Genomic DNA, 57046 nt, shown 5'->3' with positions numbered 1-57046 from the left:
GGCTTGCCCTCCTGATGCACGAAGGAGGTCGGCAGGAAGACCTCGCCCTGCACCGCAACGGTGTTGCTGTGCCGCGGAACACGCAGGACATCGCCGTCTTCGAGGGCGATGGAGGCCGGATCGAACCCCTTGTGCAGCACGACGCGTCCCTTGGGCTCGACCTTGGACGCGCGCTCGATGAACTCCTTGATGAGCTCGGCCTCGGCCACGCGGAGCTGGGCCTCCTCTCGTGTGCCGGAGCGCGCGCTGAGCACCGCCTCCTCGAGCTTGCGCAGCATCTGGTCGAGCACTTCCTTCTGGCGCTGGGCCACGCTCTGGCGATAGAGCTGGAGACCGGCGAGATTGGAGCGGTCGGTGACCTCGATGCGGTCGAGCAGATCCTGCAGGGTGCTGTCGTAGGGCAGCACGAACTGGCTGACGCCCTGGAACTCGCCCTCGACGGACGCGGTGATGGCGCCGATGCGCCGGTCCTCGAAGACGCGCACTTCGTCTCCGGACACGATGTCGACCGACGCCAGCCCGCCGCCCAGCGCCAGCACCTCGGCCTCGCGCTGCCGGGTCTGGTTGCGGATGACCTGCACGTGGGTGGCGCGCTCCTGCACGCCCGCGTAGGACAGCAGCTCGGGCAGCGGAATCGACTGCTTGAACTCGAAGCGTGCCTCGCGATCGACCATGCCGCTGACCGTCGCGGTGGAGTGGCGACGCTCGACGAGAATGGTGTCGCCATCGCGGAACTGGATGAGCGGCAGCTCGCCGCGCAGCAGGAAATCGTAGAGATCGACCTGCGCACGCTCCTCGCCGTTGCGCAGCACGCGCACGTCCAGATAGCTGCCGCTGTCGGGCGCAATGCCGCCGGCGCGGTCGAGGAAGTGCAGCAGCGAATCGGAGCCGTGCGCCGCGTAGAGGCCGGGGGCCTCGACGTTGCCGGTGACGAAGACGCGTACCGGATCGGCCACCGCCAGCGCAGCGTAGACCCCCACGTTCTCCCGGTAGACGTTCTTGATGCGCTGGTTGATGACCCGGTTGAGATCCTCGTTGCGCACGTTCTGCACGCTGATGGGCCCGACGCGCGGCACGAAGATGTTGCCCTGGGAATCGACCTCGAGCTGCTGGGTGGCCTCGAAGGCGCCCCAGAGCTTGATGTTGATGCGATCGCCGACGCCGATCACGTAATCCGGATTGAAGCCGCGGAAGGATTCCTGCGCGAAGCGACCGCGGAACAGGTAGGCGCCGAAGGGGGCGTCCGGACCGGTCTCCACCTCGCGGAGATCGTCGTCCTTCGGCCGCTCCTTGGGCGGCGGGTCGGTGGGCTGTACCTGACGCGCCCCGGACTGCGACACCTGCGGCGTGGTCGGCATCAGCGACTCGGCGTCCGGCTCGAACATGGGCAGTTGCTGCGCGGGCAGCGCCGCGGGCAGCAGCAGCACGGCCAGGGTGGCGATGAAACGGCGTCGCATGATGGTCACTCCCGGTGATCGCGGACCGTGGCGATGATCAGTCCGAGCACGAAGTAGGCGAGATTGAGGAAGACGAAGACGGTGCCCGTCCAGTAGAGGATGCGCGGGTGCTCGGCCTCGTCGGGCAGCCCCGGCGCCGATACCGATACCAGATACTTGGCCTTGCGCGCAGTCTCCAGGCGGGTGGTCTCGAGCGTTCCGATCGCCGACTGATAGACCTCCGTGGCCACCTTGAGATTCACCTCGGCGTCCTGATAGGCGAGCATGAGCTCGTTGAGGCCTTCGTAGCCCTCGTCCCCGACCAGCTTGGCGCGCTCCTGCGCGATCTGCTCCTCCAGCGCGGCGATCTTCTGGCGCGTCTGCACGACCTCCGAAGCGCCGGAATTGAGATAGCTGGTCAGTGCCTTGAGCTGCGTCCGCTGCTTCGCCAGCTCCTGCAGCAGACCGGCCAGGATGGTGCCGGCGGCTTCCGATTCCGATTCGGGGCTGAGCACTTCGTACTGCTGCTGCAGATCCACCATCTCGCGCGAGGCCTTCTTGAGCTCGCCGTGCGCGCGCTCCACCTCGCCCTGCACGAACTGCATCTGTTCGCGCGCCAGATGCTGGCTGATGTTGTTGACGAAGCTCTCGCTGCGCGCCACGAGTTCCTGGGTGACCTGCTGCGCAAAGGCCGGATCGTAGGCAACGAACGCGATGTTGAGGATGTAGGACTCCTGATCGACGGTCACCTCGAGATGATCGAGGTAGTAGGCCAGCACTTCCTCGCGTGTCGCGTCCGGCGCCAGGCGGTTCCAGGGGTCGATGTCCTTCGATCTGAAGTGCGCGCGCAGATCGAGCGTCTCCTCGAGGTGTTCCAGCATCGCGCGCGACTCCATGAAGGTCTTCACCACCAGCGCATCGGTCTTGGTGGGCGTACTGCCCAGGAGGTTGCCGATGGCCAGTTCGGGGGCCGGCATCGGTGTTTCATGCTCGACCATGACCTGCGCATCACTTATGTAGCCGTCCGACGCGATCAGCGCCTGATAGAGCAGCACCAGCAGGGTCGGCGCGAGCACAACGCCCACGTATCGCAGCAGCTTGTTCGCCTTCCAGGGCGGATCCACCTTCATGAATGCTGTACATCCTCGTTGTAGGCGGCGATCGCCGCCTCGATATCGTCGTAGTAGACGGCCTCGCCGGCGCGCAGGTAGACGCCCACGGTGCAGTCGCGCTTGAGCTGGCCCAGATTGTGGCTGACCATGATGACGCTGGACCGGCCCTTCTTCTCCTCGAAGGTCTTCTGCGCCTTGGCGCGGAATTTCTGGTCGCCCACCGCGGTGAGCTCGTCGATCAGGTAGTAGTCGAACTCGAAGGACATGCTGATCGAGAACGCCAGCCGCGCCCGCATGCCGGAGGAATAGGTCTCCACCGGCCGCTCGAAGAAGTCACCTAGTTCGGAGAAGGCGTGGATGTAGGCAACGCGCTCGCGCTGGGTCGCGCGGTCGTCGCCATTGATCCGCGACACGAAGCGGGCATTGTCGCGCCCCGAGATGCGCTGCGCGAACCCGCTGGTCAGACCCAGCGGAGGCGAAATGCGGCCGTCCGCCTCGACCCGGCCACGGTCGGGCAGCTCGATCCCGCCGAGCAGCCGCAGCAGCGTGCTCTTGCCGGCCCCGTTGCGGCCGACGATGCCTACCGGCGTGCGTGACGGCAGCTCCAGGCTCAGATCGCGCAATACGGTGTAGCGCGCGAAGCCCTGGATCGGATAGGACTTGGTGATATTGGAGACGCGAATCACGATCGTCTCAGATGAGCTGGAAGAGATAGCGACGGTACGCCGCCAGCCCGACGAAGAGCAGGATGCCGATGGACAGCACCAGGTAGGCCACGCTCCCCGGCGAGCTGTACCCGACCAGGACGGCATCGCGCGTGAAGTCCACTGCATGCAGCACCGGATTCCAGATCAACAGCCCGCGGTACTCGACCGGGATCATGTCGATGGTGAAGAACAGCCCCGAGATGAAGAACATCGGCCGCATGACGATGCCGAAGATGCGCTTCATGTCCTGGAAGATGGTCCCGAACACCTCGAAGCACAGGCCGAGGCCGAAGCCCAGCAGGAACAGGGCGGACAGCGAGACGACCAGCTCGAGCGGGTCGTCGATCTTCAACTCGAAGCCCATCCACCACCAGCCGAACAGGAACAACGCCCCCACCGCCGCCATCATCACCGCTTCGATGAGACCGCGTGCCAGGATGATGTCGATGGGCTTGATCTGCCGGTAATTGAACAGCCCCTTGTGCCCGGTGCAGACGCCCTGCGCGCTCTGCGCGACGTTCATGAACAGGAAATAGGGCACGGCGCCGAACACGAAGAAGACCACCGGACTCTCTCCGTAGACCAGCGCACGTTCGCCGCGCACGAAGGCGTGCAGGGTGGTCAGGATGGCCACCACCGCCGCCGGCTCGGCGATCGCCCAGAAGTAGCCGAGACGCGAGCGCCCGAACTGGTTCTTGAGCTCGCGCAGCACGAAGGCACCGAGCGAGGTGACGAAGACCTGCAGGCTGTTGCGCGAACCGCCGGCCGAGGACGGGGGGCGCCATTCGGCATCGGACTGATCGTGGTCGCTCATGGGCTAGCGCCGCTCCGCGGGACGCGCCGCACAGACGCGCGCGTCGACCGGCACGCGGAAGGCGAGGCTCGCGGTCCGCGGATCGAGATGCGGGCTGATCCAGGGATCGGCGGCAAGACGGTCGCCCCACCGCGCTCTCATGCACTGCATTTCCTTTCGGAGCCTCCGCTGCTTGGCGATGGAATCCTCGGCGCCGCGCGATACCGACTCGTGGTGCGTCAGCACGGCATCCGGCGTCCAGACCACGCGCCTGCCGCGATCGGCTACCTTCAGGCAGTAGTCCACATCGTTGTACGCGACCGGCAGGCCAGTCTCGTCGAGACCGCCGACCGCGGAGTATACGTCCCTGGGCGTCAGCAGACAGGCGGCGGTCACAGCCGACACCGTGCGCGGTTGGTCGATGCCGATGCGGTTCAGCCGGGGATCGCCGGGCGCCAGCCCCTGACCGGGATGGGCGGCCAGCCCCCCCATGCCGAGCGCAACGCCGGCGTGCTGGATGCGCCCGTCCCCGTGGAGCAGCAGGGCACCGACGGCGCCCGCATGGTCGGCCGAGAGCCGTGCCACCATGGCACCCAGCCATCCCGGGGCCATCGGCACGACATCGTCGTTGAGCAGGAGCAGCGCCTCGCCCCGCGCGCATTCGGCCGCGCGATTGTTCATCGCGGCGAAATTGAACGCGCCCGGATACCGCATCACCCGCGCCGTGCCGCCTTCCTCCAGCGATTCCAGATAGGCCAGCGTCGCCGGGTCGCGACTGCCGTTGTCCACCACGATGATCTCGCCGCCGGCGGCCAGCGCCGCCAGCTCGGCGCGCACGCCGTCGATGCAGGCCCGAAGGTGCGGCATGCCGTCGCGGGTCGGAACGATCACGCTGACCGACGGCGGTGACATGCCCGGCAGGCCGGCCCGCGACCGCGCCTCGCCTTCCGGGGCGCTGCCGCGCCACGCGCAGGCGAAGACCGGCAGATGCCACGCGCGGAACGGGGGTACGGTCGCTGCCAGACGGCGGAGGCCGTCATGATGCCCGCTCCCGAATCCGCCGGCCGCGCGCACCGTCTCGGTCGCCGCCAGATAGAACCGCCCCACGACGGGCTCGCGCAACAGGCGGACCGGGTCGAGGACGGTCCGGCAACGCGGCGCATGCGGATCGCCCGACGCGTCCAGCTGGTAGTCGTCGGCATGGATCAGCGCCGCGTCCGGCTGCGCGCGCGCCACGGCCCCGAGACGCGCAAGGGCATCCGGGACGGGCAGAGCGCCGGGCGGCAGCGGCGCGACGAAGGGCGCGCGTGTCTCCCGAAGCCCGGTGTCGAGCGCGCCGAGACCGGGCGCGATCGGAACCACGCGTGCTGCGCTGAAGCGCGTCAGCCGCCCGGCCCATGCATCGGCCGCGTCCGCCGGCGCCACGACGCACAGCTCCCACCGCAGTGCGGTCTGGCGGGCGAGCGCGGCAAGCGTTGCCTCGATGAGGACTGGATCGCCCGCATCGACCGGCATCAGGACGCTGAGCCACGGTGCGCCGTCGGGCACATCGTCCGGCAGCGCGGCCGGAAGTGCCCGCTCCAATGCGTCGCGGTACCGCGCGAACGCCGCGGGGTCCTCGGCATCGGTGGTGGGCACCGCGCCGCCGCGCAGTCGCCAGCGCAGCGCGCGCAATCCCGCGTGCACGCGCGGGGCGCGCGCAAGCAGGCGCTGCAGGAGAATGGCCGACAGTGGCCTTGGCATCGAGCTCCTCTTCACGGACTTCGCACAACGGCATCGCGTGTCGGCGGCCGGACGCGCGCCTGGCGCAGAGTGTACGTGGCCGTCCCGGAGGCACCGCGGACAGCGTGCGACAATCGCCGCTCCCGAACCCGCCGAGCCCGCCCACGCCCATGCGCTTCATGCCGCCCTCCGCGTTGCGCCAGCAGCTTGCGCGCCTGCGACGCCGGGGCCTGACACGCGCGGGAAGCGCCAGGGCCGCGGTCATCGCGTCCGGGCTCTGGGACGAAGCATGGTTTGTCCGGCAGTATCGCGACGAACTGGCCGGTCGGGACCCGCTGGACTGGTTCCTGCGCGACGCGGCCGCACGCGCGCTGCAGCCCAACGCGCTCTTCGATACCGCCTACTACCTGCACGCCCACCCCGAGGCCCGTCGCACCAATCCACTGCTGCACTACCTGCGGCGAGGCGCGCGCGCCGGATACCGGCCCAACGCGCTTTTCGACCCGGACTGGTACGTCGAACGCCATCCCGACGCAGCCGTCACCGGGCGGGACCCGCTCTGGCACTACCTCACCATCGGCGAAGCCGAGGGACGGCAACCCCACCCCCTCTTCGATACACGCTGGTACCAGCGCCAGTACCCGTCGGCCATCGCGGACGGCGGATCCGCGCTCGGGCACTACCTGCGCGAGGGTGAGGCGGGCGGATTCCGTCCCAACCCGTCATTCGACCCGGTGGCCTGCCGCGCCGGAATGACCGATCCGCCGCCCTTCGGGGGCGCGCTGCTCGCGCAGGCCCGCATGCCGGATACGCCGCACGCGGATGATGCGCCGCGGATCGATCCGCATCCTGCCCTGGACTGGTATATCGAGGACAACCAGGAACGCGTGCGGAGCGTGCTCGATGACAGCACACCCACGCCGCCACCTCGCCAACCGCGCGATGATCAGCTGGCCGTGCTCATCGTGACGCGCGATCGCCCCGAGTTCATCGAGCCGCTGCTCGACAGCCTGATCCGGGCGCGTTCCACCCTGGCCGGAGGCGGCATCGATCTGCGCATCGTGGTCGGCGATACCGGCTCCAGCGATCCGGCGGTGCTGGCCGCATACGACCGGCTGGGCGACGCGATCGATCTGGTGCGGGATCTCGAGTACCACTTCTCGCGATGCAACAACGCGCTGCTCGAACGCGTCCCCGAGGCCGCCGAAGTGCTCTTCCTCAACAACGACATCGCCCTGCGCGACCCGGCAGCGACGCTGTCGGCGATGCGAGCGCATCTGCGCGCGCACCCCGGCACCGGTGCCCTGGGCGCGGTGCTGCGCTTTCCCGACGGCTCGGTGCAGCACGAGGGCATCGAGGTGATCGCCGACGGCCCCCTGCGCGGCTTCGTGCGCCATGCGCGTGCCGGGCGCCGCGTCGGTCTGCGCAGCGGTCAGGCGCGCACATTCTGCGCCGCCACCGGCGCCGCCCTGATGATGCGACGCGACGCGCTCGACGCCACCGGCGGCTTCGACGCGAGCTACCGCAGCGAATGCCAGGACGTCGACCTGTGCCTGCGGGCCGCACGCGCCGGCTTCGCCACCGAGGTCCTGAACGCCGGGCACGTCGTGCACCACGAGAACGGCACGCGGCCTCGCGGCGATGCGGACTGGCGCGACCGCCGCCAGCTCATGCGCCGGTGGTCGAGATGGATCGAGACGCAGTGGCTGTGACCCCGCGCGTTCTCTTCCTCGCGGTGCGGATGGGGCCGGGATTCGGCGTCAGCGTGGTGGTGCATGAAGTGGCGCGACGGCTGATCGCGCGCGGGATTCCCGCCATGGTGGGCTGCGTGCGCGCCGAGGGCACCTTCGCGGATGTACCGGTGCGACGGGTGAGGCCGGACGCGGCAGCGGTGCAGCGCATCGCCCGCCGTTTCGGCGCCACGCACGTGGTCGCGCACACCTCGCCCTACTTCGAGCTGCTGCCGGAACTGCAGGGCCTGCAGACATGGGTGTGGGAGCACGGCGACCCGGACCCGGCGTTCTTCCCCGCCCCCGCCGACCGCGCCGCGCGCGAAGCGCAGAAGGCCCACAAGCGATCCGCGGTCTATCCCGCCGTCGACGGGATCATCGCCATCTCGCGCTTCATCCGCGCCGAGATCGGCAGGCCCGATGCCCACGTCATCCCCAACGGCTGGGAGCATGTGCTCGCGGACCAGGCGACCGCACCGGATGCGCCCGTCAGCCGGACCGGCACCAGCACGCTCAAGCTCGGCGGCCTCATGCGGCTGGGGCCGGGTGAAGGCCTGTACAAGGGCGCCGAGGCCTATGTGGCACTGGCGCGCCGCATGCGCGAGAGTGGGCTCGATGCCGAGCTCGGCCTCCTCGGACGCGGCCGGGCGCGCGACGCCCGCCCCTTCGAGGCGGAGGGCATCCGCGTCATCCGCAACGCCAGTGACGCCGAGCGCGCCCGCTTCCTCGCCGGCCTCGATGTCTTCGTCTCGATGTCACTCTGGGAGGGCTGCAATCTGCCACTGCTCGAAGCCCAGGCGCTGGGGACTCCGGCGCTGGCACTCGATACAGGCGCGCATCCCGAGACCTGTGCCCACCTGTGCGCCTCGCCGGCGGACATGCTGCGGCTGGTGCGCATCTGGCAGCGCGACCGCGCCCGGCTGGCGGAGGCGGGAGCGCTCGCCCGACGCTTCGTACGGGGCGGACTGGGCTGGGAGTCGACCGCGGGACGCTTTCGCGCGCTCCTGACGCGCAGCACCTGAAGCCGATCCCCGACTATTCGGGATGGTCAGCAGCGTCCATTTCCAGCCAGTGCTCGAAGGATTCGCCCAGCAGGGCCTCCAGCGCCGCGATCCGTGGACGATACAGTGCCACCAGGGCTGCGCGCAGGTCCCCGGGAAGCGCGTGGCGCGGTCCGGAGAAAACGCGATCGTCGCTGCCTTCGAGCATCGCCGGATCCGGCGCCGCGATACCGATGTGCGCGCAGCAGCGACGCAGCACGGCGTGCGGATCACGCGCGACCTCCTCGTGGCGCAACAGAAGCAGCTGTTCGGGCGGAAACGCCGCACGCCAGTTGGCAATGCATGCCGCGTAATCACCGCGCGCCAGCGATCCACTCGAACGAAAGTGGTCCAGGAACCATGCCGCGCTGGCTTCCTCGTAGCGCATCTCCGCGCGCCCCAGCGCCATCAGGGCCGACGACCAGGCGCGCTCCACCGGATTGCGCATGAGGAAGATCAACCGCACGTCCGGAGCCAGCGAATGCAGACGCGCTATAGAGGCCGGTGGTAGAAATCCGTACGCTGGCGTGATCTCGCCTTCCGCCCGCTCCGGATCGGCAAAGCGCGCCATATAGCTGTCATGGCTGCCCTCGGGATTGACACGATCCCAGTAATGCCCTTCCTTGCCGATCGGGAAGCCCACCTCCGGATGCCGGCGCAAGCGCTCGTACAGCCAGGTGGTCCCGGCCTTCTGGGCGCCGATGCCGAGGAAGCGCAGCATGCCCGCTCCTACCGGGCCAGGTCTTCGCCCTCATCCGGCGAAACCGGCTCGCCGGGAGCCACCGAACTCGACGCGGCCTTCCCTCCAGCGCTCTCATCCCGCTCCGGTGCGCCGTACCGCTCGCGCATGCGCTCCAGCGCGGCTGATAGCTCCGGCTCGGCCACGGCGGTTTCCGAACTCGGTACCTTGTCCTTCAGCCAGGCGGATACCTTCTCGTGTCGGAACTCGTTCCGCAGTCGCTGGACGATGCGCCCCCGGACCTCCTCGAAAGGCGGCACCGCATTCGGATAGCGCTTGTCCAGCTTGATGATGTGCAGACCGAAACGGCTTTCCACGATCCCGCTGATGTCGCCCGCCTCCTTCAACGCGAAGGCGGCTTCCTCGAATCCGGGGGCCATGTCACCCCGCTTGAAGGTACCCAGCTCGCCGCGCGCGTAACGCGAGCCGTCCTGTGAATGCTCGGTGGCTAGTGCGCCGAACTCCGCGCCATTGCGGAGCTGCTCGAGCACCGACTCTGCCTCCTCGCGCACCCGCTTCTTATCGTCGTCGCTGGGCGCCTGCCAGAAGATGTGCGAGGCGGCGATGCGCTCGGGGGGACGGAACTCCTCCGAATTCGCTTCGTAGTACTCCCGGGCTCGCGCCTCGAAGTCCGGCTGCTCGAGTTCGGCGAGATACATCTCGGGCACCGCGTTGGCGATGATCATCTCCCGATTCCGGGCGATGCGCTGCTGCAACGTCGGATCGTCGAGATAACCGCGCTCGGATGCGATGTCCTCCATCCGGCGCCGATAGAAGACGCTGGTAATCGCGCTCTGCAGCGCCTTGGCCGAACCCAGTGCCTTGGCACGCTCCTGATCGCTCATGAGCGCCAGCTCGGTCTCGAGATCGTCTGCGGTCACGGCCACTCCCGACCCACTGGCCAGCGGATCGGCACCGCCTGAAGGTGCCTCGGTTTCGGGCGAACAGGCGGCGAGGAGCACGGAAAGCAGCACGGGGAAAAAGCGGCGATCGATCATCGCGGCACAACTCCATTCGGGGATTCAGACGCGCAGGATTCTAAGGCATCCATGCGCGCACAAAAAAAGCCACCGCCCCGAAGGGCGGTGGCCGATACAGCTTCGATGATGCGGAGCGGCGGCGAGCCGCCGCGCCCGGTCAGAGCATCGATTACGGCTGACGCGTGTAGGCGTGCTCGGTGGCCTGACCGAAGTTCAGGGCCGGGTTGCCGAAGTCGCGCTTCTTGAAGATGAAGCCGGTGACCGGGTAGAACACCTCGGAACCGCCGACGCCGTCAAGGAAGGTCGTCTGCAGCCAGCCGTTCGGGTCACCCGAAGCGAGCTGCGCCGTGTCGATGGCCAGCGCGATCTGCGAGTCGAGCGCGGACGGGGTGTTGGCGGCGTCCTCGGCGATCTTCAGAACGTTGACCTCGAACGGGATGTTCTCGATGGTGATCTCGGGCGGCGGGGCCGGCGAAATGACCGGGCCGTCGACCGTCACCTGAACACCGCCTTCCTCACGATCGTAGATATCGTAGCGGACGACGATCGGGGCATTGCCCTCGTTGCCGTCCTGGAAGACGTTCGGGAAGCCCTCGTCCGGGCAGTCAGCACTGGCCAGCGAGGTCGGGCCACCAGCGCCCCAGCCGCTCCAGACGGCACCGGCAGTGCCGTTCGGCACGCCGGCAGCACTGCCGTCGTTGCGCCAAACGTTGCAGGCAGCCTGGATGTTGCCGGCGTCCTCGTCAGCGTCGAAGCGCTTGGTCGGGAAGGTGATGGTCCAGTCCGAAGAAGCACCGGTGCTCGGGTTGCTGGTCCACTCGTTCTTGACCTGGCTCGATGCGATGCCCTGACCGATGGCCGGAAGCGCGTCGGTGGTCCAGAGACCGTCCGACGAAGCCAGCGCCGGCTCGAGGAACCACGGGAACTCCTGCGCGGTGACCAGGTTCTGGCCCAGACCCCAGCCAGCGATGTGCAGCGAGTCGGCCGCAGCGGCAATGCCGTTGCCGGAGTTGACGTAGCTGACGTTCACCTTGATGGGCGTCTCGGAAACGATCTCACCATAGCCGACGGTGCTCTCGTTGGCGCCGGCACCGTCAACCGAACCCAGGCGGGCCAGCGGGCTGCCGGAGCCGGTCTGCACCGCACCGGCGTCCTGACCCGGGATGGTGTCACCAATACCGGTGCCCCAGTCGGCGCCACGGTTGGCAAAGTCGGCCACGACGCGGGCGCAGTCGCGCGGCTCGCCGTTCTCGTGCTCGGCGTAGTACGCGGTGTTGCCGCGCGCGCTGCCGGCCGGCTCGACGATGTCCTCGGACTCGCCCATCGTGAGGACTTCGATGTAGCCCTCGTGCATGCGGGTGTTGTCGCCGTTGCTGCCGCTGAAGTCGACGAACTCGCCCGAGTAGGCGATGTTGCTGGCCGACGCACCGGTGGCACGGATGTCCGGGATCGTGCAGGAACGGTCCTCGGTGACCAGGCGCGGGGCGTTGCCCGGACCCTCGGTCACGAAGGCCGACCACACGTCGTACGGGCTGAGCGCGATGTTGAAGTCGAGCACGTCGCGCGAGTTACGAGCCTCGTGCAGACGGAACTTGACGACGATCGAGTTATCGGTGGTGTTGGTCAGGTTGACCAGCGTGGCCCAACCGTTGTTGATGGTGTAGTACGGCACGACGACCGCACTGCCCTGACCGTTGTTGGATACCGTCTGTGCCGCAACCGGCTGGATGGCGAATGCCGCCGCAGCCGCTGCAGACAGCCCGAGTACCCGGGTCATGCTTGCAAGCGTTTTCATCCCAAAATCTCCTTGTACAAGAGAACAACTTTCTGAAGCCGGGTTCGTCCCAACGTGCTGACGACTGTTTGCTTGCACTCAGGTGATTCCCCCGAACTCGTGATCAACCTCCAGCGCACGCGCAACCCCGCGCTGAGGTTCGGCGAAGCATGCCGAAGTAGATGCGGTTGAGCAAGCCCCAATATCGGGGACATGCGACCAAGTTCACGTTTTCGACCGGCGGCCGAAGTTGCTTTGCAACTCGGTGACTTGGAATCAACCGCACTCCCCGTCACCGTAACACGGTGAAGCGCAGCCGGATCATCGGAGCCGTCCACCCGACAACCGGCGTGCCTCGGCAGAAGCGCCCTCCACCGCCCCCTCGCTCGGGCTCGCGCGCATGCGCGCTCCTTCCCCGCGCCACAACACCCTCCCGGCCGCGTCCGACCGGCCTGACAGGATTCCTCGCAATCACAAGGTCTTACGCGCTGTCGCACTCGCACCGGAACGCGGGCCCGCCCGTTGTGAATCGGGCGATCGCGTCTGTGCCGCGGCCCGACCCCGCGACACGGGGAGAACCGCCGTGCCGCCAGACACCCACCGTACCGTGCTGCATGCGTGCGCGAGCAACTGCGCAGCATCCGGCTGCCGCCTTGCCCGCGGAGAGTCCCGCAGACCGCGCGGACCGGAGCATGCCAGCCGTGGCGCACACCGGCGGCAAGATCCGCTTGCAGGCACTGCATTGCTATCGTACGCAACCGCTTTCGCTAAGCGTGTGCCGCATAGCTGCGCACCGTGGGCGAGCTGTCGCAACGGCGAAACGCGACGCAATGGCATCGGGCGTCATGCCGCGTTGCCTGATCCAGCCATAATTCCACTGATGGACAGCGAGACCACAGACCCCATGCAGCGGCACCCCACGGCGGCATCCGGCGCCGAGCGCGGCACCGCGTTGCTCGTGCTCGGGATGCACCGGAGCGGAACCTCCGCCCTGACCCGCGCGATGAGCCTTCTCGGCGCGGCGTTGCCGGACAACCTCATGGCTGCGCGTCCGGCGAACGAGGCAGGATTCTGGGAGTCCGTCGATATCCAGCGTCTGAACGACCGCGTCCTAGATGCATTCGGATCGCACTGGGACGATTGGCGACCACTGGATACGACTCGGCTGGACCCGGAAATACGCGAAAGTCTGCTCAATGAAGCCGTGGCGCTGCTACAGCGCGACTTCACGAACACCGCGCTCTTCGTTCTCAAGGACCCGCGCATCTGTCGCATGGTGCCGTTCTGGCAAGAGGTCATCGAACGCTTCGGTGCCGACGCGCGAGCCATCATCCCGCTGCGCAGCCCCGCCGAGGTAGCAGCGTCGCTGCAGCAGCGCAACGGTTTCGCTCTGCCCAAGGGACACATCCTGTGGCTGCGGCATGTGCTCGATGCCGAGCATGCGACCCGGGGGCGGCCGCGCGTGTTCGTGGCCTATACCGACCTGCTGGACGACTGGCGCAGTGTCACCAGCGCCATCAGTGAGCGCCTGGCGATCCGCTATCCGCGCGCGGAATCGGATGCCGCGGATGCACTGGACGACTTCCTGGTCAGTCGGCTGCGTCATCATGCAGTGGATACTGACGCCTTCTTCACCGACCCCACCGTCTCCCGCTGGGTGCGGGAAGCGACCGAGGCGCTCACCATTCTCTGCCGGCAACCCGAGAATCCGGAATCGGTCGACCGGCTCGATACCCTCCGGACCGAGCTCGATCGCGCCTCCGAGGCGCTGGGGCCGTTGTTCGGCGAAGAGGTCGCGGCGCGGCGGTCCGCGCATGCCAAGGCCACGAGCAAGGAGGAGAAGCATCGCGAAGCGGCCGAGGCCCTGCAGCAACAGCGAGCCACGACCGAGGAACAGGCCAGCGCGCTCCGTGAACGCGACGAGCGCATCCGTGAGCAGGCATCCCGCATCGAGGCGCTGCAGGATGCCCATCGTGAAGCCGTCACCGAGCGCGACCGATTCGAGCAGGGTGTGCGCTGGCACCGGGAGCGGACGAACGAGCTCAAGCGTGGCATTGCGTGGCAGAAGCAGCGCATCGACCGGCTCGAGGCGGAACATCGACAGCAGCGTGACCGGATCGCGACACACGAAGCCGCCCTCACCGCCGAGCGACGGCGCAATCTGGGGGCGCTCTCGCAGCGCCTCGCCACCCTTCGCCGCCTCCATCGCCTGCAGTGGCAGCCGCCCCCCTGGAAGGCAGCGCGGTGGCGGCGGGCCCTGCGCCCCGACGAGACACCCGTCCACATCCCGCGCAGCGTGCCACCGCTGCGTCTGTTCGGCGCCGCCACCGGCCCGCGCGAGCACGCCCGCCTGATGCGCCAGGCCCGCATGCTGCGCGGGACCGGCTTGTTCGATGCCGAGTGGTATCTGCTGCGCTATCCGGACATCGCGCTGGATGGCGCCCACCCGTTGTGGCACTGGCTGGCCGTGGGCTGGCGCGAGGGGCGCGAGCCCAATCCGCTCTTCGATCCGAGCTGGTATCTGGAGCAGTATCCCGACGTCGCGGAGGCCGGGCTCAACCCGCTGTTCCACTACCTGGAGCACGGGCCGGACGAGATGCGCGCGCCCGGACCGCACTTCGATCCGCACTGGTACCTCACCCGCTACCGCGACGTTGCTCGCGCCGGCGTGGATCCGCTGCGTCACTACCTGCACCATGGTCAGGCCGAGAGCCGCTCACCGAGTGCTCGCTTCGACCTGGCCTGGTACCGCAAGCGCTATCCGGAAATCGAGCGCGCCGGCGTACCGGCACTCTGGCACTATCTGCTCGTCGGGCGCGATGAAGGACGACTCGGAACGCGGCCGACCACCGGCACGACTGCGTCCGTGCGCCCCGTGCCGGCGCCGGTGCAGGACAAGATCGACCCCCGTTCCGAACAGGCGCGCGCGCTCATGGTCACTCCCGAGCGCGCGACCGAGGCTCGCACCGCGCTGGAGAAAGCGCCCGTGGGCCGGTTCAGCATCATCATGCCGACGTGGAACCGGCGTGACGTCATCGACAAGGCCATCGATTCGGTGATCGCGCAGTCCTACCCCGACTGGGAGTTGATCATCTGCGACGACGGCAGCACCGACGGCACTGCCGAATACGTGAGGGAACGCTATGCCGACGAGTTCGCGCGCGGGCGACTGCGTTACCTCGCACTGCCGCATGGCGGTGTCTGTGCTGCACGCAATGCCGGATTGCGCGCGGCCGAGGGACCATGGATTGCGTGGCTGGATTCCGACAACACCTGGCACCCGGACTATCTGCTAATGACCGCGGCCGGATACGCGCGACATCCGGAGAGGCGCACCGCGTACGCGTGCGTGCATGTCCATGACGAGGTGGGGGGTCGCGAGTTCATCCGCCATCTACCCTTCGACTGGTCCCGCTTGCTGGCGCGCAACTACATCGATCTCAACGTCTTTTCCCACCACCGCGAAGTCTACGAGGCGCTGGGCGGCTTCGACGAGTCGCTGACGCGACTGGTCGACTGGGACCTCATCCTCCGCTACACCCACCAGCACGAGCCGGTATTCAATCCGTACGCGATGTGTGCGTACTACATCGCTGAGGGCCTTTCCAACATAACGCTGACGCAATCGCTGGCCGACAACGAAGCGGCCATCCGCCGCAAGTTCGCGGACATCACGCCCCCCACCCCCTCGACTGAGTCGGCTCCTACCCCGGCTCCGGCGCCCCCGCCAACGCCCCCACCGGCTTCAACCGATCCCGAGGGGCCGGGCTTCACCGACTACGAGAGCTTCGAGCGCCGCTCACTGTTCCTGCCACCATTGCGCGCACCGTTCTCCGAGGAAGCAAAGCGCGTAATCGGGCACATGCACGCGGTCGAACGCCATCGTCGCGCGCGCGCGGCCTCGCGGAATCTCGACGACCGCGTGTCGGTGATCCTCCACTGCGACGCAGAAGAGATCCAGGCGGCGGGCGAAGCGGCGCGGAGCGTGCTCGCCCAGAGCCACGACAATATCGAGCTCCTGCTCGTCGGCGGAGCCGAGGTCGAAGGCCTGCGCGAGGCCCTGCAGGACGCGCGCGTGCGCACCGTCCCCGTCACCGAACCCGGGATCGCGGCGGCGCGCAACGCCGGAATGGCGAAGGCCGGCGGAGACCATCTGATGTGGCTGGAGCCCCACCACCGGCCGATGCCGCACGCGATCACCATTCTGCTCGATACGCTGCAGGAGGCGCCCGAAGCGCCCTTCGCCTACAGCGCGCAGAGCACCCGATTCGACATCGCGTCCGGGGACACGGAGCCCGACGCCATAACCTTCGCGATGTTCGCGCGCGCAATGCTTGAGAATCGCGACTACATCGACCTGGGCAGCGTTCTCTGCCGACGTGCGGCAGCCGAGTCTTCGGGCGGATTCGACACCGACCTCGACCACCTGTCCGGGCAGGCCTTCCTGCTGGCGATTTCCGCATCCAGTGCCGGCGTCGCGGTGCCGTGCCTGCTGAGCGAGCGCCAGGGCAGGGACCCGGCTGCCGAGGCGGCGTCATCGCTCGACGAGAATGCGGCGCTAAGCGCAACGCTCGCGCGCGAGCCGCTGGCGCACGCGCTGCCGGGACACCGCGTGCCGGGGCTGGAAGCGATGTTCGCGCCGGAGCACCGGCCCGTTCCGCGGATACGGCGTCCGCTCGGGATCGTCATCCCCAGTTTCGAGTGCCCGGAGCACCTGCAGCTCTGCATCGAATCGGTCCGCGCCTTCACCGAAGCGCCATACCGTCTGATCGTGGTCGACAACGCCTCCTCGCAGCCAGTACGCAGCTACCTGTCGCGCATTGCGGATGACCCCGATATCCGCGTCATCCTCAACGAGCGCAACTACGGCTTCACCTATGCCGTCAACCAGGGCATTGAATCGGCCGCAGCCGACAGTGACATCGTACTGCTCAACAACGATGCGGTTGTCTGCCCGGGCTGGGACGGCGCCATGCAGCGCGTCCTGGAAGATGTGCCGGATGCGGGCCTGGTGGTGTCGCGTCAGACGCTGCTCGCCGGCACCAAGACCACCCGTACGCACAGCCCCGCCTGCGACCCGGAACGCGAAATCGAGGTCAACCTCTCCGCCCACCACGACAATGTGCTCCGGCCGCTATCCGGACCCGCGGGCTATATCGAGCTGAGCTTCGCTCCCTTCTTCTGTGTCTACATCCCGAGGGCAACCCTGGACACTCTCGGCCCGCTCGATCACGAGAACGCACCGCACTATCGCTCCGATCGCCTGTACTGCGAAGCGGTCCGCCGCATTGCCGGCAAGCGCATCATCTACACCCCGCATGCCAAGCTCTATCACTTCCTCCAGCAGGCGACGAGCACGTTGCGGAGCAGCGACAGGGATGCCTTTCGATCCATGTTCGTGCGCAATGACTGGCGTGCGGTCGCGCGAGAGACCACCTGAGCCACGGACTACCCCGCGCCCCCCTTTCGACCGGCCATCACCTTGTCCTTGTCCTCGAACATCCTTGGATAGTGCACGTATCGGTTCATTGCCCACCCCGGGAAGTTCGCGAAATCGCCTTGCTGTCGCGCAAGAAAGGCGAAGTAGAGTGCGTTCTGGTCGAGCCACCACAAGCGCTCGCGGGATGAGCGGCTGTAGACGTGGCGGAGGTATGCACAGACGGCCTCCAGATACTGACGCCCCTCGCGAGTTGGCGGAACGTACATGGCATTCGCGACGATCTTGTGCCACGGCAACGCCAATCCCCCCATGAAGCGACAGACCGTCTTCCCCCGAGGCCATTCCACGGACGAGAGCAGGGTCGCGAGATCCGCCAGAACGCACGAGTCGATATCGAAGATGAAGGCCGGCAGTCCCGTTTCCCTGACCACCCTGTCCGCGGCGAAGAATCGCGTCGTCGCGAAGTAGGACTTGTCGCCCCGCCTCTGGGGCTCTGCATCGATCAGGAACTCGACGTCCTCCGCGGCATGCATGTGCATCAGGCGCACACACTCCTCGTCGGGCTCGATGACGTAGTAGTAGGCTCGGAAGTGCGAGCAGTTCCGCCGGAGGCTCGCGATGCCCTGCTCGAAGAATCGCTTGAAGTAGCCCGAATCCGACGAGAACACCACGGCATATCGTGGCGATGACCGGGCACCGCCAACGACGGCTTCCGTTGCTGGCGACCGGAAGGTGCATCCGCGCTCTGCGTAGCGCAGCCAGTCGGGGTTGCGCACCACGCTATTGAGGCCCAGGGACCAGAATCCGTGGTGGTCGGGGTTGTAGGGCGTGGCGTTGGCGAGGCTGAACCATGCCGCCTCGATGTCTCCGTCCTGAAGGTCGGTCGCTGCCCGGAAGTGCGACAGCGCTCCCAGGTTGCCGCACACATCGAGCAAGCGATCGGTTCGGGCGCGATCACCGAGCATGAGCGCAGCCCGCAGAGTGATGTCACCCAGCTTGATGAGCTCGTCCGACGCGGCAATGCGCCCGCTGTGATCTTCCAGGAATGCGCCCCCGGTGGACACGATCTCGGGAAACTGCTTCCGCTTGAACCGCTCCAGGGCCCAGCTGTAATTGATCGACATCGAATGCACGCATACCTGTGGGTGGGCCGGTGCGCCGGACTGATTGCTGCGCTACTCGCCCATCTGCACGGCTTCTTCCCGCGCCTTCGACAGGGACGCGCTCGCCGCGCGGTAGACCGCGACGTAAAGCACTGCGAAGGCTGCACAGTACGCCAGCATGACGGGCGTGGAGTGCGCACCGAACGGAGCGGCCAGCATGAACGGCGCCATCATCGCCAGCGGCATCAGGGCCGGCACGCGCGCCAGCGGCCAGCCCCGGGCGACGGCGAGGTCGCGCAGCAGGTGGTGGAGATGGGCGTCGTCGGGCTCGTAGAACGGGCGGCCCTCGCGGCGGCGCCGGATCATGCTGTAGAAGGTCTCGGTCACCGGGTAGATGAGCACCGCCACCGCGAGCCACGGGGAGATGCCGGAAGCGCCGTTGACCACCAGCACGGCCAGGATCGCGACCACGGCGCCGTTGAGATAGGCGCCGCCGTCGCCCAGGAAGATGCGGCCGTGCGGAAAGTTGAACAGCAGGAAGCCGAGAGTGGCGGCGATGGCGATCTCGCAGAGCGCCGCGAGCGCGACCTGCCCGGAGGCGCCGGCCGCGAGCCCGAGGGCCAGGAAGGCGAGCAGCGAGAATCCGGCGCAGAGCCCGTTCTGGCCGTCGATGAGGTTGCTGGCGTGGGTCATGCCGGCCACCGCGAAGGCGAAGAACAGCACGCTCACCGGGGCGTAGGCGAGCGCCTGATCGACCCACGGGATGGCGACCGAGCTGATGCCCAACCGGGCGTTGGCCAGGCTGAACACGAGCGCCGCCGCGATGCAGACCAGATAGCGGATGGTGGGCCGGACCTTGCCGGTGAGGTCCTCGAGGAAACCGATGCCGAACATCAGCGCCACGCAGGCAGTCATGGCCCAGAACACGTAATTGATGCTGGGATAGAGCCAGGGTGCGGCCAGCACCACCCCGAGCGTCAGCGCCAGGAAGATGGCGAGGCCGCCGATGCGGGGCACCGGTTCCCGGTGCTTCTTGTAGGAACCGGCCACGACCGCATCGCCGGTGACCGCGATGTGCCACCTGCGGGTGAGCACGATGCCGGCGTTGAGCATGACGCTCGTGGCCAGCACCAGTAGGAGAACGGTCAGCATCCGAGGGGGTCCAGGCGCATCGAATCCGGGGTGTTGACGCCAGACCCTGCCGGCGCCGGAGCCGGCATGCTAGCAGTTACTGCACTGCGGCAAAAACGTGCCCCGTCACGGAATCGGCGCGTTCATCGCATAATGTCGGCCTGTCGAACGCATCCGCGGCCGCGCTCAGCGCCGGCCCGGGAGCGGCCATCCTCGGGCGCACTTCCAAAGCTGCTGCATGAAACTTCTGGTCACAGGGGGCGCCGGGTTCATCGGCTCCGCATTCATCCGTCACGTGCTGCGAACGACCGACTGCGTGGTCGTGAACGTCGACAAGCTCACCTACTCGGCGAGCCCGGAGGCGCTGGAGGATGCCGCCAGCACCGGCCGCTACACGCTGGAGCGGGTCGATATCTGCGACGGTGCCGCGGTCGCCGGCGTGCTGGCGCGCCACCAGCCGGACGCCATCGTGCACCTGGCGGCCGAGTCGCACGTCGACCGGTCCATCGACGGGCCCGGCGCCTTCGTGCAGACCAACATCGTGGGCACCTTCGAGCTGCTGCAGGCGGCGCTACGCTACTTCGAGCAGCTGCCCGCCGAGCGAGCGACGCGCTTCCGCTTCCACCACGTCTCCACCGACGAGGTCTTCGGCAGCCTCGGCGCCGAGGGGCAGTTCACCGAAACCACCGCCTATTCGCCGCGCTCGCCGTATTCGGCCAGCAAGGCGTCGTCCGACCATCTGGTCCGTGCCTGGCACCACACCTACGGGCTGCCGGTGCTGCTGACCAATTGCTCGAACAACTACGGGCCCTATCAGTTCCCCGAGAAGCTGATCCCGCTGATGCTGCTCAACGCGCTGGAGGGCAAGGCGCTGCCCGTCTACGGCAACGGCAGCAACGTGCGCGACTGGCTCTTCGTCGAGGATCACGCCGCGGCGCTGCTCACGGTCCTGCGCGACGGCGCCGTGGGGCGCGACTACAACATCGGCGGCAACAGCGAGCGCCGCAACATCGAGGTGGTGCACACGCTCTGCGAGCTGCTCGACGAGCTGGCACCGGGCACGAGGCCGTATGCCTCGCTGATCACCCACGTGACCGACCGCCCTGGCCACGACCAGCGCTACGCCATCGATGCCACCCGCATCCGTGACGAGCTCGGCTGGCGCCCGCGCGAAAGCTTCGAGTCGGGTCTGCGACGCACGGTGACCTGGTATCTCGACCATCTCGACTGGTGCCAGGCGCTGCAGGCGCACGGCGACGCCCGCCGGCGCGCCGGACTGCGCGGAGCGACGGCATGAAGGGCATCATCCTGGCCGGCGGCAGCGGCACGCGGCTGTACCCGTCGACGCTGGCGGTGTCCAAGCAGCTGATCCCGGTCTACGACAAGCCGATGATCTACTACCCGTTGACCACGCTCATGCTGGCGGGCATACGGGAGTTCCTGGTCATCTCCACGCCGCAGGACACGCCGCGCTTCGAGCACCTGCTCGGCGACGGCGGGCAGTGGGGCATCCGCATCGAGTACTGCGTGCAGGACGCGCCCAACGGACTGGCCGAAGCCTTCGTGCTGGGCGCCGACTTCATCGGCGACGACCGCTGCGCCCTGGTCCTTGGCGACAACATCTTCTTCGGCCACGACCTCGTGCTGTCGCTGCGCAACGCCGCCGCGCGCGAGCACGGCGCCACCATATTCGCCTACCCCGTCAAGGATCCGCACCGTTACGGCGTGGTGGAATTCGACGCCGATCATCGCGCGCTGGGCATCGAAGAGAAGCCGCGGCAGCCGAAATCGCGCTACGCGGTCACCGGCCTGTACTTCTACGACCGACAGGTCACCGAACTCGCCCGGAAGGTGCAGCCGTCGGAGCGCGGCGAGCTGGAGATCACCGATCTCAACCGCCTCTATCTGCAGATGGGCTCCCTGCATGTCGAGCGCATGGGCCGCGGCAGCGCCTGGCTCGATACCGGAACCCACGACTCGCTGATGGAGGCGGGCAACTTCATCCACACCCTCGAGAAGCGCCAGGGCCTCAAGATCGCGAGCCCCGAGGAGGTCGCCTTCCGCTGCGGCTTCATCGACGTCGATGCCCTGCGCGCGCTGGCGGCACCGCTGCGCAAGAGCGGCTACGGCGCCTACCTCGAGCGCATCGCCGACGAAGGACGCGACGGCCCGTGAAGCGCCACGATACCGAACTCCCCGAGGTCTGCCTGATCGAGCCGACCGTGCACGGCGACGCCCGCGGCCATTTCATGGAGGCCTTCAAGCGCAGCGCCTTCCGCGAGCTCACCGGCGTCACCGACGATTTCATCCAGGACAACCAGTCGCGCTCGTCGCAGGGCGTGCTGCGCGGGCTGCACTACCAGATCGGCGCCCATCCGCAGGGCAAGCTGGTGCGCGTGCTGAGCGGCGCCATCTTCGACGTTGCCGTGGATATCCGTCGCGGCTCGCCCAACTTCGGCCGCTGGACCGGCCGGCACCTGTCCGCGGACAACCGCCTGCAGCTGTGGGTCCCCGCGGGCTTCGCGCATGCCTTCGTGGTGCTCAGCGCATCGGCGGACGTGCTCTACAAGGTGACCGACCGCTACGACCCCGACGGCGAGCGCGGCATCCGCTGGGACGACCCCGACATCGGCATCGACTGGCCGCTGGACGAGGCGCCCGCGCTGTCGGCCAAGGACGCAGCCGCGCCCATGCTGCGCGACGCCGAGGTCTTCGACTGATGCGCGTGCTGCTGGTCGGCGCCGGCGGTCAGCTCGGGGGCATGATCGCCCGGATCGGCGCCGACGGATGCGATCTGCACGCCGCCGACCGGACCCGCCTCGACATCACTGATGCCGGTGCCGTGCGCGAGGCCGTCACCGGCCTGCGGCCCGACATCATCATCAACGCCGCCGCCTACACCGCCGTCGACCGCGCCGAATCGGAGCCGGAGGCCGCGCATGCGATCAACGTCGATGGTGCGCGCCATCTGGCGCAGGCCGCCGCCGCCGTCGGGGCCCGAATGCTGCACGTGTCCACGGACTTCGTCTTCGATGGCCGCGCGTGGACGCCCTACGCACCCGACGCCGGGACGAACCCGCTGGGCGTCTACGGCCGCACCAAGCGCGACGGCGAGCGGGCGGTGATGGAAGCGGCCGGCGAGCACGCCACCGTCGTGCGCACCTCGTGGGTCTACGGCCCCGGCGGCCACAATTTCGTGCGCACGATGCTGCGCCTGATCGCCGAGCGCGACGAAGTCACGGTGGTCAGTGACCAGATCGGCGCACCCACGCACACTGCCGGACTGGCCGGCGCCCTGCTGGCCCTGTGCGAACACCCCGAGACCGGCGGCCGGATCCTGCACTGGAGCGACGCGGGCGCCGCGTCGTGGTTCGATCTCGCCGACGCCGTGCGCGCGATCATGCAGCGGCGGTGGCGGCACCTCGATCCGGGCGAGGTGGTGCCCATCTTCACCGAGGACTTCCCGACCCCGGCGCACCGACCGCCCTACAGCGTGCTCGACTGCCGCGCCGCGCGCGATCTGCTGGGCTGCCCGCCGAGCTGGCGGGAGCGCCTGGAGCACGCGCTGATGCGCGACGACGAGCGCTTCTGGCTGCCCGCCAGCGACTGACCGCACGCGATCAGTCCTGCTCCGCGGCCACCGGCGCCTCGGCGGCATCGTCGGCGACCGGCGCCGCGCCCTCCCGGCTGCGCCGGCGGCGCTCGCGCAGGGCCTTCTCGTAGTCCGGATAGAGGCGCTGCATGATGACGGTGTGCCGCGTTCCCGCAATGCGCTGGCGCGATATCTCCACCGTGCCGGAGGCGGGATCGACCCAGTACCGGTTCTCGGCGATGGCCTCGTCCCCGCGCGACACGCGCTCGGTCACCTGCACCAGGTCCACGATGTCCTTGCCCATGAGGACCGGCCGCGTGCCCCCCTCGCGCGCCAGCGTCAGCGTGTAGATGCCGCCGAGCCGGCGATCGGCACCTTCCGCGTAGATGGCGCCGCTGCGCTGCGAGGTGGTTCCGCGGGCAACCGGCACCGGCTCGACCGGCGGCAGCACATCGACGGCGCGCAGCAGATCGGTCCGGAAGCCCTCGGTGCCGACGACGCGTCCGCCCCTCAGCCACAGGGTCCGACCGTCGAAGGCGACCCATTCCTGAACACCGTCCACGATCCGGGCGAGGGCCATGCGGCCGGGCGGCCCGCCGTCGATGCTCACGGCCATCTGCGAGTACGGCAGGGGTATGGCCTCGAGCGTGGTCGAGACGGCTTCGGCATCGCGCTCGCGCGGCGTGGTCTCGACCGCGCGCTCTAGATCCCTGACCGGCGTGGAGACACCGCAGGCGCCGAGCGCGAGGGCCGCGGCAAGGACGAGAAGACGCTGTACCGTCATCGCAGCCAGTCCCGGGCGCTGCCCTGATAGACGCTGCGCGACGTGCTCAGATCCAGCGCGTCGTAGAGCGCACGGCCGGCGCGCACCTTCTGGCCGCCGTCGCGCGTCAGCGGCCGGTAGAGGAACTCGGCCTCGCCGCGTCCGCCCGCGGGGCTGAACAGGCCGATGGGAATGGACAGATAAAAGCCCTTGTCGAAGGATCCCTCGCCGAACTCCTCCGTGGAGGCGTCGGTACGGGTGGCGAAGACCCCGAAGCGCACGCCGCTGGCGAACTCGCGGGAGATGTCGAGCGTGCCACCGATATCCCCGGCGAGATAGCGGCCGGCACTGAGCACCACGCGCAGATCCTGCCAGGGCAGCTCGTGATAGTAGGTGAGATGCCCCGTGGTCACCTCGTAGTCCTGGAAACCGAAACGCTGCTCGAAATCACGCTGTCGCACGCGTGCGACATCGGCCCCCAGGGCCCATCGTGCGCCGGACGGCCGGTACAGGACTTCGCCGGCGACGCCGCCGAACATCTCCTCGAAGATGCCGGCCGACACCCGGCCGTAGACATCGCTGACGATCGGGAACAGGTAGTTGGTCTCCAGCTGCGCCAGGTAGAAGTCCTTGCCCTCGCGCAGGTAGTCGCCGACGTTGCTCCGCACCGGCGGCAGGCCGCTGGGGAAGCGCTGCTGGAGGCGGTTGCCGATGTTGTCGGCAACGTTCACGCCCAGCGCGCCGGACACGCTCCAGCCCGGCGTGAGCTGCACGGTCGCCGAGAGACGGGCGAGTATCTGGCCGACCACGAAGGCATCCGGCCCGCCGATGTTGGAGCGGAACTGCGGATTGAACGCGGTGCTGAGGCTCGGATAGCGCAGCAGGTCACGATAGGCCGCCCCGCGATAGCCGCGCGCGCTGGTGGGCAGCACGCGGACGAACTCGGCGAACTCGGCGGCGGTCCAGTCACCGCCGGCGGCGCGATGGAAGGCCTCGCTAGGCATCGTGACGCGCACCGCCTCGGTGCCGCCGACCATCTCCACCATCACGAAGCGATCGTAGGTCACCCCGGCGTTGCGCAGGACCGCGCGTGCCGCACGCCCGGCCGCCTGCGGAATGCTGTGGCCCAGCGTCTGGCTGTACCAGGCGGTGAGCACGCTGTCATCGGCGTCGGCATCGAGGGCGTGCAGGCGCAGCCCCTGCCGCCGCATGTCGCGCCGGATGCGCTCCACCACCGCGTGGTCCAGCGGATTGTCGATGGGCGCGCGCATCATGCTGGGGTAGGCCGGCACCGGTGCCGGCATGGACTGCAGGACGTTCTCCGGCCCGGCGTCGTATTCGAGATTGCCGGCCATCGAGACCTGCGCGGCGAACTCGTTCCCGCGCTGCCAGCCGACGCCGATGTCGATGGCATCGAACAGGCGATAGCTGGCCCCGATGTTGACCCGCGAATCGACATCCTGGGGGTTGTCCAGCGGCTCCGACTGGTAGTCGTTGCCCTCTACCTCGGCGAACAGCGACAGCGGCCCGCCGCCCGGCGTCCAGACGATGCCGCCGAAGAAGGCGGTGGCGCCGCGAAAGTAGGTCTGCGGTTCCAGCTGTCCGCCGAGGCCGGAACCCGCGGCCGGCCGCTCGTCGAAGCGGTCGGCGAACATCCCGAAGGGATTGTCGATGTCATCGCCGCTGCCCAGGCGCCCCCAGCCGACACCGAAGTGGACATCGAAGTCGTGATAACGACGGCTGGCCACGATGTACTCGGAGCCGAGCAATCCGGTGCCGGCGATGTCCATGAGACCGAGCGAGACCGCGGGCAGCCAGCGCGACTCCTTCCACAGGCGGATCTGCAGGTCCACGCCCTTGTCGGTGAAGCGGCGGGACACCGACTGCGGGTTCTCGTCCGGCGGCCGTCCCGCGACGTAGCTGTAGTCGCGGTTGCTGATGTCGAAGTAGCGGATGTTGCCCTGGATCCAGTCCAGCGGCTGCACGTGCATGAAGACCGTGCGGTAGGGCGAGAACAGCCCGATACCGGTCCCCAGCGCGCCCTTGCCCAGGCTGCGCGCGGTCGGCGTCTGCATGAGCCCGACCTGCCCGTACTGATTGACCCAGTGCGCGGGCTGGGCCGCTGCGAGCGCGCTCGCCAGCATGCCGGCACAGCCCGCCAGCACGGCGAGCGCAGAGACCGCGCGGCACCGGTCAGCGCGCGTCGGCAGCATCATCGCGAGGGGGAACGCGCATGCGAGCGCGATCAGTCTTCTGCGCCGTGCGCCGACGCGCCCGCCGGGATCACGCCGGGCGACGGCGCTCCGTCACCGGGAACGCGGATCACCGATCCGGGCGGGACATTCTCGGGCTGGTAGTGCCACGGATTCGGGTGCAGCGGGCGCGCGCTGCCCTGCGGCAGATACACCGTCACCTCGCCGCGATGCGCGCCGCTCGCCCAGCCACCGGCCTGCTCGATATAGGCAGCCACCGTGGCACCCGGCTCGAAATCGACCAACCCGGGCTCGGCGACCGCACCGACAACCGCCACGCTGCCGGCGCGATACGGCACGAACACGATATCGCCGCCCTGCAGGACGGCGTCGGCGTCGGGGTCGCGCATGCGCGTGACGGCGTCGACAGCCACCGGCACCCGCATCAGGCAGCCATCCGCCGCCAGGGCGTCGCGCGCTGCGTCGAGGATCGCATCCGACCCGGACGCCCCCATCGCGATCTGGGTGGCCGTGGATGCCTGCGCCATGCCACGCCCGGCACCGGCGGCCATGCCGGCAGACGGTCGCAGCAGCACCGCACCGAGCGGAAATGCGCCTTCGACCAGCCCGCCCGCCTGCGCGATCACGTCGCTGGCGCGCGCACCATTGTCGGGCACTACCGCACCCGGCTCGGCAACCGCACCGACGAGGTGCACGGCACCGGAGGCGAAGTGTGACTGCAGGACCGCGCCGTCGCATGCCGAAGCGACCGCGTTGCCGCACGCCAGCATGACCGTCAGCCCCAGCGCGAGCCGCGCGACGGGACGCGGACTGGACGTACGCCCCGGTTTCATGGCCGGGTTCACGGAACGGGCGCCGGAATCAAAAAAAGGGCGGCAGTGCCGCCCTTTTTCGAACATCGGAAACGAGACCGACGCGCTACTGCGTGCTGGAGGACGTCGAAGTCGACGTCGTGGTGGTCGTCGTATCGTCGTCGTCATCGTCGTCATCGTCGTCGTCGTCGCCGGGCGCGGCGGCGGCGTCGGCATCATCGTCGTCGATGATGGCCACGAGGCCGATGCCGACGATGGCCACGGCGGTCCCGATGGTCGCCGGGAGCGCGACGGGGGACACCAGGAGGCCGGTCTTCTTGGCGGCGGCAACGCCCGAGGACGTCAGCGCATAGCCACCATCGACCGCCACGAGATCGCCGGCAGCGACGGCCTCGTCGACGTTGTCATAACCGAGCTCCTTGCTCACGCTCTCGGCCTGCGAATTGGTCAGCGGCTTGGCGTCCGGGGCGGCCTGTTCCTGGGCGACAGCCGTCGAGGTATAGGTCAACGCCGGAACCGTGGCTGCCAGAACCGCAACAGACGCGGCCGTGATCACTTTTTTCATGACAACTCCCGTTATGATCAGATGATTGTCGAACACCGCGCACGCACTGTCAACGCAGTGCACCGGCTGATGACGGATTGATTACAACCGCAATGTAACAATTTTTAAGCACGTTCAAGCACGATTCGTGCCCGGACGGCATGGCGCACGATCGTGGCTTGCGCCGCGCTGAACGAGCGGCGCGCTCGCCGACCCATTTCGGTGCACCGGCGACGCGGACGCTCATGGTTCCCCGGAACCGCTCGCCGGATCGGTGGCATCGTCGTCTCGGACCGGCCGGGCAATATCCTGGCCGGCATTGAAGCCGCCCGCCAGAGCCCCGTAAACCACGCGCGCGCTCGCCGCCCCCAGCGCACTCGCCTGCCCCGGGATGGGACGTCGCGAGTCGGACCACACCAGGAGCTGCCAGCGCTCCACCAGTTGCGCGCGGTCCATCGTGCCGCTGCTGTCCAGCGGCACCCATTCCGGGTCCTCGGCATTCGCGGGCAGCACCACGCCCGCCGCCGCCAGGGCAACGACCGGAACGCACAGGGCGCGCGCGGACAGCCGGATCGAGCGCCACGAGGATGAACGGTCTCTCATGCCTGCATCATATCGACAGAACGGGCACGCAGTCAGTGACAATGCGATCCGATTTCGTGAGCGAGCGCACGGTCGCCGCGACCCGGCGCACCCACGGTGGCCATTGATCGCATCAATGCGCGCATCCCGACCCGCCCGATGGCCGTTGATGTGCAAAACGGCCACATTCGGCGGCGAAGCCCTGCTCGGGCGCGTTACCATCCACCGTAGGGGGACATCGAAACCATGCCGCGCAAAGCTTCCCAGCAACCGTCCGCGACCCTGCAGGCGATCCGTGATCACGCGTTCACGCTCTTCGGGCGGCACGGCTACGAAGGCGTGTCCATCGGCGAGATCGCGGGACACGCCAAACTGTCGAAGGGCGCGCTCTACTGGCACTTCCCGGGCAAGGAGGCACTGTACCTGGACTGCCTGATGCGGCTGCACGCGATCTTCAACGAGCACATCTTCGATCGCATGCGCGCATGCGGTGACCCGGTGACCCGCATCCTCATGCTGTTCAACGGCCTCGGCAACATGCTCGCGGACCCGCGCGTGCAGACCGGCGTGGCGGGATACTGGCTGACGCCGATGCGCTCCACCTCGCCGCGCGTGGACGAGGCCCAGCGCGCATTCGAGTGCACGTCGCGGGAGGTCATCGTGGAGACGCTGCGCGAGGGCGTCGCGCGCGGCCACTTCGACTACCAGGATGACCTGGAGGAAATGGCGTCCGCGATCATGGCGCTGGTGGAAGCCATCATCCTGCCGCTCCGTCACCAGGAGCACAGCGAGGTCAACACCATGCTGAGCGTGCTGGCCCGCACGCTGTTCCGTGCCTATGCCAAGAGCAGTGACCTGGTCGAGCGCGCCCGCGCGATCTGACACACCCGCCTCGCCTGCCGCCTTGGCCGCCGGTCAGACAGTTAAGGGCATATTCATTGCTTCGCGATAGGGTATCGGGCTATCAACGGAGAACTGCCATGCCCCACCGCCTGACACTGCTGCTGCTCCTCGGCGCGATCGCTCCCGCGACGTTCGGCCAGGTTCGCGCACCGGTGGTGGACACGCGGCCGTTCTACCGGGAAGGCAGCACGACCGAGCTCCGCGAGGTCTGCGAACGCCGTCGGAGCGACTTCCTCGGCGGACGCGGCGGACAGATCCTGGGCGGCGTGGCCGGCGGGTTCGCCGGCAGCGCGATCGGATCCGGCACGGGCCGCAAGGTCGCGACGGTGGCCGGAGCGGTCATCGGTTCCGAGATCGGGCGCCGCGAGTTCGACCGGCCGCGCACGCGCTGCAGCGTCGCCGAGGTTGCCGTGCCCACGCGCGAGGTCGCCGGTTACGACGTCATCTACGAGCAGGACGGCCGGCTCTGGCGCACACGCACGACCGAGCAGCCGGGCGCGACCATCAGCGTGCCGGATCGCTCGCCGGGGGCGCGATGACGCGTGCCGTCCGCGAACACCGCCTGCCCTGGCCCGCGGTTGTGGCCGCACTGCTCGGCTGCGGACTGGCCGGCGCGGCGCACGCGCAGCTCGGCGACCGCCTGAAGGAAACCGTGCCCCGTCCGGGCACGCTGATACCGGACGCCGGCGAAAGCCGTGCGGGCGGCGGCATCGGCGACGCCATGCACCGTTCGCGCGAGCCGCGGTTCCTGAATCGCGCGCAGGCGGCCGAGCGTGCCCGGCGCGATCATGGCGGCCGGGTGCTGTCCGTGGGGTGGACGGGGTCGGAGTACCGCGTCAAGCTGCTGCGGCAGGGGGAGGTCCGCATCGTGTCGGTACCGGATGCCCCCGCATCGCCCCAATAAGACCCCAGAACACCCGGGAGCCATCGACAATGCGACTGCTGATCATCGAGGACGAGCGCGATCTGCTCGACCAACTCGCCGGGCTGCTCGGCAACGAGGGCTATACCGTCGAGAAGGCGGCCAACGGCGAGGATGGCGGCTGGATGGCGTGCGAGTTCGCCCTCGACCTCGCCATCGTCGACCTCGGACTGCCGGACATTTCCGGTGTCGATGTCATCCGCAAGCTGCGCGCGGAGGACAAGAGCTATCCGGTACTGATCCTTACCGCGCGCGATGGCTGGCAGGCCAAGGTCGAGGCACTGGAGGCGGGCGCCGACGACTACGTCGTCAAGCCCTTCCATGAGGAGGAGCTGCTTGCACGCGTGCGCGCCCTCCTGCGCCGGGCCACCGGCTGGGCCAGCTCCGAGATCAGCTCCGGCCCGTTCACGCTCGACACGCGCGGCCGCAGCCTGGATCGCGAGGGCGAGGCCATCGAGCTGACCGCCTTCGAGTACAAGGTGCTGGAGTACCTGCTGCTGCACGCCGGCGAGGTCATTTCCAAGACGCGGCTGTCCGAGCACATCTACGACGAGGAAACCGAGCGCGACAGCAACGTCATCGAGGTCTTCGTCCGCCGGCTGCGCGCCAAGCTCGATCCGGACGACGCGCTGCACCCGATCGAGACCCTGCGCGGACAGGGCTATCGCTGGTCGCTGCCACGCGGGTGACCCCCGCGCCCGCATGCCCTTCATCCCCACCTCGCTGCGCTCGCGCCTCATCGTAGGCGCGCTGGCGGTGCTGGCCACCTTCCTGACCGCCGCCGGCATCGGCCAGGAACGCGCCTTCCGCGCGGCCGCGCTCAGCGCGGAGCAGGACAAGAGCCGCGGCCTGGTGTTCGCGCTGCTGGGCGCCACCGAGCCCTCGGCGCGCGGCGGCCTGGTGATCGGCGACTTCGACCTCCCCGACCCGCGCCTGACACAGCCCGAATCCGGCCTTGCCGCCTGGCTGCTCACCCGGGATGGTCAGGTCGTGTGGCGCTCGCCGAGCGCACTGCACGCACCGCCCGACCACGGTCTCGGCGACGTCGGCGAGTTCCGCTTCGAGGAGACCGAGGACCACTTCCTCACCAGCTATCACCTGCGCTGGATCGGCACCGATGCCGAGGCCCGCCACTATCGGCTGCTGGTCGAGACCACCAAGACCCCCTTCCGCGAGCAGCTTTCCACCTACCGGCGCCAGCTGCTCGGCTGGCTGCTGGCGGCAGCGGCCGGACTGCTGCTCTCGCTGACCGTCGTGCTGGGCTGGCTGATCACCCCCGTGCGCCGCATGGAACGCGAGCTGCGCGCGGTGGAGCGCGGCGACAGCGGCGAGATCAGCGGCCAGTATCCCGACGAGCTCCAGCCGCTGGCGGTGGCGCTGAACGCGATGGTGCAATCCGAGCGGAGTCAGCAGCAGCGCTACCGCAACGCACTCGGCGACCTCGCGCACTCGCTCAAGACGCCGCTGGCCGTGCTCGACGGCATGCTGCGCGAGGGCACCACCGATGCCGCACGCACGCGCGAGCAGGTCGACCGCATGCGGCGCATCACCGAGCACCAGCTCGCCCGCGCCAGCCACGCCGGCCGCCGCGCGCTGGCCGAACCGGTGGAACTCGCGCCGTTGATCGGCAAGATCAGCAGCTCGCTGAGCAAGGTCTACGTCGACCGGGGCACCGATATCGCCCAGACCATCGAACCCAATCTGCGCGCCCGCGCCGACGAGGGCGATCTCTACGAGCTCTTCGGCAATGTGCTGGACAACGCCTGCAAATGGTGCGAGGGGCGCGTGCGACTCACCGTGGCGCGCGACGGCAGCATGATCGTCATCACGGTCGAGGATGACGGCCCCGGCTTCCCCGAAGACGCCGATGCCATGCTCAGGCGCGGGCAGCGCGCCGACGAGCGCAAGCCCGGCCAGGGCCTCGGACTGGCATCGGTAAAGGACCTGGTGGAGCTCTACGAAGGCACCATCGTCATCGACCGCAGCCGCGATCTCGGCGGTGCACGACTGGTGGTACGGATCCGCGCCTGACCAAGCGGCAGCGCTAGCGTCGCCGCAGCGTGCGCAGCGTCGCCAGCGGCCGCAGCCCCAGCAGGGCCAGCGCCAGCAGATAGCTGAGCGCCGCCGCCGCGATCACCGCGAGCAGCCCCAGCGCCCGGCTCAGCGCGGCGGCGTCGAGCCAGTCACCGAAGCCGTGCGCACCCGCAGCGGCCACCGCTGCCATCACCGCGCTGGCGATGGCGATGCGCACGACATAGCGCATCCAGCCGGGGCGCGGCGCGTAGACGCCGTCGCGGCGCAGACGCGCGTAGAGCAGCCCCGCGTGCAGCCAGCTCGCCGCGGCAGTGGCCCCGGCGATACCGACGTGCGGCCGGTCATGGCCGGCCATGACCAGCGCGGTGGTCAACGCCACCGACACCACCATGCCGGCGCCGAAGGCGATCGCACCCAGCCGCAGCGGCTGGACGGTGTCCTGCCGCGCGTAGAACGCCGGGATGAACACCTTGACCAGCGAGAACCCAATGAAGGCGAAGGCATAGGCCACCAGCGCGGCCGCCGTCATGGCGACGTCGCGCTCGGTGAAGGCGTTGTGGTGGAACAGCGTGGCAACGATGGGCTCGGCCAGCACCAGCAGCCCGAGCGCGGCGGGAATGCCGAGCAGCAGCACCAGCCGCAGCGCCCAGTCGAGCGTGCCGCTGAAGCCCTCGGCATCCTTGCCCGCGAACTGGCCGGAGAGATACGGCAGGATCACGGTGGCGATGGCGATGGAGAACACCCCCAGGGGGAACTCCATCAGGCGGTCGGCGTACCACAGCCAGCTCACGCTGCCATCGCCGGGCAGGAAGGACGCGATCACCGAATCGAGCAGCAGGCTCAGCTGCGAGATCGAGGCACCCAGCATGATCGGCAGCATGAGCAGCACGATGCGCCGCACTGCCGGATCCCGCCAGCCCGCGCTCGGGCGTGGCATGAGCCCGAGCTTCCACACCGATGGCAGCTGGAAGCAGAGCTGCAGCACACCGCCGATCAGCACCGCGATGGCCAGCGCCTCGACCGATGGCGCGTAGAGCAGCGCCGCGGCGATCAGGCAGAGATTGAGCAGCACCGGCGTGATCGCCGGCACCGCGAACCGCCCGTGCGCGTGCAGGATGCCCGAGGCCAGTGCCGCGAGCGAGATGAACAGCAGATACGGGAAGGTCCAGCGCAGCAGCGTGACGGCGGTCGCGAACTTCTCGGCGTCGGCCATGAAGCCGGGCGCGAACAGGCTCATCAGCAGCGGTGCGGCGAGCACGCCGGCCGCGGTGATCAGCAGCAGGAAGGCGCCCAGCGTCGAGGCGACGGCGTCCACCAGCCGCCGGAGTTCCTCCTCGCTGCCCTGCGCCTGGGTTTCCTTCAGGACCGGCACGAAGGCCTGCTGGAAGGCGCCCTCCGCGAACATGCGGCGGAACAGGTTGGGAATGCGGAACGCCACGAAGAAGGCGTCCATCGCCGCGCCGGCGCCGAACAGCGCCGCCTGCAGCATGTCGCGCAGGAAGCCGAGCAGGCGCGACAGCAGGGTCGCGGCGCTGACCACACCGGAGGACTTCAGAAGGGAACGGGACATGCGGGCGGAGACTGCGCGGGGGGCCTGCGCTCGGTTGACAAGCCGTGAAGGCGCGAGAATACTACGCGACCTTTTTCGGGGCCCTCCCCCGGAACCCAGATCGCCTCACCGGTTTGTATTGCGGAGTCACCGTTGGCCAACTCGCCCCAGGCGCGCAAGCGCGCCATCCAGAATGAAAAGCGCCGCTCGCTGCATGCCTCGCAGCGCTCGATGGTCCGTTCCTCCATCAGGAAGGTCGTCAAGGCCGTCGAGTCCAGGAATATCGACGAAGCGCGCAGCGCCTACAAGGAAATGGTGCCGCTGCTCGACCGCTACGCCGGTCGCGGCCTGATCCACAAGAACAAGGTCGCGCGCCACAAGCACCGGCTGCAGAAGCACATCAAGGCCCTCGAGAGCGCCTGATCGCGTGACCCGCGCCGCGACATGCGGCGCTTCATCGTGGTTCCACCGAAAAGCGGGAGCGCCCGGCGCATCCCGCTTTTCGCGTTATGGCCGACGCCCCGGCTCGAGAAGCCGGCGGACCGCCTCCGCGCCCGACGGGATTGCTCCGGCGCTCATGCGCAACGCCGTGCCCCCCGGCAAATCGACAACGCCGATGAGGGCGGCTAACCTTTCCAGCCGCGACAGCGGGACCGCGGCACTTCGCGCCCGCGGCAAGAACGATTTCTGTGGCGAACCGATCAATGCCTCCGGCTCCGGAAAAGTTCCACCCGACACCCGCTGATCGGCCTGCCCGCGACTTCCTGACCTTCATACGGCAGCGGTTTCGCAACAAGGCCGAGCTCATCGGTGATCCGGTTCCCTGGGAGCTGGATGACAAACTTGCCGCATACGTCTTCGGCGAGCGCAATGGCTGCGCAACGCCCGTGCGAAGACGCTTCGACTCGTTGTCCGAGCTGTGGGCTGCGGCGCACGAGATGGATGCCTTTGTCATCAAGCAACCGGGTTGGCACTCATCCATCGGCATCCACGTGCTGCAACGACTGGCCGAAAATCACCACGAGCGAGGCCGCGAGGAAGAGCGGTTTCTGAACCTCCTGACCCTGCGAACCGTGTCCGCGGATGCGATAGGCAACATTCAGGACCAGGATCCGGAGTACTGGGTGCTCGAGGAATTGATCCCTTCGCACATCCCTGGCAAGGCCGTGCCACCGGACTACAAGGTCTACTGCTTCAACGGCGAGCCCGGATTCGTGCTCCAGATTGATCGCAACGCCTCGCCGCCGCGCGGCGCGATATTCGATGCCGCGATGCTGCCGCTGGAACACGGCCGCCACTACCACTTCGACACGACGAAGATGGCGGTCGGCAACCACATACTGCCGCTTTACCCGGCTCAGCTACTGCACGCAGCGTCGAGGCTAGCCAAAGCGACCGGCAGCAGCTTCGTCAGTGTCGACATGTACGACGGGCCGGTGCTCGGCGAGCTCACGTTCGCCCCTGGTGGTCCCGCACACGGCATGATCAGCTTCTCGCCCGAAGTCCTGCAGGAGCTGGATCGATGGATATGCGGGTCGCCCGTCACAGCACTTTCTGGGCTCGGCGTCGATCTGCACGCGATTCGGCGGGCCTGCGCGGACGAGGACCGCCCGCTGCTGGATGCATCGTCGCAGTACGCACATCTCGCGAGCGCCGCGGCTGCCGGAGATCTGCGCTACGGCCGAGCGTTCCCCGACTTTCCCGATACCGACCGGCTGCGCCAGCATTGGGCCCTCGCGGCCCGAATGATCGGCCTCATCAACGGGGACCGGGAACGCGCCCTGCAGATCTATCGTGTTGTCCAGAAGGCAGCGGGATTCCTGGTCGGCCTGGAGAGAGCCGACGAGTATGAGCAGCTTGCCCTCTCGTTCTGCGCCGAACGCGCCAGCACCAGCGCATGGCATGCCCGCATGCAGGAGCGGCTGCAGTCGGAACGGGAGGCCCGATTGAAACGCGCCTGAATCGACCACCGGCCATCGCGGCCGGCAATACCCCGCCGTTCAGCCGGCCGGAACGGCGACGTGCGGGCTGCGCTAGCGCCTCAGCTGAGCGCGAGGTCATCCCGGTGGATGAGCTCGGACTCCCCGACATAGCCCAGCCGGTCGTTGATCTCGCGCGTGGGCACACCGCAGATGCGGGTCGCCTCGGCGGCGCTGTAGTTGACCAGCCCGCGCGCGATCTCGGCGCCGTCCGGTGCCACGCAGCGCACGACATCGCCGCGCGAGAACTGCCCCTCCACCGACCGCACGCCCACCGGCAGCAGGCTGGCGCCGCCGCCGCGCAGCGCCCTGACTGCGCCCTCGTCGAGATGCAGCACGCCGCGGGACTGCAGCTGCCCGGCGATCCAGCGCTTGCGCGCGCCGATGCGCATCTCGTCGGCGTGCAGCATCGTGCCCAGTTCGGCCTCGCCCTCCAGCAGGCGCACCAGCACGCGCTCGCGCCGACCGTGGGCGATGATGGTGCTGGCGCCGGAACGCGCGGCCCAGCGCGCGGCCGTCAGCTTGGTGCGCATGCCGCCGCGGCCCAGCGCGCCCATGCCATCACCGGCCATGTCGTCGAGCCGGGGGTCGGACACGCCGATGTCGTGGATCAGCTCGGCGGCGTCGTCCTGTCGCGGGTCGCGGGTGTACAGACCGTCCTGGTCGGTGAGGATGATCAGCGCCTCGGCCTCCACCAGATTGCAGACCAGCGCGCCGAGGGTGTCGTTGTCCCCCAGGCGGATCTCGTCGGTGGAGACCGTGTCGTTCTCGTTGACCACCGGCACGACGCCCCACTCCAGCAGCGTGCGCAGCGTGCTGCGGGCATTGAGATAGCGGCTGCGCTCGGCGACATCCTCGTGCGTCAGCAGCACCTGCGCGGTGTTGAGGCCGTACTGCGCGAAGGCGTTCTCGTAGGCGCGCACCAGCCCCATCTGCCCGACCGCCGCGGTGGCCTGCAGCGCGTGCAGGGTGCGCGGGCGCTGGCTCATGCCGAGACGCGCGCGCCCCTCGGCGACCGCGCCGCTGGATACCAGCACGACCTGCACGCCGGCGCGCAGCAGCTCGGTGATCTGGCCGACCCATTCCGCGATGGCGTCACCATCCAGCCCCTTGCCCTGATTGGTGACCAGGGAGCTGCCCACCTTGACCACGAGGCGTCGCACCCCCTGCATGGCGCCGCGATCGAATCCGCCGCCGCGGCTCACGGTGCCACCTCCTCGTCGGCCCGGCCGTCGGCAGCGGCGGCATCCTCGGCCCGACGCGCCTCCAGCCAGTCCATCACCGCACGCGCCAGCGGCTCCAAGCCGGTTCGCTGCACCGACGAGATCAGATACCAGGGATGCGGCCATTCGAGCTCGGCGACTGCTTCCTCGGCCAGCGCCCGCGCGGCGTCCTCGTCCATCAGGTCCGCCTTGGTGAACACCAGCCAGCGCGGCCGTTCGGCGAGCCCGGCACTGTACTGCGCCAGCTCGGCATCGATGGTGCGCACCTGGCCGGTGAGGTCACCGTCCACCGGAACCAGATCGACCAGCTGCAGCAGGAGGCGCGTGCGCGACAGGTGTCGCAGGAAGCGATGCCCCAGACCGGCACCATCGGCGGCGCCCTCGATGAGGCCCGGGATATCGACCATGACGAAGCTGCGCAGCGGGTCCACCGCCACCACGCCCGGCTGCGGGTACAGGGTCGTGAACGGATAGTCGGCGATCTTCGGCCGCGCCGCGGACATTGCGGACAGCAGCGTCGACTTGCCGGCATTCGGGAGGCCGGCGAGGCCGACGTCCGCCATCACCGCCAGTTCCAGCCGCAGATGCCGCGACTCGCCGGCGTAGCCGGGCGTGCTCTGCCGCGGCGCCCGGTTGACGCTGCTCTTGAAGCGGGTGTTGCCCAGTCCGCGGGCACCGCCGCGGGCGAGCATGATGCGCGGCGTCGCCGGCGTGATCTCGCCCAGATACTCTTCGGTGTCCTCGTCGTGGATGATGGTGCCGAGCGGCATCGGGATCTCGATGTCCGAGCCCGCCGCGCCGGTGCGGTTGGCCTTGCCGCCGGACTCGCCGTCCTCGGCGCGGAAGCGGCGCGAGAAGCGCATGTCGGCCAGAGTGTTGAGGCCACTGTCCGCCACTGCGTAGACATTGCCGCCGTGGCCGCCGTCGCCGCCATCCGGACCGCCGAAGGGCACGTACTTCTCGCGGCGGAACGAGACATGGCCGGCACCGCCGGAACCGGCATCCACACGGATTCTGCTTTCGTCGACGAACTTCACGGCTGGTTGGCTCGGTTGGCGGCGGCTAGTTGTAGTGGTATCGACAAGCGACGATCATCAGATCGTCGTTCTCGACGGTGTAGACGAGACGGTTGGTCTCGTCGATGCGCCTGGACCAGAACCCGCTCAGATTTTCCCGCAGCGGCTCCGGTTTGCCGATTCCGGAGAAGGGGTTGCGGACCGCGTCCCGGATCAGAAGGTTAATACGCTTCAGTGTCTTGCGATCCTGCTTTTGCCAGTACTGGTAGTCGTTCCAGGCTTCCAGCGTCCACAGGATGCGGCTAGGCATCGTCCAGCTGGCGCTGCTTCGCTTCGCCGCTTCGAAGCTGCGCGATCGAGCGCTCAAGATGCGCCACGTTGGCGGGCGAACGCAGCAGATGCGCCGTTTCCATCATGCTGTTGAAGGTATCGAGCGACATGACCACCGCATCCGGCGCATCGCGACGGGAAATCACGGTGTAGTCAGCGTCATCCACCACCGTATCGATCACCTTCTTCAGGCTCTTCCGTGCTTCGGAGAAGTTCACGATCCTCATGCGCGCAACCTGTACTGTTCACTGTACTAATTTAGCGCCGCCCACCGGAATGGGCAACGCGCCATTTCGTGGCAACCCAATGAAAAAGGCCCCGTTCCCGGGGCCCTTTCACACGGTCGCCTTGGAGGCCGGATCGCGTCCGGATCAGGCCTCGGCCGGCGCGACGATGTTGACGACCGTGCGGCCGTGGCGCGGTCGGAACTCGACCTTGCCGTCGGCCTTCGCGAAGATGGTGTAGTCGCGGCCCATGCCGGCGTTGTCGCCGGGGTGCATCTTGCTGCCGCGCTGGCGCACGATGATCGAGCCGGCACGCACCTGCTCGCCGCCGAAGCGCTTGACGCCCAGGCGCTTGGATTCGGAATCGCGGCCGTTCCGGGTACTGCCGCCAGCCTTCTTGTGTGCCATATCGAGCTGCTCCTGTTCGGTTCAGCGGCGCTCAGGCGCCGGCGATGTCGGTGATGCGAACCGCCGTGTAGTTCTGGCGGTGGCCCTGCCGCTTCATGTGATGCTTGCGGCGGCGGAACTTGATGATGTGCACCTTGTTGCCACGGCCGTGCTCCAGCACCTCGGCCGTGACCCTGGCGCCGTCGACCAGCGGAGCGCCGACCCTGGCGTCCTCGCCCTCGCCGACCATCAAGACCTGGTCGAAATCAATGGTGTCACCGACAGCGGCGTCAAGCGTTTCGACGCGCAGCGCATCGCCCTTGCTGACGCGATACTGCTTGCCGCCGGTTTTGATGATGGCGTACATCAGATGTGCTCCGGAATCCTGCGGGGGCGATCCGCTCGGCCTGGGCCCGGGATCGACAAGGCGCGCGATGATACGCCGGGGTCGCGCCAAGGTCAACGAATCGGGGCCCCGCAGGCCCGCCGGCGCCCGCTCGTCTACACTTTCGTCCGCGATCGGCGCCAAGCCGTGCCCCACACATGCCCGCCCTATGGATTTCAAGGACTGCACAGCGCCGGTTGATGAGGACATGCGCGCCGTCGACGCGCTGATCCGCGACCGTCTGCGCTCGGACGTCACGCTCATCAACGAGATCGCCGCGCACATCCTGCGCAGCGGCGGCAAACGCCTGCGCCCGGTCCTCGTCCTGCTCGCCGCGCGCGCCTTCGGGCGATGCGATCAGCGCGGCCATCTGGTGGCCGCCATCGTCGAGCTGATCCATACCGCCACCCTCCTTCACGACGACGTCGTGGACGAGACCGAGCGCCGTCGCGGCCAGGCCACCGCCAACGCCGCCTTCGGCAACGCCGGGGCCGTACTGTCCGGCGACTTCCTCTATTCACGCAGCTTCCAGCTCATGGTGGAAGTCGATGACATGCGCATCATGCGCGAGCTCGCCGACACCACCAACGCCATCGCCGAGGGCGAGGTGCTGCAGCTCATGCGCTGCGGCGACCCCGACGCCGACGAAGCCGGCTACCTCGAAGTCATCGAGCGCAAGACCGCCCGACTGTTCCGCGCCGCCACCGGCCTCGGGGCGCTCATCGCGGGCGCCGATGCCGACGGCATCCGGGCCGCCCAGGACTACGGGCTCAGTCTCGGCATGGCCTTCCAGGTGGTCGACGACCTGCTCGACTACCTGGCCGATCCCGAGGTCTCCGGCAAGAACCTCGGCACCGATCTCGCCGAGGGCAAGCCGACCCTGCCCCTGATCCGGGCGATGTCGGTGGGTGACGCCGCGACGCGCGACTACCTCCGCGGCGCCATCAGCGACGGCGGATCGGCGGATGTCGCCGCGGTGCTGCGCGCCGTTGAATCCACCGATGCGATCCACTACACTTCCGCCGCCGCGCAGCGGCATGCGGCCGATGCCAAGCAGGCACTCGCCGCCATGCCGCCTTCCGCGTTCAGGGACGCCATGAGCGGGCTCGCGGATTTCACCGTCAAGCGCGCCAGCTGACGGCAGCGGCAACACAGTTCGGGGTGTAGCTCAGCTTGGTAGAGCGCTTCGTTCGGGACGAAGAGGTCGTAGGTTCGAATCCTGTCACCCCGACCAAATCCCGCTTCATCGATACCTTTGCGCAGCGTCGCCCTTCGGGCGACAGAGGTCGTAGGTTGTTCGGTCCATCCATGGACCGAACCCTTCGGGCTCCCTGACGGTCGCGTGGATCGGCTTTCCTGCCGATCCATCGAATCCTGTCACCCCGACCAAATCCCGCTTCATCGATACCTTTGCGCGGCGTCGCCCTTCGGGCGACAGAGGTCGCAGGTTGTTCGGTCCATCCATGGACCGAACCCGCTTGAAAGGGGACAGTACACTTAATTCGCAACCGAATTGCTCGATGCCGCTCGACCCTGCAGGGAATTAAGCATACTGTCCCCTTGGTGCGCCGTTCTCTTTACTGCTCTGGCCTGCTCCGCCTGCTGCTCACGGCCGAGCGGCCCCATGATCCATGAGGGTTGCGCGGATCGACCGCCGCGGGCGCCGGCGATTCAGTCGCGCCGCCGGATGCCGTGACGCTTGAGCTTGTACCAGAGAGTGCGTTCGCTCATCCCGAGCAATACCGCGGCGCGTGTCTTGTTGTCGTCGGTCGCGCTCAGGGCCGCACGCAGGTAGCGCGCTTCGAGGGCGTCCTGGGCTGCCGCGAGATTGAAGTCGGCCAGGGGCGCGGGCGTCTGCGGATCGCCGGCAGCCGCCTGCTGCGCGAGCGGGAAATGCGGCACATCCAGCAGATCGGCACTGCCCGCCAGGATCAGGGCGCGCTCGACCATGTTGCGCAGCTCCCGGACGTTGCCGGGCCATGCATAGGCCGTGAGTTGCTCCGCGGCCGCGTTGCTGATCCGATGCGCCGCACGCGCACCGCCGATCTCGCCCACGAGGTGGGACGCCAGGTCGAGAATGTCCTCGCGCCGCGCGCGAAGCGGCGGCAGCGCGATGCGGAACACATCCAGCCGATAGAGGAGATCGCTGCGCAGCCGCCCTTCTTCCACTGCGACAGCGGGATCGCGATTGCAGGCGGCGAGCACGCGCAGGTCGAGCTTGCGGCTGCGATTGGAGCCCAGTCGCTCGACGGTCTGGTCCTGCAGCACCCGCAATAGCTTCGCCTGCAGCGCCATCGGCATCTCGGTGATCTCGTCGAGAAACAGGGTCCCCCCGCTGGCCAGCTCGAATCGCCCCTCGCGCTCGGCCACGGCCCCGGTAAAGGCGCCCTTCTCGTGGCCGAACAGTTCGCTCTCGAGCATGTCGGCCGGTATGGCGGCGCAATTGATCGGGACGAAGAGCCCGTCCTGCCGATCGGATGCGGCGTGCACCGCGCGCGCCACCAGCTCCTTGCCGGTACCGGTCTCCCCGACCACGAGCACGCTCGCCGTGGTCGGCCCCACCTGGTCGATCGCCTGTCGCACCGACCGGATGGCGGCGCTGCGTCCGACCAGCCCGTGGCGGGCATCGCCGATCTGGCCGCGCAGGAAGCGGTTGGCGCGGAGCAACCACCCCTGCTGGATGACCCGCTCGATGGCCAGCTCGAGTGTCTCGCGATCGAAGGGTCGTTGAAGGAAGTCGAGCGCCCCGAGCTTCATGGCACTCACCGCGGTATCGATGCTGCCGTGGGCGGAGATCATGATCACGGGCTGCTGCATGGTTTCCGCGCGCATGCTGCGCAGCAGCTCGATACCGTCCACCCGCGGCATGCGGAGGTCGCTGATCACCAGATCGAAATCGCCGGCGCGCAGCAGCGCCATGGCCTCGCCACCGTCGCCCGCGACATCGCTGTCGTGCCCCATGCGCTCCAGCATGATCTGCAGCACGCGCCGCATGCCGGCCTCGTCATCGACCACCAGGATGCGGAGCGGCTCGCTCATGCGCGCACACTCGCCGACCGCGGCAGCCGGACTTCGAAGCAGGCGCCCGACCGGGTGGGAATCACGCGCACGTCGCCGCCGTGCGCCCGCGTGATCTCGCGCACGACCGCCAGGCCGATGCCCAGCCCTCCCTCCCGCCGGTGCACGAAGGGCTCGAACACCTGTTCGTGCTCGGCCTCGGGGATGCCCGGCCCGTCGTCGTGCACGCGCAGCCGCAGGCTGTCGGCATCGTCGCGGGTCGACAGCGCAATGCTGCCGCCGCGCGGCAGGATCTGGATGGCGTTGAGCAGCAGATTGAGCAGCACCTGCAGCATCTGTTCTCCGTCCACTTCCACGACAGGATCGGCCGCGCCGCGCTCGAAGCGCAGCGCGACATCCTTCTCTCTCGCCTGGGCCCCCACCATCGCCATGCCCCGCTCCACCAGCACCTCGATATCCTGCGCGACGACCTGCGGCGCGCGCGTCCGGGTGCTGTCCAGCAACGCGTTGACCAGGCGGGTCAGTCGCTCGGTTTCGGAGAGTATGAACCCGACCAGCTCCCGGCTCTGCTCATCCAGCGCATCCGAGTCGATGGTCTGCGCGGACGAGCGCAGGATCCCCAGCGGTGTGCGGATCTCGTGAGCCATGACCGCCGCGAACTCACCCACCGCGGCCAGCTTGGCGGCAAGCACGAGCTTCTGCCGCTGACTCTCGAGATCGCCCACCATGCGCGCCAGCGCGTCACGCAACGCGTCGACCTCCGACGGCGCCCGCTCGAGGGCCGGCGGCCTGCCCGCACCGCCCTGTCCGAGTGCGCGGGCGTAATCGCTCAATCCCACCAGCGGCCGGGCGACGCGGGCGGATACCAGGGTCGCGACGAGCACGATCAGGATGCCGGCGAGCACCAGAAGGCCGGCGAAGGCAAAGGCCATGCGGCGAATCGGGGCGAGTGCGCTGTCGCGGCTCTGCTGGATCCGGGTGTGCCATGCGGTTTCGGCGAGACCGGCGACGGGCTCGGCCGCGGCGGACCCGGTGAGGTACTGCGCGGCGCCGTCGCCGGCCATCGTTCGCCAGCCCCGACTCGATGCGATGCGCACGCCATCCGGCCCGTACACCGCGGCGGCCCGGTGCTCACCGCTGGCCGCATCCAGCACGCCGGTCACGCTGCTCCAGTCGATCACCAGCAGCAGACGTCCCAGCAGCGCATCGTCGAAACGCGACCGCAGCCCGATCGAGAGCGTCGCATGCGGGTCCGTCGGCGCATCGGCCGGGAGACACAGCGCCAGCGCGAAAATGCCGGCGGCACAGCGCTCGCCGGCCGGATACGGTGCGCCGATGCGCCGCGCATCGCTGCTCGCGACCATCACCCCCTCGGGATCGACGACGTGCAGCGCCCGGTAGCTATCGGCGTAGCGACGCTGGCTGTCGGAGAGAAAGGTGGACAGGCGCTTGTCCACGTCGTCCACCGCCACATCCTGCATGACCTCCAGTTCGCTCCAGGTGATGGCGTTCTGCGCGCGCTCGAACAGCATCTGTCGCAGTTTGGCCGACACGCCGTCCGCCTGAGCCACCAGGTTGGCCTGGATCTCGGAGCGCACGATGCTTTCCGTCTGCCAGAACGCCAGCAGCATCATCAGGGCCGCGGGCGGCAAAGCGACCACCGAGAACGCGATCAGCAGCAGCCGGCGTAGACTCAAGCGATGATCCATTCGGCCGCCGGCGACAACCACGGGCGCGCGGGGGCATGCTCCCCGCGGAACATCCGGCTGGCATCACTCACACGGCGTCGATCACTGCCCACAGTGCGCATCATATGCCGCTGGGCTGCCGCCGCCATCCTCGCGGTGCCGTGGCTGACGCTGCCCGCCCATGCCGCCGACGGCCCGTCCGCCGCGCAATCCCTGCAGGGTCAGCGCCTCCATTTCGGCGGCTACGCCGAGATCGAGACCGCCGATACGCAACGCGATGCCCCCAGCCTGTCGCTGGACCGTCTCAGTCTGATCGGCAGCTGGACATCGCCGCAACGCTGGAGCGGTCTGGTCGAGCTCGAGCTCAAACGAGCGCTGGTACTGCAGCCCGGCGACAGCGGCGTCGACGGGGCGCGCCCGGTGCTGGAGCGCGCCTACATCGACTTCGCGCAATCGGACGCGCTCCAGTTGCGACTCGGCAAGTTCCTCACGCCGATCGGCCGCTGGAATCAGCTGCACGCGGCACCGTTGACCTGGACCACTTCGCGACCGCTCATCACCGAGGACACGTTTCCCACCAACGCGACCGGTGGCATGCTCCGCGGCGTCCTGCCGGTGATGGGGGACGCGCTGGAATGGTCGCTGTTCGTCACACCGGGCGAGGAACTCTTCCGGGAAGCCGGCGAACCCAGTTTCGAGCGTGCCTACGGGGTACGGCTGACACAGGGCTTCGGCCCGCACCTGCGTCTGGGCATCTCGGTCGCCGACTTCGAGGAGCGCAACGACGGCGAACGGAAGACGCTCTACAGCACGGACTTCCTCTACACCCGCACCGGCTTCGAACTGAGCGGCGAGCTCGCGTTGCGCCAGCGCTCGCGGACCACGCGCCGCGAAGACGAGACCGGGCTCTACCTGCAGGCGGTGGCACCGATCTCCGGCCGGCTGTTCGCAGTGGCCCGCTTCGAGACCTTCGCGGGCGCAGACAATGCCGATGACCTCCATCTCTACATCGGCGGACTGACCTGGCGACTGTCGCCGACACTGGTGCTCAAGGCGGAGTACCGCACGACCACCGAGAACCCGGGAGACGTTCCGGAAGGCCTCCTCGGATCCGTGGCCGTACTGTTCTGACAATGCCGCGCCTGCTCGGCCTTCTCCTGCTCTGCCTGGTCCATGCCGCCCTGCCGGCGCAGGACGCGGCGAACGGCACCATGGCAGTGATCGTGGCGGCTTCGGATACCGAAGCCCGCGTCGACGCTTCCCGCCTGAACCTGATCTATCGCCGCAAGCTGCAGTTCTGGCCGAACGGCCGCCGCATCCACCCGATCAACCTGCCCGCGGTGCACCCACTGCGCCAGCGCTTTTCGTCACTGGTACTGAATGCTTCAACGCGCGCGCTGGAAGAGTTCTGGAACGAGCGCTACTTCCTCGGCATCCACCCCCCGTTCGTGGCACCGTCCACCGAGGCCATGATCCGGATCGTGACCGAGACCAGCGGCGCCATCGGATACATAGGCACCTGCGCCGTGGATCCCCGTGTACGGGTCGTGTTCCGCGTGCCGGAGGATGCGCCGGAACCGACCTGCCCGGACGCGCCGTCAACGGACGGATAGACGCCTTTCCGCGAGGACAGCCCTGCAGATCACGACTGCAAATTCCTGCAGCCGTGCAGGAATCTGCGCGGTGCCGTCGCGCCCGGAATTCCGGGTTTTTCAAACATTATCAAACACTTGAAAGATATCCACTGACTGGCACAGGGCTTGCGCTTCTGTCTCTGCGTATCCGGGAAGTTCCCGGCCGGAACCGAGGCATCGACAGACCATGCAGCCAGCCATCAGCGCCACGACACCGGGACCGCACCCGACCGCCCGGACATCCTTCCGGCGAAAGGGCGAGCGCCATCGCGTCGACTCCGGCCGGATCTGCCTCCTGCCACGCGACGAGGCCGGCGCACTCGTCTGCGCCGGGTACGCCCGAATCTACGGAGCCGATGTGCGCGAGCATCTCATGCCCTGCCTGCTCGGCATACGGGACGACGACGGCCAGATCGCCGGCGTGTTCGGCCTGCGCTCCGATCGCGAACCCTTCTATCTGGAGCACTATCTGCCGCAGCCACTGAGCGCGGCGGTGACGGCCATCGACAGGCACCCGCCGCAACGCGGCGAGCTGATCGAGCTCGGCAATCTCGTCGGCGAACGACCGGGCGTGCTGCGCGCGCTGGTCGGCGCCCTCGCCCCCGATCTCGATCGTGCCGGATATCGCTGGCTGGCCTGCACCGCGACCCGCGAGCTCCGCAACGGTCTGGCGCGCGCAGGAGCCGACGCGCACCTGCTCGGCCCCGCGCGTCCGGACACACTGCCCGACCGCGACGCCACGCAGTGGGGCACGTACTACGAGCACGATCCGGCGGTCGTGCTGACAGCATCCGGGGAACCGTCGAGAATCTGATGCGGCGCGCGTGCGTACGTGACCGGCGCGCCGGAGCGCTGCGGGGATGAGCGCGCACGGCAGGGAACTCGCACGGATGGTGCTCGACGGTCACCGGCAGAACAGCGCGGGCGGCGTGCTGTTCGAAGGCCGCGATCGTGTTCTCGACCGCACCAAGGTCCTTCAGGAGCTGCGCACCCTCGGCTCCGTGCTGGCGCCGCACCTGGGCGATGTGGTGGGGATCCTGGGAGACAACACGCCGGCATGGGGGCTGCTCGACCTGGCCTTGCTCGAGAACGGCTGCTGCAGCCTGCCCCTGCCCGCCTTCTTCAGCGACCGCCAGCTCGCGCACACTCTGACGGCGAGCGGATGCCGCCTCGTCATCGCGGCGGACGGCGACCGCATCGCCGGCATCGCCCCGTCCGCGTCGGTCCATGCACGCATCGTGGTCGCAGGCGAGTCCTGGACCGTCTTCACCATCGACGACGCCGCCGCGTCTCCGCTGCCGCCCGGCACCGCGAAGATCACCTTCACGTCGGGCAGCACCGGAGCCCCCAAGGGCGTCTGCCTGTCCGCAACCGCCATGCTGCGGGTCGCTCGCTCACTCGCCACCGCGGCGCAGTGCGACGCACAGAGCCGGCACCTCTGCGTCATGCCGCTGGCGACGCTGCTGGAGAATATCGCCGGCATCTATGCGCCCCTGCTGCACGGCGGAACCGTGGTCGTGCCGGGTGCCGCGCGCGTCGGAATGACGGGCAGCAGCGGATTCGATGCAGCGCGCTGCCTGGGCGCCATCGAACAGACCCGGGCCACCAGCCTGATCCTGGTTCCGGCAACCCTTCGCGCCCTGATGCACGCCTCGTTTCCGGGCGATCCGCGTCTGCGCCGGCTGCGCTTCGTCGCGGTCGGCGGCGCGCCGGTGACCCCGGACGCCGTGGAAGCGGCGCGCAGTGCCGGATGGCCCCTTCATGTCGGTTACGGCCTTTCCGAATGCTGCTCGGTGCTGTGCCTCGGCACCCCGTCGGCGGACCGCCGCGGCAGCGTCGGCAGGGCACTCCCGCACGTGCGACTGCGCGTCGCCGCCGACGGCGGGATCGAGGCTGCCGGCAGCACCTTCCTCGGCTATCTGGGGGAGCCGCCCTGCACGGACGAATGGGTCGCCACCGGCGACCTGGGGACCATCGACGATGACGGCTACGTCTTCGTCCACGGCCGCCGCAAGCACGTCTTCGTCACCGCCTTCGGGCGCAACGTCAATCCGGAATGGATCGAGGCGACCCTGCAGGAATCCGCAAGCATCGCCCAGGCCGTGGCCTTCGGCGAAGGGATGCATCGATGCCGTGCCGTGCTGGTGCCCGCCGCCGGATGCGACGCCGATGACGTTGCCGCTGCGGTGGCGCGTGCCAACGCACAGCTCCCGGACTACGCCCGCGTGGGTGACTGGATGCTTGCCGATACGCCGTTCACGCCCGCCAACGGTTGCTGGACCGCGAGCGGCAAGCCGATCCGCCACGCCATCGCGGCGCGGCACACCGATTTTCTCTCCGCGAACGATGCCGAGCGCTCGTCCGCGCATCCCCCCGCCATGGAGTACACCCCGAGATGAATCTCTTCGACCGGCTCGAATCCGAAACGCGCGCGGAGCGCGAGACCATGCGACAGATTCCGCTGGTCCGCGCCGCCATCGACGGCACCATCGAACGCGACACCTACATCGCCTATCTGGTGCAGGCCTATCACCACGTGCGCCATACCGTGCCGCTGATGATGTGGTGTGGCGCGCACCTCGGGCACGAGCGCGCCTGGGTACAGCCGCTGCTCGGGGAGTACATCGCCGAGGAAACCGGCCACGAGCACTGGATCCTCGATGACATCCGGGCCTGCGGCGAGGATGCCGACGCACTGGTGGCGCAGGGTCCGAATGCCGCGACCGAACTGATGGTGGCGTATGCCTACGACGGAATCCGTCGCCACAACCCGATGCACTTCTTCGGGATGGTGTACGCACTGGAGGGCACCAGTACCGCGCTTGCGCTGGAGGCGGCCGACGGCATCCGGAAGGCGCTTGCGCTCAAGCCCTCGGCACTGCGCTATCTGCGCAGTCACGGCGCGGTCGACCAGGAGCATGTCCGCTTCTTCGAGAACCTCGTGAATCGCGTGGAGGACGCCGATGACCGAGAGGCCATCGTGCATGCCGGAGGGATGTTCGTGCGATTGTTCGGCGATGTCCTGCGGTCCGTCCCCGTGCAGGCTTGCAGGGCCGCGGCATGAAGCTCGCGGACACCACCATCCTGCTCACCGGCGCCACCGGCGGCATCGGTCGCGCGCTCGCCCTTGCGCTCGCCGGGCGCGGCGCGCACCTGATCCTCAGCGGACGTGATCCCGAAGCGCTCGAGTCGCTGGCCGCGGAGCTGCGCACGGGGCATTCCGGCATCGACACCATCGCCGCCGACCTCTCGCAGCCCGATGGCGGCCTGCGCCTCGGCCGCGCATGCCTGCAGCGGGCCGTGCCCGATGCCGTGATCCACTGCGCGGGCGTCATGCAGTTCGGTGCATTCGACACCGGCGACCCCGCGCACCTGGACCGGTTGTGGCAGGTCAACACGCTGTCCGCGATGCGGCTCACCCGGCAGCTGCTTCCGGCCATGCGCCAGCGCCGCAGCGGCCGACTGATCTTCATCGGCTCGGTGTTCGGCAGCATCGCCTTTCCCATGTACGCGGCCTACTCCGCCAGCAAGTTCGCGCTGCGCGGCTTCTCCGAAGCACTGCGCCGAGAGCTCCACGGCAGCGGCGTGACGGTGACCTACATCGCGCCCCGTTACACGGAGACCGCCCTCAACGACGGAGGACCGGCCCGCGCAGCGGAGGCGCTGAAGCTGGCACGCGACACGCCGGAAGCGGTCGCGCTGGGCATCGTGGCCACCATGGAACGCGACCGCGGATGGCGCGTCTTCGGTTTCGCCGAACGCATCTTCATGAAGCTCAACGCACTGTTCCCCCGACTGATCGACCGCGCCCTGCGCGGGCAGGCGCGACAACTGCACGCGATCGCCCGGCCCTCCGCCCCTGCCAACGAGTGATCCCGTCATGCCATCGATACCGAATCCTCGCGTCCTGATCATCCTGCTCGCGCTGCTGTCCGCATCGGCCACGGCGACCGCGATCGCGCCGGAAGAGATTGCGCAGCTGCAGAGCGACTGGGCGCGGGCGCAGTACGTAGTGCCCGAGGCTGAACGCGAGAGCGCGCTGGAAGCGCTCGCCGACCGCAGCAGCGATGTGCTCGCGCGCCATCCCGATGTCCCCGAGGCGCGCATCTGGCGCGCCATCATCCTCTCGACGCACGCGGCAGCCGCCGGCGGTCTGTCCGCGCTCGGCGAGGTCCGCGAAGCGCGCGAGCTGCTGCTGTCCGCCCGCGAGATCGATCCGGATGCGATGGACGGCGCCATCCCGGCCTCGCTGGGCAGCCTCTACGCCAACGTGCCCGGCTGGCCCCTGTCCTTCGGCGACAGGGACAAGGCCGATGCCCATCTCCAGGAGGCCCTGCGCATCAACCCCGACAGCATCGATGCGCACTACTTCTACGGCCAGCTGCTGCGCGACCGGAAGCGCTTTGCGGAGGCGCGCCAGCACTTCCAGGCGAGCATCGATGCACCCGCCCGGCCCGGACGCAGCATCGCCGACGAAGGCCGTCGAGCCGAGGCCCGTGACGCGCTTGCCGCGCTCGATGAACACTGACGACGCACGCACGGCACCGGCGCTGAGCGGACCGGAGCTGTCGGTGGTGCTCCCCGCGCGGGACGAGGCACAGGCACTGCCCGGCCTGGTCACGGAGATCGGTGCCGCGCTGAACGGCCTCTGCGCCTTCGAGATCGTGGTCGTCGACGACCACAGCAGCGACGACACCTACGAGGCGGCGCTCCGGGCGGGCGGCCTCGCGCAATGCACGCTCACCGCCATCCGGCTGGACCGCCCCTCGGGACAGAGCACGGCGCTCCACGTCGGTGTCCGCCATGCACGCGGCGCCCTGGTCGCGACGCTGGACGCCGACGGGCAGAACGACCCGGCCGACATTCCGGTCATGCTGCGCCTCGCCCGCACTCTGGGCGAGGCGTCGTTCTGCATCGCGGGCTACCGGCGGGACCGTCACGACGGCCCGTGGCGCAGGTGGCAGTCGCGAATCGCCAACCGCTTCCGCGGTGCCCTTCTGCGGGACCGCACACCCGACACCGGCTGCGGCCTGAAGCTGTTCCCGCGCGCGACCTTCCTGGCGCTTCCCTACTTCGATCACATGCACCGTTTCCTGCCAGCGCTCATCCGTCGGCAGGGCGGCGCGCTGCATATCCGCGAAGTCGGGCACCGCCCGCGCCTGCACGGTCGCTCGAAGTACGGCGCCTGGAACCGGATGTGGGCGGGCCTGCTGGATATCGCGGGCATGCTCTGGCTGCTGAAGCGCACCAGGCTTGCCGCCGTGGCGCGCGAAGACCGGGTCGTCCCTCCGTGAGTGCGCGCAGCTGGCTGCTTCGCGGGGGCATGGTCGCCGCCGTGCTCGCACTGCTCGCCGTCGCCGCACAGCAGGGAGTGCTCACGCACTTCGACGACGGCGCGTGGATGCAACGGTACGTCGCTGTCCACGGGGCCGGCGGCATGGCCGTTCTGCTCACCGGTGGCGCGGCATTCACGGCCGTCGGCGGCCCCCGCCAGATGATCGCCTTTGCGCTCGGCTATGTGAGTGGCGGCCCGGGCGGTGCACTGCTGGGAACCGCGGTGACACTCGCCGGATGCGCGCTGAGCTACGGCGTGGCGCGCCGCATTGCCGACCGATGGATACGGGGTCGACTGGGCCAACGGGTGGCGCGCATCGAGCGCCACCTGCGCGATCACACCCTGCGCAAGGTCCTCGTGCTGCGGCTGATGCCGGTGGGCAGCAACCTCGCCCTCAACCTGTGCGCCGGCGCCGCCGGCGTGCCCGCTCTGCCCTTCCTCGCCGGCAGCGCGATCGGCTACCTGCCGCAGATGCTGATCTTCTCCTTCGCCGGTGCGGGCGTGGCGCTCTCCGACGCGCAGCATCTGGTCGTCAGCGTGCTGCTGCTGCTCGGTGCGCTCGCGATCGGCGCCACGCTCCTGCTGCGCGATCGCGCGTCGGAGGCTGCTACCTGAACGCGCTCGCCTCCACGATCACGGCCGGCTGGCGACAACTGGCGGAACGGCTGCGCGCCGACGACTACGCGAGCTGGCTGGTGGCGGTCGTGCTGCTGGCGATGCTGGGCATGGTCGCGGGCATCGGTCTGCGCTCGCCGTGGCCCGCGGACGAGCCGCGCTTCGTCGAGGTGGTGCGCGAGATGGTCGCCTCCGGCCGGTGGCTGTTCCCGATGCGCGGCGGCGAACTCTATGCCGACAAGCCGCCGGTATTCTTCTGGGCGATCGCGTTGTGCCATCGACTGGTCGGCGACCTGCGCATCGCCTTCCTGCTGCCCAGCGCGCTCTGCGGCATGACGATGGTCGCCGCCGTCTTCGACCTCGGGACGCGACTCCACTCGGTGCGGGCAGGCCGTCAGGCAGCGGTGCTGCTGCTGATCGCGCCGCAGTTCCTGCTCCAGGCCCGGCACGCGCAGATCGACGCCATGGTCGCCTGCTGGATCACTCTGGGCTGCTACGGTCTGATCCGGCACTTCGTGCTCGGCCCGGCCTGGCGGTGGTACTTCGCGGCCTGGGCCTTCATGGGGCTGGGCATCATCACCAAGGGCGTCGGCTTCCTCCCGGCCCTGCTGCTGGCGCCGGTGGCCTGGCAGACCTGGCGCGGGCGCATTGCCGCACCAGGAGTCTGGCGCTGGCGCTGCCTGCTGGGGCCGGTGGTGGCAGCTGCCGTCGTCGGTCTCTGGCTGATGCCGATGCTGCGGCAGGTCGCGGCGGATCCGACCCCGGCGCTGACCGCCTACCGCGACGACATCCTCTTCCGGCAGACGGCCGAGCGCTACGCCGACACCTGGACCCACCTGCGGCCCTGGCACTACTTCGGGACCAGCGTGATCCCCGGCCTGTGGTTTCCGCTGTGGCTGATCGCGGCCGCGTACGCGAAGCCGATCCTGCGCCGCATGCCCGGCAATCCCGGTGCCGTCGCGCTGCTGGCGTGGGCCGGACTGGTGCTGCTGTTCTTCTCCGCCAGTCCGGGCAAGCGCGGCGTCTACATCCTGCCGGCGCTTCCCGCCGTCGCGCTGGCACTGGCCTGCCTGACCGCCGGGATGCCGCCGCATCGCGGGGCCGAGCGGCTGATCGTCGCGGCCCTGCACGGGGTGGCACTGGTCCTCGCCGGCGCCGGCTTGCTGGCGGTTGCGGGATTTCCACCGCTGGTCGCGCGCATCGGTGCCTACACCTCCGATCCCGGTTACCTCCTGCCGCTGGGCATGGCATGCATCGCGCTCGCCATCGTGGTGACAGTGCTGCTGGCGAGCACACGACATCGCACCGCGGTGACCCGCATGCTGGCGGTCGTCATCGGCGTCTGGATAACATTCGGCGTGCTCGGCCACCGCACGCTCGAGCCACTCCGAACACCCGGGAACGTGACCGACGCCGTTGCCGCACATGTGCCGCCGACAGCAGAGATCGGACTGGTGCGATGGAACGAGTCGCTGCTGCTCTTCCTTGTGCATCGCGTGACTCATTTCGGCCATGCCACCACGACCGGAGAGCAGGCGCGGAACGCCTGGCGATGGATGGCCGAAGCGCCGGATCGCTACCTGATCGCGCCGGCCGAAAGCGACCTGCCGTGCTTTGCAGGCGACGCCGGCCGCGATCTGGGTGTGGCCCACCGACGCGCATGGCGCCTGTACGACACCACCGCGATGCATCCGCGATGCGCGCCACCGTCGACCAGGACGCGATTCGATTCGCCGGTCACCGGGAACTGGCGATTCCCGGAATCGGCCGACCATGCGCCGTGACCGTCCGGTCATCCCGCGACCGTGCCGCACCGCCCTCAGGCCGACCGCGCCCGGAGGCCCGCGGGACAGGAACGGTTGTGCCACCATTTCCCCGAACGCGCGCGCTCGGGACAACGCCCGCGCGTCGCGCCATCATCCAACCCGAGCCCTGCCGACCGATATGGAAACGCACTCCCGATATTCCGGCCTGTCGATCCTGAATCACTGGGTCACGGCCATCCTCGTGTTCATCATGCTCACCCTCGGCCTGATGGCCGACGAGGCGCCGGACCGGTCATCGGGTGGCTACATCATGGATGTGCACATCGCACTGGGCTTCTTCGTCTTCATCGTGGTCGCGTGGCGCGTGACGCACCGGCTCTGGCAGGGGTTCCCGCCCAGGCCCGAAGCGGGCGCTCTGGAGCGCTACGCGGGCGGCCTGACCCACCGCCTTCTGCTCGTCGCCCTGGTCGTGCTGGTCGTCAGCGGACCGCTCTACCTGTTCACCGAGGGGGAAGGCATCGACGTGTTCGGGTGGTTCGAGGTCTACATTCCACTCGCGCGGTTCGACGCCATCCACGAACCCGCAGAGACCGTCCACGCCGTCACCGGCGGCACGCTGCTGCCGATCCTGATCGGCATCCATTTCGCCGGTGCGCTGTACCACTATCTGATGCAACGACACTGACGGCGGACCTTCGCTCCGCGGATGGCGGGCCGCCGGCCTGCGATGCACCGCGAGCGACAGCGCCCCGCACCCGACCCGGCAATGCGGAGCGCTGCCGTGGCGCGATCACGAAGGTGCCGCGCTCAGGACGGTGAGCTCCACGCGGCGATTCAGGCTGCGCCCATCCTCGGTATCGTTGCCGGCGATCGGCCGCGCCTCGCCGTAGCCCCGCGTCACCAGCCGGTCGGCGGCGATGCCCGAATCGGTCAGGTAATCGCGTACGGCTTCGGCCCGCCGTGCCGACAAGCGCGCGTTGTAGGTGTCCGCGCCGCGGCTGTCGGTATGCCCGCCGATCTCGATGCGGATTGCCGGATGCGCGGCGAGCGCCGTCGCCACCTCGTCCAGGGTCCGTTCGGCACCCGCCGCCAGCACCGCGCGGTCGGACGCGAAACGCACCCCGCGCAGGACGATCGCATCACCCGCCGCACATCCCGTCAACGCGATGCCGCCCGAGGCCTGCGGACCGCATGCCGGCGGCGGTGGTGGCGGCGGCGCGCATCCCGTTGCATCGACGGTCGTGCCCGTCGCGCTGTCCGGACACTGGTCACCGTCGTCGGGTACGCCGTCGGCGTCGCCATCGGGTGGCGGCGTCGCCTCCACGACCCGTACCGGCTCCGGGGGTGGCGGTTCCGGAACAAGGCCGAAGGGAAGCTGCAGGCCCAGATGCACGATCAGATCCTGCGCACCCGAGGCATCCTCGTCGAGACGGCGACCGTCCTGACCGTTGTGATGCCGGAAGCGCCCCTCGGTCCGAACGGCGAAGTCGTACCGGCCGAAGGACAGCGGCAGCAGATGGCCGATGCCGGCCTCGAACATGAGGCCATCGTAGGGCTCGGCACCGACGCCGTTGTCCTCGACCTCGAGATGACCGACCGCGAACGGCAGATACACGCCGGGCAGCAGTTCGTCGAGGAAGGCCAGCGCCCCGATGCCGCCGCCGACCATGCGTGCGGAGCCGTCGGGCGCCGCTTCCCGGTCGGCACTGCCATAGACCCCGTAGAGCTCGACGGCGAAGGCGGGGTTCACCCGGTAGCCCACGGCCAGGGTGCCGCCCAGGCCATCGTCGAGCACGCGGTTGCTGTCGGGCCTGATGTAGCTGGCCATCGGCGCCGCGTACCAGCCGCCGAGCAACGGGGAGTCATCCGCCGGTTCCGCGATGACCGGGCCCGTGCCGAACGCGATGACCAGCGCGATGCTTCCGGACAGGCATTGGCGGAACGGTTTCGGGGAGCGGCGCTGGTCCATGGCATTCCCGTCCTTGTGGGTGTTGGGGGTCCCGTCGCGAAGCCGGCAAGCGGTTGCGCCTGCCCCATGACGGAAAAGCGCGTGGGTGATGCGGCGGGTCGCCGCGCGCAAGCCGGTGCTGTGGCCGGTACAACCGTTCGGGCCGGGCATGATCAGAAGCTCCACTTCATGCGCAGGCCGTACAGCCGCGGCGGCGCCAGTGTCACGGTCCGGCCGAAGTCGTGCTGCACGATGGCCTGGGCGTACTGCTCGTCGAGTGCGTTGTCGACGAACGCCGTGACCTGAATGCCCCAGGGGTCGTAGAAGTACGCGATGCGTCCACCCAGCAATCCGTAGGCGGCCTGTTCGAAGAACGGCGAGTTCTGTGCCGTGGTGTTGAATCCGCTGTTGTAGTAGTAGTCCACGCCGAGCTCGAACGAGCTGTTCGGACCCGCGTCGATCGCCTGGTTGACCGATACGCTTGCGGTGAGATCCGGCGTGCGCACGATGTCGTTGCCGCTGAAGTCGCGCGCGCCCTGGCCCGCGAGGCGGAGCAGGCTGTCCTCGCCGAAGTACAGACCGGTGGTGTCGTCGAAACCCGAGCCGTTGGGGTAGTCGGTGTACTTGCCGTCGAGATAGGTGGCGCTGGCCGCGATCGCCAGGCCGGGGTTGCGGCTCGGCATCGGCTGCCAGGTCATGTCCATCTCGGCGCCCTTGATCTCGGCCTCGCCGGCGTTGCGGAAGGAGACGATGCCGCCGGAGGTCACCGAAACGACCGCCGTCAACAGGCCGTCGATCTGGGTATAGAACGCCGCCGCATTGAGACGGAGCGCGCCGTCCAGGAGGTCGGACTTCCAGCCCAGTTCGTAGGAGGTCGCGGTCTCGCGGTCGACCGGGTTCGGGTTGGAGAAGAAGTTGACGATGTTGTAGGTCGGGCTCTTGAACGCGCGCGACGCCGAGGTATAGATCTGCACGTCGTCCGACAGGCGGAACTGAAGCGCCAGCCGCGGCGACAGGGTCCGGTCGACCAGGTCCGGTGCGCTGAAGTTGACCAGCCGGATGTTCTGCGCCTGACTGCCCGAGTCGTAGTAGGCATTGGGCGGCGTGCCGGCAGTGGGCAGAACCACGTCCAGATAACTGTTGGTGATGCCGCGCGTCTCTTCCTGATAGCGCGCGCCCAGCGTCACGTCCAGCCAGTCGGTCGCGAACCAGGTGCCCTGGAAGTACACCGAGTTCGACTCGGTGGTGAGGATGCCGCCGTTGCCGAGGACGGCGTCGGGCGTGCCGTTGAGGATGGTGTTGGCCAGATTGCCGAGACCGTTCAGTGCCAGCAGGCCACCGATGCGATCGAGCAGATACGGAGCGCCCACGATGTTCGACAGCACGCCCGCCGGATTCAGCCCCAGGTACAGGCTGCCGAAGCCGCCCTCGCCTTCCAGGCGATAGAGTCCCGCCGCCCACTGGAAGGTGTCGGAGAACGGAGTGGACGCATTCGAAACGAACTGGAGCTCGTAGGTCTTCTGGTAGTTGTACTGGTCGTTGCTGTAGAAGAAGGCCTGCTGGGTCGGGGTCGAGTCGAAGTCGTACATGGCTTCGTCGACATCGGCCTTGTTGTCGGAGAAGATGAACTTGATGTCGGCGAAATCGGTCAGCCATTCCAGCGTGGCGCCGTAGAGCGCGTTGCTGGTCTCGTTGCCGCCCTGATAGTTGTTGTGCCAGACGCGGTCGAGCGGGTCGTCCGGAACACCGAGATCGAGAATCCCCGCCGGCCGGGTGTTCTCCTGGGACAGCGAGTTGCTGTTGAACTGGTCGTTCAGCATGCCCACCAGGTTCAGGCTCAGCGAGTCGGTGATTGTAGTTGCCCCTATATCCCCGGA

52 protein-coding genes and 1 tRNA gene (1 of these 53 cut by a window edge) are annotated in these 57046 nt (G+C 68.6%); 27 read left to right on the top strand and 26 right to left on the bottom strand.

Going from position 1 to position 57046, the window contains the following annotated elements; translation table 11 throughout:
* The 5 genes in view from KAH28_RS00920 to KAH28_RS00900 are tightly spaced (at most 7 nt apart) and all read right to left on the bottom strand, a layout consistent with a single transcriptional unit that may run on beyond the window.
* Positions 1-1457: the 5' portion of a polysaccharide biosynthesis/export family protein gene (locus tag KAH28_RS00920; protein ID WP_290573921.1), read on the bottom strand. Its footprint begins 250 nt before the window's first position; 1457 of the gene's 1707 nt are visible here — the first part of the coding sequence; its start codon is at positions 1455-1457; its stop codon lies off the left edge, out of view.
* Between the two features lie 5 nt (positions 1458-1462).
* The gene (locus tag KAH28_RS00915; RefSeq protein ID WP_290573920.1) at positions 1463-2566 is read right to left on the bottom strand and encodes a hypothetical protein; all 1104 of its coding nucleotides are present in this window, start codon (positions 2564-2566) and stop codon (positions 1463-1465) included.
* Positions 2563-3234 (bottom strand): ABC transporter ATP-binding protein, encoded by a 672-nt coding sequence (locus KAH28_RS00910; RefSeq protein WP_290573919.1) that lies wholly within the window; start codon positions 3232-3234, stop codon positions 2563-2565. Before KAH28_RS00910 ends, KAH28_RS00915 begins: the two co-directional genes overlap by 4 nt.
* 7 nt (positions 3235-3241) lie before the next feature.
* Positions 3242-4069, bottom strand: a complete 828-nt coding sequence (locus tag KAH28_RS00905) for an ABC transporter permease (protein WP_290573918.1) — start codon at positions 4067-4069, stop codon at positions 3242-3244.
* Between the two features lie 3 nt (positions 4070-4072).
* On the bottom strand, positions 4073-5791 hold the full coding sequence (locus KAH28_RS00900) for a glycosyltransferase (RefSeq protein WP_290573917.1): 1719 nt from the start codon (positions 5789-5791) through the stop codon (positions 4073-4075).
* Between the two features lie 104 nt (positions 5792-5895).
* On the opposite strand from KAH28_RS00900, the gene KAH28_RS00895 reads away from it, so the two are divergent.
* Together KAH28_RS00895 and KAH28_RS00890 are read left to right on the top strand one after the other, a co-directional pair.
* Entirely contained in the window at positions 5896-7482 is a 1587-nt protein-coding gene (locus KAH28_RS00895) for a glycosyltransferase (protein ID WP_290573916.1), read from the top strand.
* On the top strand, positions 7473-8522 hold the full coding sequence (locus KAH28_RS00890) for a glycosyltransferase family 4 protein (RefSeq protein ID WP_290573915.1): 1050 nt from the start codon (positions 7473-7475) through the stop codon (positions 8520-8522). Before KAH28_RS00895 ends, KAH28_RS00890 begins: the two co-directional genes overlap by 10 nt.
* Positions 8523-8535: 13 nt before the next feature.
* Here KAH28_RS00890 and KAH28_RS00885 read toward each other — a convergent pair whose 3' ends face one another.
* The 3 genes from KAH28_RS00885 to KAH28_RS00875 form a co-directional block, all read right to left on the bottom strand.
* Positions 8536-9261: a sulfotransferase gene (locus KAH28_RS00885; protein ID WP_290573914.1), complete on the bottom strand. Its 726-nt coding sequence runs from the start codon at positions 9259-9261 to the stop codon at positions 8536-8538.
* Positions 9262-9269: 8 nt separating this feature from the next.
* Positions 9270-10277 carry a peptidylprolyl isomerase gene (locus tag KAH28_RS00880; protein ID WP_290573913.1) on the bottom strand — a complete coding sequence of 336 codons (1008 nt, stop codon included), beginning with the start codon at positions 10275-10277 and terminating at the stop codon, positions 9270-9272.
* Between the two features lie 151 nt (positions 10278-10428).
* Complete coding sequence (locus tag KAH28_RS00875; RefSeq protein ID WP_290573912.1) at positions 10429-12054, bottom strand: hypothetical protein; 1626 nt, start codon at positions 12052-12054, stop codon at positions 10429-10431.
* 859 nt (positions 12055-12913) lie between these two features.
* Here KAH28_RS00875 and KAH28_RS00870 point away from each other — a divergent pair.
* A complete protein-coding gene (locus KAH28_RS00870; protein ID WP_290573911.1) occupies positions 12914-17473 on the top strand; it encodes a glycosyltransferase in 4560 nt (1519 codons plus the stop codon).
* 8 nt (positions 17474-17481) lie between these two features.
* Here KAH28_RS00870 and KAH28_RS00865 read toward each other — a convergent pair whose 3' ends face one another.
* Positions 17482-18597 carry a hypothetical protein gene (locus KAH28_RS00865; RefSeq protein WP_290573910.1) on the bottom strand — a complete coding sequence of 372 codons (1116 nt, stop codon included), beginning with the start codon at positions 18595-18597 and terminating at the stop codon, positions 17482-17484.
* A 51-nt stretch (positions 18598-18648) separates the two neighbouring features.
* The gene (locus tag KAH28_RS00860) at positions 18649-19728 is read right to left on the bottom strand and encodes an MraY family glycosyltransferase (protein WP_290573909.1); all 1080 of its coding nucleotides are present in this window, start codon (positions 19726-19728) and stop codon (positions 18649-18651) included.
* A 217-nt stretch (positions 19729-19945) separates the two neighbouring features.
* Between KAH28_RS00860 and rfbB the strand changes: the two genes are divergently transcribed.
* From rfbB to rfbD, 4 genes are read left to right on the top strand one after another with little or no spacing between them, the layout of a single operon-like run.
* Positions 19946-21004, top strand: a complete 1059-nt coding sequence (gene rfbB / locus KAH28_RS00855; RefSeq protein WP_290573908.1) for a dTDP-glucose 4,6-dehydratase — start codon at positions 19946-19948, stop codon at positions 21002-21004.
* Positions 21001-21882: a glucose-1-phosphate thymidylyltransferase RfbA gene (rfbA, locus tag KAH28_RS00850; RefSeq protein WP_290573907.1), complete on the top strand. Its 882-nt coding sequence runs from the start codon at positions 21001-21003 to the stop codon at positions 21880-21882. Before rfbB ends, rfbA begins: the two co-directional genes overlap by 4 nt.
* On the top strand, positions 21879-22427 hold the full coding sequence (gene rfbC, locus KAH28_RS00845; RefSeq protein ID WP_290573906.1) for a dTDP-4-dehydrorhamnose 3,5-epimerase: 549 nt from the start codon (positions 21879-21881) through the stop codon (positions 22425-22427). The genes rfbA and rfbC overlap by 4 nt, the downstream gene beginning before the upstream one ends.
* On the top strand, positions 22427-23317 hold the full coding sequence (rfbD, locus tag KAH28_RS00840; protein WP_290573905.1) for a dTDP-4-dehydrorhamnose reductase: 891 nt from the start codon (positions 22427-22429) through the stop codon (positions 23315-23317). The genes rfbC and rfbD overlap by 1 nt, the downstream gene beginning before the upstream one ends.
* A gap of 10 nt (positions 23318-23327) precedes the next feature.
* Here rfbD and KAH28_RS00835 read toward each other — a convergent pair whose 3' ends face one another.
* The 5 genes from KAH28_RS00835 to KAH28_RS00815 all read right to left on the bottom strand — a co-directional run bounded on the left by KAH28_RS00835 (position 23328) and on the right by KAH28_RS00815 (position 28234).
* The gene (locus KAH28_RS00835; RefSeq protein WP_290573904.1) at positions 23328-24083 is read right to left on the bottom strand and encodes a YjbF family lipoprotein; all 756 of its coding nucleotides are present in this window, start codon (positions 24081-24083) and stop codon (positions 23328-23330) included.
* Positions 24080-26278: a YjbH domain-containing protein gene (locus KAH28_RS00830; protein ID WP_290573903.1), complete on the bottom strand. Its 2199-nt coding sequence runs from the start codon at positions 26276-26278 to the stop codon at positions 24080-24082. The genes KAH28_RS00835 and KAH28_RS00830 overlap by 4 nt, the downstream gene beginning before the upstream one ends.
* Positions 26279-26307: 29 nt before the next feature.
* The gene (locus KAH28_RS00825; RefSeq protein ID WP_290573902.1) at positions 26308-27108 is read right to left on the bottom strand and encodes an SLBB domain-containing protein; all 801 of its coding nucleotides are present in this window, start codon (positions 27106-27108) and stop codon (positions 26308-26310) included.
* 85 nt (positions 27109-27193) lie between these two features.
* Positions 27194-27652, bottom strand: coding sequence for a hypothetical protein (locus tag KAH28_RS00820; RefSeq protein ID WP_290573901.1), 459 nt, complete (start codon positions 27650-27652; stop codon positions 27194-27196).
* A 222-nt stretch (positions 27653-27874) separates the two neighbouring features.
* Complete coding sequence (locus KAH28_RS00815; RefSeq protein ID WP_290573900.1) at positions 27875-28234, bottom strand: hypothetical protein; 360 nt, start codon at positions 28232-28234, stop codon at positions 27875-27877.
* A 225-nt stretch (positions 28235-28459) separates the two neighbouring features.
* Between KAH28_RS00815 and KAH28_RS00810 the strand changes: the two genes are divergently transcribed.
* From KAH28_RS00810 to KAH28_RS00790, 5 genes are all read left to right on the top strand, one after another.
* The gene (locus KAH28_RS00810) at positions 28460-29095 is read left to right on the top strand and encodes a TetR/AcrR family transcriptional regulator (RefSeq protein ID WP_290573899.1); all 636 of its coding nucleotides are present in this window, start codon (positions 28460-28462) and stop codon (positions 29093-29095) included.
* A 98-nt stretch (positions 29096-29193) separates the two neighbouring features.
* The gene (locus tag KAH28_RS00805) at positions 29194-29655 is read left to right on the top strand and encodes a glycine zipper 2TM domain-containing protein (RefSeq protein WP_290573898.1); all 462 of its coding nucleotides are present in this window, start codon (positions 29194-29196) and stop codon (positions 29653-29655) included.
* The gene (locus KAH28_RS00800; protein ID WP_290573897.1) at positions 29652-30020 is read left to right on the top strand and encodes a hypothetical protein; all 369 of its coding nucleotides are present in this window, start codon (positions 29652-29654) and stop codon (positions 30018-30020) included. Before KAH28_RS00805 ends, KAH28_RS00800 begins: the two co-directional genes overlap by 4 nt.
* Positions 30021-30049: 29 nt before the next feature.
* The gene (locus KAH28_RS00795) at positions 30050-30727 is read left to right on the top strand and encodes a response regulator transcription factor (protein WP_290573896.1); all 678 of its coding nucleotides are present in this window, start codon (positions 30050-30052) and stop codon (positions 30725-30727) included.
* A 13-nt stretch (positions 30728-30740) separates the two neighbouring features.
* On the top strand, positions 30741-32069 hold the full coding sequence (locus KAH28_RS00790) for an ATP-binding protein (protein WP_290573895.1): 1329 nt from the start codon (positions 30741-30743) through the stop codon (positions 32067-32069).
* Between the two features lie 13 nt (positions 32070-32082).
* Here KAH28_RS00790 and murJ read toward each other — a convergent pair whose 3' ends face one another.
* Positions 32083-33642: a murein biosynthesis integral membrane protein MurJ gene (gene murJ, locus KAH28_RS00785; protein WP_290573894.1), complete on the bottom strand. Its 1560-nt coding sequence runs from the start codon at positions 33640-33642 to the stop codon at positions 32083-32085.
* A gap of 132 nt (positions 33643-33774) precedes the next feature.
* Here murJ and rpsT point away from each other — a divergent pair, with 132 nt between their 5' ends.
* Both rpsT and KAH28_RS00775 read left to right on the top strand, forming a co-directional pair.
* Complete coding sequence (rpsT, locus tag KAH28_RS00780) at positions 33775-34044, top strand: 30S ribosomal protein S20 (protein ID WP_290573893.1); 270 nt, start codon at positions 33775-33777, stop codon at positions 34042-34044.
* Positions 34045-34325: 281 nt separating this feature from the next.
* Positions 34326-35582, top strand: coding sequence for an ATP-grasp fold amidoligase family protein (locus KAH28_RS00775; RefSeq protein WP_290573892.1), 1257 nt, complete (start codon positions 34326-34328; stop codon positions 35580-35582).
* Positions 35583-35662: 80 nt separating this feature from the next.
* On the opposite strand, the gene proB is transcribed toward KAH28_RS00775, so the two are convergent.
* From proB to rplU, 6 genes are all read right to left on the bottom strand, one after another.
* Positions 35663-36772 (bottom strand): glutamate 5-kinase, encoded by a 1110-nt coding sequence (gene proB / locus KAH28_RS00770; RefSeq protein WP_366918099.1) that lies wholly within the window; start codon positions 36770-36772, stop codon positions 35663-35665.
* A gap of 29 nt (positions 36773-36801) precedes the next feature.
* On the bottom strand, positions 36802-37860 hold the full coding sequence (gene cgtA, locus KAH28_RS00765; protein WP_290573890.1) for an Obg family GTPase CgtA: 1059 nt from the start codon (positions 37858-37860) through the stop codon (positions 36802-36804).
* A gap of 25 nt (positions 37861-37885) precedes the next feature.
* A complete protein-coding gene (locus KAH28_RS00760) occupies positions 37886-38149 on the bottom strand; it encodes a Txe/YoeB family addiction module toxin (RefSeq protein WP_290573889.1) in 264 nt (87 codons plus the stop codon).
* Positions 38142-38396 carry a type II toxin-antitoxin system prevent-host-death family antitoxin gene (locus tag KAH28_RS00755; protein WP_290573888.1) on the bottom strand — a complete coding sequence of 85 codons (255 nt, stop codon included), beginning with the start codon at positions 38394-38396 and terminating at the stop codon, positions 38142-38144. The genes KAH28_RS00760 and KAH28_RS00755 overlap by 8 nt, the downstream gene beginning before the upstream one ends.
* Before the next feature lie 144 nt (positions 38397-38540).
* The gene (rpmA, locus tag KAH28_RS00750; protein ID WP_290573887.1) at positions 38541-38801 is read right to left on the bottom strand and encodes a 50S ribosomal protein L27; all 261 of its coding nucleotides are present in this window, start codon (positions 38799-38801) and stop codon (positions 38541-38543) included.
* A gap of 31 nt (positions 38802-38832) precedes the next feature.
* On the bottom strand, positions 38833-39147 hold the full coding sequence (gene rplU, locus KAH28_RS00745) for a 50S ribosomal protein L21 (RefSeq protein WP_290573886.1): 315 nt from the start codon (positions 39145-39147) through the stop codon (positions 38833-38835).
* A gap of 226 nt (positions 39148-39373) precedes the next feature.
* Here rplU and KAH28_RS00740 point away from each other — a divergent pair, with 226 nt between their 5' ends.
* Complete coding sequence (locus KAH28_RS00740) at positions 39374-40303, top strand: polyprenyl synthetase family protein (protein ID WP_290573885.1); 930 nt, start codon at positions 39374-39376, stop codon at positions 40301-40303.
* Positions 40304-40322: 19 nt separating this feature from the next.
* Positions 40323-40399 (top strand) — tRNA-Pro (locus KAH28_RS00735).
* Positions 40400-40836: 437 nt separating this feature from the next.
* Here KAH28_RS00735 and KAH28_RS00730 read toward each other — a convergent pair.
* Positions 40837-42204 carry a sigma-54 dependent transcriptional regulator gene (locus KAH28_RS00730; RefSeq protein ID WP_290573884.1) on the bottom strand — a complete coding sequence of 456 codons (1368 nt, stop codon included), beginning with the start codon at positions 42202-42204 and terminating at the stop codon, positions 40837-40839.
* On the bottom strand, positions 42201-43880 hold the full coding sequence (locus KAH28_RS00725; RefSeq protein WP_290573883.1) for an ATP-binding protein: 1680 nt from the start codon (positions 43878-43880) through the stop codon (positions 42201-42203). Before KAH28_RS00725 ends, KAH28_RS00730 begins: the two co-directional genes overlap by 4 nt.
* A gap of 105 nt (positions 43881-43985) precedes the next feature.
* On the opposite strand from KAH28_RS00725, the gene KAH28_RS00720 reads away from it, so the two are divergent.
* The 11 genes from KAH28_RS00720 to KAH28_RS00670 all read left to right on the top strand — a co-directional run bounded on the left by KAH28_RS00720 (position 43986) and on the right by KAH28_RS00670 (position 53906).
* Complete coding sequence (locus KAH28_RS00720) at positions 43986-45002, top strand: hypothetical protein (RefSeq protein ID WP_290573882.1); 1017 nt, start codon at positions 43986-43988, stop codon at positions 45000-45002.
* Between the two features lie 2 nt (positions 45003-45004).
* On the top strand, positions 45005-45484 hold the full coding sequence (locus tag KAH28_RS00715; RefSeq protein ID WP_290573881.1) for a hypothetical protein: 480 nt from the start codon (positions 45005-45007) through the stop codon (positions 45482-45484).
* Between the two features lie 208 nt (positions 45485-45692).
* Positions 45693-46319, top strand: coding sequence for a thermostable hemolysin (locus KAH28_RS00710; RefSeq protein WP_290573880.1), 627 nt, complete (start codon positions 45693-45695; stop codon positions 46317-46319).
* 46 nt (positions 46320-46365) lie between these two features.
* Complete coding sequence (locus KAH28_RS00705; RefSeq protein WP_290573879.1) at positions 46366-47904, top strand: AMP-binding protein; 1539 nt, start codon at positions 46366-46368, stop codon at positions 47902-47904.
* On the top strand, positions 47901-48569 hold the full coding sequence (locus KAH28_RS00700; protein WP_290573878.1) for an iron-containing redox enzyme family protein: 669 nt from the start codon (positions 47901-47903) through the stop codon (positions 48567-48569). The genes KAH28_RS00705 and KAH28_RS00700 overlap by 4 nt, the downstream gene beginning before the upstream one ends.
* Complete coding sequence (locus KAH28_RS00695) at positions 48566-49378, top strand: SDR family oxidoreductase (protein WP_290573877.1); 813 nt, start codon at positions 48566-48568, stop codon at positions 49376-49378. The genes KAH28_RS00700 and KAH28_RS00695 overlap by 4 nt, the downstream gene beginning before the upstream one ends.
* Positions 49379-49385: 7 nt before the next feature.
* Complete coding sequence (locus KAH28_RS00690) at positions 49386-50033, top strand: tetratricopeptide repeat protein (RefSeq protein ID WP_290573876.1); 648 nt, start codon at positions 49386-49388, stop codon at positions 50031-50033.
* Positions 50023-50799: a glycosyltransferase family 2 protein gene (locus KAH28_RS00685; RefSeq protein ID WP_290573875.1), complete on the top strand. Its 777-nt coding sequence runs from the start codon at positions 50023-50025 to the stop codon at positions 50797-50799. The genes KAH28_RS00690 and KAH28_RS00685 overlap by 11 nt, the downstream gene beginning before the upstream one ends.
* Positions 50796-51455 carry a TVP38/TMEM64 family protein gene (locus KAH28_RS00680; protein ID WP_290573874.1) on the top strand — a complete coding sequence of 220 codons (660 nt, stop codon included), beginning with the start codon at positions 50796-50798 and terminating at the stop codon, positions 51453-51455. Before KAH28_RS00685 ends, KAH28_RS00680 begins: the two co-directional genes overlap by 4 nt.
* Positions 51456-51535: 80 nt before the next feature.
* Positions 51536-53239, top strand: a complete 1704-nt coding sequence (locus KAH28_RS00675) for a glycosyltransferase family 39 protein (RefSeq protein WP_290573873.1) — start codon at positions 51536-51538, stop codon at positions 53237-53239.
* A 160-nt stretch (positions 53240-53399) separates the two neighbouring features.
* Positions 53400-53906 carry a cytochrome b/b6 domain-containing protein gene (locus KAH28_RS00670; protein WP_290573872.1) on the top strand — a complete coding sequence of 169 codons (507 nt, stop codon included), beginning with the start codon at positions 53400-53402 and terminating at the stop codon, positions 53904-53906.
* A 105-nt stretch (positions 53907-54011) separates the two neighbouring features.
* Here the strand turns inward: KAH28_RS00670 and KAH28_RS00665 are convergent, their stop codons facing one another.
* Positions 54012-55190, bottom strand: coding sequence for an OmpA family protein (locus KAH28_RS00665; RefSeq protein ID WP_290573871.1), 1179 nt, complete (start codon positions 55188-55190; stop codon positions 54012-54014).
* A gap of 152 nt (positions 55191-55342) precedes the next feature.
* On the bottom strand, positions 55343-57046 hold a 1704-nt coding region (locus KAH28_RS00660; protein ID WP_290573870.1), incomplete at its 5' end, for a TonB-dependent receptor.

Origin of the sequence: Algiphilus sp., from assembly GCF_023145115.1 — a bacterium.
Classification (GTDB): domain Bacteria; phylum Pseudomonadota; class Gammaproteobacteria; order Nevskiales; family Nevskiaceae; genus Algiphilus.
The sequence above is the reverse complement of the archived record's forward strand: the minus strand, read 5'-3'. Positions and strand labels throughout refer to the sequence as shown.

Excerpts from the sequence above, each read along its gene's own strand:
- KAH28_RS00835 (WP_290573904.1), bottom strand. The coding sequence starts at position 24,083 with ATGACGGTACAGCGTCTTCTCGTCCTTGCCGCGGCCCTCGCGCTCGGC.
- KAH28_RS00695 (WP_290573877.1), top strand. The coding sequence starts at position 48,566 with ATGAAGCTCGCGGACACCACCATCCTGCTCACCGGCGCCACCGGCGGC.
- proB (WP_366918099.1), bottom strand. The coding sequence starts at position 36,772 with ATGCAGGGGGTGCGACGCCTCGTGGTCAAGGTGGGCAGCTCCCTGGTC.
- KAH28_RS00700 (WP_290573878.1), top strand. The coding sequence starts at position 47,901 with ATGAATCTCTTCGACCGGCTCGAATCCGAAACGCGCGCGGAGCGCGAG.
- KAH28_RS00915 (WP_290573920.1), bottom strand. The coding sequence starts at position 2,566 with ATGAAGGTGGATCCGCCCTGGAAGGCGAACAAGCTGCTGCGATACGTG.
- rfbD (WP_290573905.1), top strand. The coding sequence starts at position 22,427 with ATGCGCGTGCTGCTGGTCGGCGCCGGCGGTCAGCTCGGGGGCATGATC.
- KAH28_RS00715 (WP_290573881.1), top strand. The coding sequence starts at position 45,005 with ATGCCGCGCCTGCTCGGCCTTCTCCTGCTCTGCCTGGTCCATGCCGCC.
- KAH28_RS00865 (WP_290573910.1), bottom strand. The coding sequence starts at position 18,597 with ATGTCGATCAATTACAGCTGGGCCCTGGAGCGGTTCAAGCGGAAGCAG.
- rplU (WP_290573886.1), bottom strand. The coding sequence starts at position 39,147 with ATGTACGCCATCATCAAAACCGGCGGCAAGCAGTATCGCGTCAGCAAG.
- rpmA (WP_290573887.1), bottom strand. The coding sequence starts at position 38,801 with ATGGCACACAAGAAGGCTGGCGGCAGTACCCGGAACGGCCGCGATTCC.
- KAH28_RS00775 (WP_290573892.1), top strand. The coding sequence starts at position 34,326 with ATGCCTCCGGCTCCGGAAAAGTTCCACCCGACACCCGCTGATCGGCCT.
- KAH28_RS00810 (WP_290573899.1), top strand. The coding sequence starts at position 28,460 with ATGCCGCGCAAAGCTTCCCAGCAACCGTCCGCGACCCTGCAGGCGATC.
- KAH28_RS00805 (WP_290573898.1), top strand. The coding sequence starts at position 29,194 with ATGCCCCACCGCCTGACACTGCTGCTGCTCCTCGGCGCGATCGCTCCC.
- KAH28_RS00760 (WP_290573889.1), bottom strand. The coding sequence starts at position 38,149 with ATGCCTAGCCGCATCCTGTGGACGCTGGAAGCCTGGAACGACTACCAG.
- murJ (WP_290573894.1), bottom strand. The coding sequence starts at position 33,642 with ATGTCCCGTTCCCTTCTGAAGTCCTCCGGTGTGGTCAGCGCCGCGACC.
- KAH28_RS00830 (WP_290573903.1), bottom strand. The coding sequence starts at position 26,278 with ATGATGCTGCCGACGCGCGCTGACCGGTGCCGCGCGGTCTCTGCGCTC.
- KAH28_RS00800 (WP_290573897.1), top strand. The coding sequence starts at position 29,652 with ATGACGCGTGCCGTCCGCGAACACCGCCTGCCCTGGCCCGCGGTTGTG.
- KAH28_RS00860 (WP_290573909.1), bottom strand. The coding sequence starts at position 19,728 with ATGCTGACCGTTCTCCTACTGGTGCTGGCCACGAGCGTCATGCTCAAC.
- KAH28_RS00815 (WP_290573900.1), bottom strand. The coding sequence starts at position 28,234 with ATGAGAGACCGTTCATCCTCGTGGCGCTCGATCCGGCTGTCCGCGCGC.
- KAH28_RS00690 (WP_290573876.1), top strand. The coding sequence starts at position 49,386 with ATGCCATCGATACCGAATCCTCGCGTCCTGATCATCCTGCTCGCGCTG.
- KAH28_RS00820 (WP_290573901.1), bottom strand. The coding sequence starts at position 27,652 with ATGAAAAAAGTGATCACGGCCGCGTCTGTTGCGGTTCTGGCAGCCACG.
- KAH28_RS00885 (WP_290573914.1), bottom strand. The coding sequence starts at position 9,261 with ATGCTGCGCTTCCTCGGCATCGGCGCCCAGAAGGCCGGGACCACCTGG.
- KAH28_RS00900 (WP_290573917.1), bottom strand. The coding sequence starts at position 5,791 with ATGCCAAGGCCACTGTCGGCCATTCTCCTGCAGCGCCTGCTTGCGCGC.
- KAH28_RS00880 (WP_290573913.1), bottom strand. The coding sequence starts at position 10,277 with ATGATCGATCGCCGCTTTTTCCCCGTGCTGCTTTCCGTGCTCCTCGCC.
- KAH28_RS00685 (WP_290573875.1), top strand. The coding sequence starts at position 50,023 with ATGAACACTGACGACGCACGCACGGCACCGGCGCTGAGCGGACCGGAG.
- KAH28_RS00710 (WP_290573880.1), top strand. The coding sequence starts at position 45,693 with ATGCAGCCAGCCATCAGCGCCACGACACCGGGACCGCACCCGACCGCC.
- KAH28_RS00740 (WP_290573885.1), top strand. The coding sequence starts at position 39,374 with ATGCGCGCCGTCGACGCGCTGATCCGCGACCGTCTGCGCTCGGACGTC.
- KAH28_RS00795 (WP_290573896.1), top strand. The coding sequence starts at position 30,050 with ATGCGACTGCTGATCATCGAGGACGAGCGCGATCTGCTCGACCAACTC.
- KAH28_RS00665 (WP_290573871.1), bottom strand. The coding sequence starts at position 55,190 with ATGGACCAGCGCCGCTCCCCGAAACCGTTCCGCCAATGCCTGTCCGGA.
- KAH28_RS00870 (WP_290573911.1), top strand. The coding sequence starts at position 12,914 with ATGGACAGCGAGACCACAGACCCCATGCAGCGGCACCCCACGGCGGCA.
- KAH28_RS00705 (WP_290573879.1), top strand. The coding sequence starts at position 46,366 with ATGAGCGCGCACGGCAGGGAACTCGCACGGATGGTGCTCGACGGTCAC.
- rfbB (WP_290573908.1), top strand. The coding sequence starts at position 19,946 with ATGAAACTTCTGGTCACAGGGGGCGCCGGGTTCATCGGCTCCGCATTC.
- KAH28_RS00875 (WP_290573912.1), bottom strand. The coding sequence starts at position 12,054 with ATGAAAACGCTTGCAAGCATGACCCGGGTACTCGGGCTGTCTGCAGCG.
- KAH28_RS00905 (WP_290573918.1), bottom strand. The coding sequence starts at position 4,069 with ATGAGCGACCACGATCAGTCCGATGCCGAATGGCGCCCCCCGTCCTCG.
- rfbA (WP_290573907.1), top strand. The coding sequence starts at position 21,001 with ATGAAGGGCATCATCCTGGCCGGCGGCAGCGGCACGCGGCTGTACCCG.
- KAH28_RS00790 (WP_290573895.1), top strand. The coding sequence starts at position 30,741 with ATGCCCTTCATCCCCACCTCGCTGCGCTCGCGCCTCATCGTAGGCGCG.
- KAH28_RS00825 (WP_290573902.1), bottom strand. The coding sequence starts at position 27,108 with ATGAAACCGGGGCGTACGTCCAGTCCGCGTCCCGTCGCGCGGCTCGCG.
- KAH28_RS00730 (WP_290573884.1), bottom strand. The coding sequence starts at position 42,204 with ATGAGCGAGCCGCTCCGCATCCTGGTGGTCGATGACGAGGCCGGCATG.
- KAH28_RS00670 (WP_290573872.1), top strand. The coding sequence starts at position 53,400 with ATGGAAACGCACTCCCGATATTCCGGCCTGTCGATCCTGAATCACTGG.
- KAH28_RS00755 (WP_290573888.1), bottom strand. The coding sequence starts at position 38,396 with ATGAGGATCGTGAACTTCTCCGAAGCACGGAAGAGCCTGAAGAAGGTG.